A 57671-nucleotide genomic window follows, 5' to 3' on the forward strand; every position below is an offset into this window, starting at 1 on the left:
GGTCAGGCCCCGCCGGGTGAAACGCTCGGCTACGGCGGCGCGCAGTTCCGGCAGGCCGTAGGGGTGGTAGCCGGGAGTGTGCGCGTGCTCGGCCAGTTGCGGGGTGATGCGGGCGAGGGCGTCGACGAGCGTCTGTTCCGGTAGCCCGGGGGCAGCCCTGGCCAGGTCGATCGCGGTGTCCTGGGGCCCGAGGAGCCGGGTGATGCCGCTGGGGGCGCGGCCCTCGGGCAGGGCCGTCCACGTGCCGGAACCCTGGCGACTGTGCGCGTAACCGCTCTCCCGCAGCAGGTCGTACACGGCGGTGACGGTGGTCCTGCTGGTGTCGAGGGCGGCGGCCAGTTCCCGTTCGGCGGGGAGCCTGATGTGCAGCGCGATGCGTCCGTCCAGGATCAGCGCGCTGATCGCCTGGGCCAGATGCCGGTAGGCGGGCCTCGCTCCCGCCGGGTCGGGCAGCATCGCCGCGAGCTGCCGGCTCCCGAGGGTCCGGTCCGTGTGACCCACCCTGTCCACGCGCGGGAACGGATTCGTCTCAGCCATACCATTCTCCGGGGATTGGCCATGCCATCTGGGCCGATCACTCTACAGAGTTGCCCCAATGGCCTTGAAGGCGCCCAAGCACACGGTGGAGGCAACCAGGTATGCGACAAGACATCACGGACCGCTCGGAGCGCGAACTCCGGTACGGCCAGGAGGATCACACCGCGATACCGCCCGGGTCCCGGACGAGCCCGCCCCCGCCGCCCCTCACCTACGTGTCCCTCGGCGAGCGTCCGCTACGGCGCCTGGCCCAACTGTTCATCGGCCTCGCCCTGTACGGATTCAGCCTCGCGCTCATGGTCCGGGCCGCGCTGGGCGTCAACCCCTGGAGCGTCCTGTACGAGGGTCTGGAGAACCACACCACCTTGAGCTTCGGCACGATCAGTGCAGTCCTGGGTGTTCTCGTGCTGCTGTTGTGGATCCCCCTCAAGCAGCGGCCGACGTTCGGCACCGTCGCCAACATCGTCGTCCTGGCGTGCTCGTCCGACCTCGGTCTCCTGCTCGTCCCCCACCACCTCGGGCTTCCCGCCCGGATCGCTCTGCTCCTCGGCGGTGTCCTCGTCAACGGACTGTCCGTCGCCGTCTACGTCGGCGCGCGCTTCGGCCCCGGCCCCCGGGACGGGCTGATGACCGGCGCGGCCGCCGCGACCGGGCGTTCCATCCGGCTGGTCCGCACCCTGATGGAGATCACCGTGCTCGCCGTGGGCTGGCTGCTCGGTGGGAGCGTGGGTGCCGGCACCGCGCTGTACGCACTCGCGGTCGGCCCCACGACTCAGTTCTTCATGCCCTGGTTCGCCTACAGGGAGCCAGGACCGCGACGGCTCCGTCCAGGGCCTGTCCCGAAGTGAAGTCAGGAGCCGGTCGTTGATGACGGTGATGCGGAGGACGGCTTCGTGGCGACGGCGCGGTCGGCGGGAGCTCCCGCCAGGAGCCGTAGCAGTCCTGGAGTCCCGCCAGGGCGCACCGACCCGCACCCGCCCTCTGATCCCAACAGCGTTTCCAGCCGCGCCCACTGCTCATCGGTCAGGTCAAGCCGCCTCGTCAACGCCAGGTACCTGGTGCCGAGGCGCGACCGATGCGCATCAGAGTGGGTTGAGGCGGGCCTTGAGCAGGCAGAACTCATTGCCTTCGGGGTCGGTCAGGACATGCCACTGCTCCTGCCCTGTCTGGCCGATGTCGGCCGGGCGCACACCGAGCTTCAGAAGGCGTTCGAGCTCGGCGTCCTGATCGCGGTCGGTGGCGTTGACGTCGATGTGCAGCCGGGACTTCCCCTTCTCCGGCTCGTCCCTGCGACTGAGGATGATCGTCGGCTGCGGACCGCCGAACCCTTCGCGCGGCCCGATCTCCAGCGTGCCGTCGTCCTCGCGATCGAGCACGACGAAGTCCAGGACCTCGCACCAGAACCGCGCCAGCAGTTCAGGGTCGCGGCAACCGAGCACGAGCTCACTGATGCGACATGCCATGACGAAACCTGCTCTCAGCCTGGGAGCCGCCGGGGAGGCCACACGCGAACCTCATGGGCTTCCAGCAGTGAAGACAATCCCGCGACCGTACCGGACCCCCTTCTCCGCGTTGAACGACTTCACAATGCCCTGAGGCATGGTCGTGCCTCTCTGCGGACGGTGTTCGAGTGTCCCCATGGGACAGCGAGAGACCTACCCGCTGAGAGGGCACCGGAGGCGGGGTTCACCCAAGCGGTGGAGTGTCGTGGGGATGCCGGCCCTCTCCTGGCGGCGTCACCGGCAACCGCCGAACGTTGCCGCTCACAGCACTTAGGCCGCCGTCAGGAAACGGCCTAGTTCTGCACCTCATGCACCCAGGCGGAAAGACCCGCCAGGAAACCCGCCCGTTCGCTCGGTGACAACCCGTCCAAGGCGCGCAGCAAGGGCTCGCCGCGGCGGGCGACGAAGCTTTCGAGCGGCGCGCGGAACTCCTCGGCGAGCGACACCAGGATCCGGCGGCGGTTCGCCGGATCCTCGGTGCGTTCCACGATGCCCGCCCGGCTCAGGCCGCCGACCAGTTCGCTGGCGGTGGGCAGTGACACATGCAGCCGACGGGCGATCTCGCTGACGGACAGCGGTTGTCCGGCCAGCAGTTGCGGCAGTACGGCGCCGTGGCGCGGCGTCAGCCCGTGCGTCTCCATCGCCTCGCGCAGCGGAGCCGGCATGAGGCCCCGCACCACCGGCCCGCGGAAGAACGGTTCCAGCAGCGGTACGAGGCCGACGACGGCGATCTCGTCGGGAGTCGGCCTCCGGGGGGCCTTCCCGGCCTCGTCAGTGTGCGGCATACTGCGAGTGTAGATGGTTTGTATTTCCAAACTATTGGGATGTTCGAAGGGTGGGGTTCTGTGTCCTCGGTCAGCTACATCGACGCGGTCAACGATGCTTTGGAGCGGATGGACGATCTCGGGTACGAGCGCGGGCAGGGGGCCGACCTCGCCAACCACGGCCCGATGGGCGCCGAGGCGCTGGCTCTGCTCGGGCAGGAGGACGAGGTCGCCCGATGGGTCGGGCGCTACCGGGGCGCGATGGAGCATCACGAGCCGCCCACCGCGCGCTTCGCCCTGGACCCCATGGACGAGTCCTCCTGGCGTTCCGCGCTGGGGGCCTTCGGCCGGGCCGGGGACTGGGAGCTGCTCTTCGTCCGGGAGCTGGCCGAGGCGCACTGGCGGGAGGTCCTCGTCCGCTGGTGGCCCCGCTTGATCCCGGGCCTGTTCGCCGGTCTGACCCACGGCCTCATCCGCACCGCCCACGCGGTACGCGGCCTGTACGCGGCCGGCGACAAGCCGACGCGGCTCCAACTGCGGGAACTGGCGCGAGGCCTGGCGTACTGGGCCGCCCGTTATACGGAGCTCCCCGGCCACCCGCGACTGGTCGGCCCCCACACCCTGCCCGCCGCGGTCGCCGCACTGCCCCGCGTGGCGTCGGACGGCCCGATGGGCCCTGCCACGGCCCGCGGACGCCTGGACACCCTCGCCGAGCTGCCCGGCTACACCGAGTCGCTGGAGTGGCTGGCTCCCGAGCAGGCCCCCCGGCTGCTGAGCGAGATGACGCTCCAGTTCGCCGACGTCTATCTGGGCCACCCCGAGGTGTTTCCGGTCCCGCTGATCCACGGTGTCACCGCGCCCGCCGCCGTACGCATCGTCCTTCCGCATCTGCCGCACGAGTTGTACGAGCCGACGCTGGCCCAGCTGTGGCAGGTGCACGCTGCGTTCCTGCTGGTCTTCACCACCGACCGGCGCGACGAGGGCACGGCGGCCTGGCGGTCGGAAGTCCCGGACCTGCCCCCGGTGGCCGATCTGGGCGCACGTGCCGCCGAACACGGCGACGAGCACGTCATCAAGTTCACCGAGGCGTGCCTGCGTGAATACGCCTTGCTTCCCGACCCGCGCTACGTTGCCGCCGCGTCCGCCGCGCAGCGGCGCATCTCCCGGCTGGACGCCGGCGGCGGTGTCGGGGGTGCGGGGGCCGGCACGCCGTGACCGGTCCGGGATGGCCGCACCGGCACCGTGACGCACTCAGGGGCCGATGCGGCAGGCCGGGGACGGGCAAGGGCCGGAGGTGCGCGGGTTCCCAGCGCGGCCGCATGCCTGCCCCCGGTCGGGAGAGCGCGTACCCCTCGGGATGACCGCGATTCCTCGCGCCCGTCGTCGGCCTCACACCACCCGGCACGGCGGAGCCGGCGGAGAAGGGTGTGGGCCGGTTCGGATCCCCACGGATCCGAACCGGCCCACGACGTGCTATGGCGGGGTCAGGTCACCATCGGTACCACCGGCCGCGCCCGCCGCCCGCGTTGGTGGAGCGCATGAGGAAACCGAGGAGCCAGATCACGAGCACGACGACCGCGACCCACCACAGGATCTTCAGTGCGAAGCCGGCACCGAAGAGGATCAGAGCGAGTAGTAGGACCAGAAGCAAGGGAACCATGTCATCCACCTCCAGACGAACGTGTGCCCCGCGGAACGCCGTTCACGCCTGGTGGTTCTCCCGGCCCGTCTCCCGGGGCGGAGGGCAGTGGTGCCGTGGCGATCGCCGGTTCCACCAGGCTTCCCAGGTACAGCGTCCCGTTGTGTTCCAAGGCGCTGGTGGCCAGGCGGTAGTTGTGCGCGCGGCGCCGCAGATCGTGCACCAGACGGCCCTGCGCATCCCGGCCTTGTACGTGTGTCGTACGCCGGGGGTCGGGCAGCAGGGCGCCGGGCAATGCCCACAGAGCCCTTCGAAGCGCGGGGTGGTGGCGGTGCAGAGAGTCGAGGAGCGCGTTGCGGGGGCCGGCCAGAGCCACCCAGACGAGGCCGTCACGGCTGGTCGTCAGGTTGTCGGGAAACCCCGGCAGACGGTCGGCGAAGAGGTCGGTGGCACCCGCCCGGTCGCCGGTGAGCCACAGACGCCGCAGCCGGTACGCCCCCGACTCGGCCATGACCAGGAACGACTCATCGGGAGCCAGGCAGAGGCCGTTGGCGAACTGCAGCCCGTCCACGACGACCTCCGCGGCGCTGCCCGGCACCCAGCGGATGACGCGGCCGGTGCCGGAGTGTTCGAGGATGTCGCCCTTCCAGTGGTGAAGGGGGAACCGCCGACTGGAGTCGCTCACGAAGACGGTGCCGTCCCGGGTGACGGTGACGTTGCTGCACAGGTTCAGCGGTTCTCCGGCCGCCGCGGTCAGAACGGTCTCCACCGTGCCGGTCGCCGGGTCGACGCGTAACAGCCCGTCGTAGGCGTCGCAGACCAGAAGCCGGCCGTCCGGAAGCAGGTGCATCCCCAGAGGCCGACCTCGTGTACGGGCCACCTCCTCCACCCGCCCCGTGGTGGCGTCCACCCGCAGGATGCGGCCGTCGGCCACGCCGGTCAGTAGATTCCCGGACGCGTCGAGCGCGAGGTGCTCGGGACCGGCCCCGTCGAGCGGGAGCAGCCGCAAGGGCGGCAGCGCGGGACTTCCCGCCCCGGTCGGCGGGCGGCGGGGCCGCGGCGGCCGCCAGACGACCGGCCTCATGCGCGGCTTATGCGGCATGGCCGATCCGCCCCCGCCGGGCCCGTACGCAGCGCAGCATCTCCTCCGCGTACGGCAAGGCGACGAAGAGGCCCACCGCCGCACCGACCGACGCGAGGTACGCGGCGGGAAGAGGCTGATCCTTGGGTACGAGCTTCCAGTCGTCCGCGGCGGCCTCCTTGCCGTTCCGCAGGCCGGCCCGCACCTTGTCCCAGTGCAGGCAGGCGGTGAAGGCTGCCGCCGACAACGGCAGCACCTCCAGGAAGCTGTGGATGTGCTGCTCCACCGGGTGTACTTCCCGGTCGTGTGTGGCGATCGTGACGTCCCACAGCGCGGTCGCGCCGTGCGCGACGGCCGCGCCGCCCATCAAGGACAGCACCAACGGGTTGACCTTCGCGACCAGGCCCGCCACGACCGGGATGCCGGCCTCGGTCATCATCAACGCGTGCACCGCCGACTCCCGTACGCCGCTGGTCTCCTCGATCCGTGTGCGCCGGTGCATCACCCAGTCCGCCACGGCGGGTACGAACCACAACGGCAGCACTCCGTACATGAGGAACCTGCGGCTGGCGTTCTCCACGTCGTCCGCACCCGGGGGAATCCGCAAGGCGGGACCGTCACGCCACCGCAGCCACCGGCGTGCGGGACCTGTCCGGGATATACGCATGGAAGTCCTCCCTCTTGTCGTGACGGGAACCGAGCCGGTCCGGGCGCCCATCGCGGTCCGGTCGTTCCGCCGTGTTCCGGGCGCGAGCGGCTCGAATGTCTGCTCGAAGTGACGGCGCCGGGAGGGCAGGGGGGCGGCTCGCCGGGGGCACGCCGGGCCCGGCGGGCTTTCCCGCCGGGCGCGGCTCTGTGCCGTGTGTTCCGCTTCCTGCCATAGCGCTCCTTCACTGTTGCCGTCGCGTGGCCGGGTACCCGGCCACGCGGCCGGTATTCCCGTGTCGCGCCCGGCGGACGGACGGCCAGGGCCGGCCGGCCCAGCGCGCCCGGCACGGGGACGAACCCGGATGGGCGGCCGTGTCGAGGATCGGCGGTGTGACGGCGCTTCGGCGGGGCGATCGCCCCTGACAACCGAAGGGGCCCGGACGTCATGCCGACGCCATGGCCGGGAACTGCAACGTCCCTGCGTAATAAGGGTGTCGGCCGATTCGCAAACCGCTGCCGCCGACCCTTATGCGGAGCGCCCCGGGTCGCTACGATGACGGCAATGGTCACGGTCCGGCGCGCCTTCGGTCTGCCGCGGACTCGCCCTGTGGGCGCAGGTCCGCGGCGCCTGTTGCTGCTGGCGACGCTCCTGCTGGGCCTGTTGTACACCCATGGCTTGAGCAGTGAGGGGGCCGGCGGTCACGCGGTCACCGCCATGGTGTCCGGCGTGGTGGCCACCGGTCACGCGGCGGAAGCGGAACGGCTTCCCGCTGCCGGCGGTGCGGCCGCGGGCAGCGGTGCCCATCGGCAGCGGCCCGCTCCCCACGGCGCCGCCGGGCATGGGGTGGAGGACTGCCTGTCCGCTCAACCCCAGCAGATCTCACCCCTGCCGACTCCCTGTGCCACACGGTCGGTCGTGGTGCCCGTACCTCCCCTCCTCCAGGCCGTCGCGTCAGCGGCCGAGGCCGCGTCAGCGCCCCCGCCGTCGATCGATTCCGCGATTCTGATCATTTAGGCGCGCACCACCACGGATCGGCCTCCCCTTCCGGCGTGCTCGGCCGCGCTGGTCGAGGAGGCCGTCGACAGGGCCGTTCGCGATGCCCGCGGGACCGCGTCGCACGCCGCCTTCCCGCAGGCGAACGGCGCTCCCCATGACCTTCCCCGCCGTTCGTCCGCCGAGGCCCGTCCGCCGCACGCCCTGTGCGCTGCGCGCGCGGTCCCGGCTGCCGTCCCGGCTGCCTACGGAGCACTGGTGACGTACAACCCCCCACCCCTTTACGCCCTCCGGAAACCCGTCCCCCCACCCCGCCCACCGCTGTGGCTTCCCGTTCTCGGCCTCGCGGCAGTCCTGCTGGTCACCCTCTTCGGCTGCGGACCCTCCGCCTACGGCGGCGGCTTGCCCCAGACCCCGTGGAAGGCGGAAGCGGGCAGCGGTGCGCAAGGCACCCCGCCCGCGCAGCCCGCGTCGTCCCACCACCACGGATCGATCTGCCACGGGCCGGCCACCACGGACCGATCCGGGCGGATTCCGCGCTGGGCACCGGAGCCGGCGCCCCTGGCCCCAGGCGTCATCGGTTCCGCGGTCGTCCCCCTGTTCCCGGTCGCCTCCGGGCGTCCGCCCCACGGAGAGCAGGAGGAGAGGCGGACGGGACGGGCGACACTCACCCGCCTCTGCCGGTGGAGGACGTAGGCCCGCACGGTCACGGCCGAGTGCCACCACCTCGGCTCTTCGCGCACACCGTGCCCGCATCCCACACGAGAGCGAAACAATGACGCGTCCTCAGATCTCCAAGGCACCTTCCGCCGCCCCCGGACACGCGGGGCAAGCCACTGCGACAGCCGTCCACCCGCCCGCCCAGGGCGTGTCCGGATTAGTGGGCAACACCCCGCTCCTGCGGGTGTCCGAACCGCTCGCCCCCGCCGGACGCGGATTCTGGGCGAAGCTCGAGGGCTTCAACCCCGGCGGGATCAAGGACCGCCCCGCCCTGCACATGGTCGAGCGCGCCCGTGCCCGTGGTGACCTGCGCCCCGGCGGCGTGATCATCGAATCCACGAGCGGCACCTTGGGGCTGGGACTGGCCCTGGCCGGCATGGTCTACGGCCACCCCGTCGTCCTCGTCACCGACCCGGGCCTGGAACGGTCCATGACCCGGCTGCTCACCGCCTACGGAGCCCAGGTCAACGTGGTCTCCGAACCCCACCCCACCGGCGGCTGGCAGCAGGCCCGCAGAGATCGCGTGACCCAGCTGATGGACCGGCACCCCGGCTCCTGGTGCCCGGACCAGTACAACAACCCCGACAACGTGGCCGCGTACACACCGCTCGCCCTGGAACTGGCCGCCGGAATCGGCCACATCGACGTCCTGGTGTGCAGTGTGGGAACCGGCGGGCACTCCGCCGGGGTGTCACGGGTCCTGCGGCAGCTCTACCCCGAACTGAAGCTCGTCGGTGTCGACACCATCGGGTCGACCATCTTCGGCCAGCCCGCCCGCACCCGGCTGATGCGCGGGCTCGGGTCGAGCATCTACCCCCGCAACGTCGCCTACGGCAACTTCAGCGAGGTGCACTGGGTCGCTCCCGCGGAGGCCGTATGGACCTGTCGGGAACTGGCCGCCTCGCACTACGCGACCGGCGGCTGGAGCGTGGGCGCCGTCGCGCTCGTCGCCGGGTGGCTGGCCCGGACCCTGCCCGCCGACACCCGGATCGCCGCCGTCTTCCCGGACGGACCGCAGCGCTATCTCGGGACGGTCTACGACGACGACTACTGCGCGGCCCATGGGCTGCTGGACGCCCGGCCGTCGGTCGAGCCGGACGTCGTGGGAAGCCCCGACGAGAAGGAAGTCAGGCGCTGGACGCGGTGTGTGAAGGTGGTCGACCCGCTCACCCTGCCCGCCCTCTGCACGGACCCCAGGGAACCCGCTGCGGCCCGGCCGGACGCGGCGGCGGACCCGTCGGACGCCACTGGCCGAAACGCCCCGCAGGCGGCCCCTGACGTCCGGGAGCGCAACCGGTGAAAGGCATGATCACCCAGGTGCGTTCCTTCGAACGCAGCGTCCAGCTCCTGATGGTGAACCAATTCACCATCAATCTCGGCTTCTACATGCTGATGCCCTATCTGGCCCAGCACCTCGCGGGGAACCTCGGTCTGGCCGCGTGGCTGGTCGGATTGATCCTGGGGGTGCGGAACTTCAGTCAGCAGGGGATGTTCCTCTTCGGCGGCACCCTCGCGGACCGGCTCGGCTACAAGCCGGTGATCATCGCCGGGCTGATGCTGCGCATCGTCGGTTTCGCCGTGCTCGGGCTCGTCGACTCCCTGCCCGCGCTGCTGGCTGCGTCCGCGGCCACCGGTCTGGCCGGCGCACTGTTCAACCCGGCGGTCCGGGCGTACCTGGCCCAGGACGCGGGCGAGCGCCGGGTGGAGGCGTTCGCCCTCTTCAACGTCTTCTACCAGGCCGGGATACTCCTCGGGCCACTGGTCGGCATCGCGCTGACCGGCGTGAGCTTCCGGCTGACGTGTGTGGTGGCCGCGGGTGTCTTCGCGGTGCTGTCGGTTGTGCAGATCCGTGCCCTGCCTGCCCGTACCGCACCGCCCGACCCGGACAAGTCGGCGGTGTCGGTCCTCTCCCAGTGGCGGACGGTCGTGACCAACCGGCCGTTCCTGCTCTTCTCCCTCGCCATGATCGGTTCCTACGCGCTGTCCTTCCAGGTCTACCTCGCGTTGCCGCTGGAGGTGGAACGCGTCGCCGGAGACGGACAAGTCAACACCGTGGGCGTCGGGTTGCTCTTCGCCGCCTCCGGCCTGGCCACGATCTTCTGTCAGACCCGGCTCACCACGTGGTGCAAAAGAAGACTGGGCCCGGGGCTCTCCATGGTCGCGGGGCTCGGCTGCCTCGGCGTCGCCTTCCTGCCGCTCCTGGCCGCCACGGCGCTGACGGCGCCGGGCCAGGGACCGGCGCGCTGGGCCCTGGCCGTCGGACCGCCGCTGATCTCGGCGCTGTTCATCGCCCTCGGCACCATGCTGGCCTACCCGTTCGAGATGGACACGATCGTCGCGCTGGCGGGGAACCGGTACGTGGCCACGCACTACGGCCTCTACAACACCATCAGCGGCATCGGTATCACCGTCGGCAACCTCCTCACCGGCGTGACGCTGGACGCGGCCCGCACCGCCGGGGCCCCGGCTCTGCCCTGGGCCGTCCTCGCCGCCACCGGTGGGGCCTGCGCACTGGCTGTTCTGGGCCTCCACCGCACGGGCCGCCTCACACTGGCCGCGGCACCGCGGCCGCACCCCGCGACGGCCTGATCCGTCCGGCCTCCGATGCCGGGGGCGGGGCACTCACCACGTGTCCCGCCCCGGCGTCGGCAAGGTCTCTGTCTGCACCGGGCCGCCCCGTCGCCATCGGCCTCCTGTTCGCCCGTCGTCCGCCGGCCGGGCGGCCCGTCACGGGCAGCGCTGGATGGCGACCAGGGCGACGTCGTCGCCGAGGGCGCCACCGGTGTGGGCGAGCAGGTCCGTGTGGATGCGGTCGATGAGCTGCTGCGGTCCGGTCACCTCGCACCCGGCCAGGCGTTCCGCGAGGGGGTAGAAGACGCCTTTGCCGTCGCGTGCCTCGATGACTCCGTCCGTGTAGATCAGGATCAGATCGCCGTTGTCGTAGCCGAACGGCTCGGAGACGTAGTCGTCCTCGGTGAAGTCGCTCCCCAAGCCGAGAGGGAGACAGGGGTCCTGCACCGCGAGCGGGGTGACCTGGCCGTCGCGTACGAGCAGCGGGGAGGGGTGGCCGCAGTTGATGAGCTGGATCTGCTCGCCCTCGTCCGGGATCTCCAGGACGGCGGCGGTCACGAAGCACTCTCCGGCTTCGGGGCCGGCGGTCGGTTCGGCCATGTCCCAGTAGACGGTGTTGTGGAGGTGGGCGACCAGTCGCGGCAGCGGGGGATGGCGGTGGGCGGCGGCGCGGAAGGCGCCGAGGAGCAGGGCCGCGTCGCCGACGGCGGCAAGGCCCTTGCCGCGTACGTCGCCGATCATGATGCGGGTTCCCTGCCGGGTACGGACCGCCGCGTACAGGTCGCCGCCGATGCGGGCCTCGGCTTCCGCCGCGATGTAGAGAGACGCGATCCGCAGCGGGCCGATCCTGGACGGCAGCGGCCTGAGCAGGACCTTCTGGGCGACATCGGCGACCAGCCGCGTCTGGCCGAGTTTCCGCTCGTGCCGCTCGTAGACGATGCGGAAGGCGACGACGAAGAGGGAGACCGCGAGGATGGCCCCGATCTGTGTCTGCTGCTCGGCTGTCGTCAGCCGGCCGAAGATCGCGCTGAGTGCGACCTCGGCGCCCACGGCGAGCGCACCGATGAAGGCTGTCAGCCGGGGGCCGCCGATCGCCGCCGTGATGGCCGGCGCCACGACGAGGAGCGGCCCCAGATGGATGTCGGCACCGGTCGCCAAGTCGACCGCCATGATCGCCCCGATGAGCCCGAGCGGTACCGCGATCAGTCCGGGGCGGTGCCGCCACGGCTGGCCCTGGCCCAGCGGACGGTGCGGAAGACGCATGGTTCCTGCTTACCTTGCCGACGGCACCGGGCGCTCGTCCGACACGTCTTGTGCGCAGGGCACGTAGGGCCGGGCGGAGACGGCAAGGCCCGCGCGACGAACCTGCCGGCGACACGTGCTCACCCCGCCGGCCCGGTCACTCCCGAGGTTCGGATCCGGCGGGCAGCCCGCGGGCCCGCTCGGCCGGGTCGTAGCCCGGTCCCACACCATCGATCAGCAGCACGTCCCCCTCGATGTGATCGGTACGCAACCGAAGGATGTCCTGGTAGGCCGCGGAGTCGTACCAGGCACGGGCCTCGGCCAGGCCGGGGAACCCGATCAGCACCATGCTGCCGGGCCAGTTCCCCTCCAGCACCTCCGTCGGCGGCCCGTGGATGACGAAGCGGCCCGCGAAGGGGTCGAGAGTGGCCTGGATACGCTCCAGGTATTCGATGATGTCGGAGTGATGGCGGCGGCTGCGGAGATGAGCGAAGCCGAATGCGGACATGGCCGGGCTCCCTTGGTTCCGGGGAAACGGTCGGTGTCGAGGCGTGGTGAAGCGCACTGCGCCTTCGCGGGGCCCCGGACCGGATACGGATCACCCTGACCGCCGGTGAGGGGGAAAGCGATTACCTGTCAGGTAATGAGGCGCACCGGTCTCGCCGACAGTCGGATGCGCGCGGGCCGGCGGAGCCGTAGCCTCACTCGATGACCAGCTTCGAGACGCATCGTCGGCGGGTCCACGATGCGAGCCTTCCGGTGCGCGCCCGGCACGCCGCCTTGCGTACATGCGTGGTGTGCTTCGCTCCGTACGGCTTCCGTGCGACCTACCACCATCTGTGCCGCAGCGCCCGGATCCCGGCCGACCTGCGAAGTGACCCGGCGTCGCTGATCCGGGCGGTGGAGGAACTCCACGCGGCCCGCGGGCTCTGGGTGGCGGACGAGGCGGCGTTCATGGCACGCCGCCGACAGGAGAAGGCAGTTGGCCGGCGGCACATCACCTCGGACGGTGGCTGGCGGGACCGGGGACGCGGTCCGGCAGGCAGCCTCGCCTACTGCCCCGACCCCGAGCGTCACCCCACCGAACCGCTCCCGACCGTGCTGGGACGCATCCTGCGTTCCCGCGTCCCGGCCGCGGCGGCATCCTCGATGTGCCGGGCGTGCGGCAGCGACGCGGGGACGACCGGCTGGAGCTGCGGCCACTACCTGCACCGGCTGTGCGCGCGGTGCGGAGTGAGCCTCAGCTCGCAGGAGACCGATGCCGACCGGGCCGTTCTGGCGGCCCGGGAGGAGCGGTGGAAGGAAGTCTGGAGACGCGCGGTCTGACCACGAAGACCCTGCCGCCCCGAGGGACCGCCGGTCAGGTGACCCTGCCGTGAAAGAGGTGCTATCCCCTCCGATCGCTGGAAGAAAGCCAGGGGATGACCACCACGCCCGGCACACGGCCGCGCGGACACCAGGGACGGACCATGCAGACCGACACCGTAAAACGGTTCCTCAACGCCCTCAGCCCGGCAAGTCGGGACGACGTGCAGCACATGCCCGCCGAGAAGCAGGAACAGATGGCCGCGGCGTGGGAGAAGTACCTCAGCGACGACACCTCGCTGCTGACGCTGAGCGAGCTCGACCCACCCAGCGCCGAACACCGAGCCGCCGAGCACGTCATCCAGGATCTCCACTGACACACCCCACGCCTCGGGGTGTCCCGCCGGGAGGCCGGTGGCGGGGTGTGCGGCCCGAGGGTTCAGGCACCGCCGGTGAACGGCACCGTCCGCCACGGGCTGTCCGGGTCGCTGGTCAGCGCCCGGTGCGCGTCCAGGACCGTCGTGTACCAGGGGCCGAACTCCTCCGCGTCGAAGTGCAGACACCGCCCCAGTACGTACCCGGCGGAAAACTCCTCCCACGAGTCGTACGAGGCCTGCGCGGCCCCGGCCGCGTGCTCGATCGCCGCGTACATCTCGGACTCCGTGGCATGCCGGGCGCCCCGGCCCCAGCGGGCCATCTTGGAGCCGCGGCCGATGTCCCACGCCGCGATCGTGCGCACGAAACCGTCGGGCGGCAGAAGACCATCGGCGCGGAAACGGGCCTCGTACCGCAGCACCTTGCCCACCAGAGCACGCAGATGCGCCACGAAGTCACCGAACTCGGGGTCGTCGTCGACCGTGCCGTCCTCCTGGGCACGGGCGCGCAGCGTCGACTCCACGCAGTCGCGCCACTGTTCGGGATCGACGCGGCGGGCCCCCGCACGGAGCAACGCCGTCCGTGCCCCCAGTACGAAGTCCCAGTACCAGGGGCTCACCTCCTGGTCGAGGAGCCGCTGCTGGATCCCGAGCCAGTCCTCACGGTCCTGCACACCCCAGTCGTCGGCGATCCGTTCGGTCTCGCCCCGATAGCCCATGCCGTGCCAGTGCGGCGTGTTCCACGCGTCGCCGTTACGGAAGCACAGGTGTGCCCCGCAGGCCAGGCCGTGCAGCAGCGGGCCGGGGGCGGGGGCGCCGGTGCGCCGGGTCACCACACGGTCCATCAGCGCGTCCGGGGAGAACAGCTCGTGATGCAGGTCCAGCCACGTCTCCCGTTCCTCGTCGTCGGTCAGGAAGTACTGCTCGCAGGGTGTGGCCGCGTTGACCGCGAGGACGTCCACCTCTCGGGGGACGATCTGCGCGAGCGCGCCGAGGGTCGCGTACTCGTAGACGAGGTACGGATGCGGTCGCGGGAGCAGGCCGGAGGTGTAGACCTGCGCGACGGTGCGTCCGTCGGGCGTCTCGGTGGTCAGCATGGGGTACGTGCCCTGGCCGGCCGCCCGCGCCTGGTCGAGGCGCACCGGGTAGTACACGCCCTCGATCGCGAGGGTGCGCAGATAGGCGTACGCACTGTCCGCCCGGCTCAGCTTGTACAGGTACTGCTCCACGTCGGTGGGCGCCTGCCAGCGGCTCCCGTCCTGGGGCGCCGGGACCAGCGGGAAGAACTCGTCGTGGACCTCGTCCTCGGCTGCCGCGTGCATCAGGGTTCCCTCTGTTCCGGTCCCGCCCGGGGGCGGTCTCACGATCGTGTGCGTACGGTGACGGCCGCTCTTCCGTGTCCGGAGACGGGGCGGCCGGGCCCGACGGGCGGACGGCCGCCGGGCGGGGCGCGTTCTCAGCCCGTCCGACGGTCCGGCACCTGAGGTGCGGATTCCAAGGCGTGGGCGTCCGTGTCCTGTTCGGCACGGAGCTGAGCGGCCACCGCGTCCGTGCGGTCCCTCAGTGCGCGCACCCGCTCGGCGGTACGGGTTCCCTGCGGGGGAGCCTCTGCGGGAAGGACCGGTACGCCGTGGGCCTGCGCGGTGAGGACCAGACTGTGCATGACCTCCGCCTGCTGGGCCAGCAGGGCCGTGGTGAACATGTTGGCCCGCAGGGTCTTCTGCAAGCCGAACGCGCCCCGGTAGGTGATCTCACAGGCGACGGCGACGGTCTCCAGCCGTTGCTCGGCCGCCTGCTCCAGCGCGGCGAGCATGACGGACGCGAGACCCTCGACGACCTTGGTGACCACCCACTTCCGGCCCGGAAGGGGCGGCAGCAGATCCCGGATCCGGTCGATCTCGGCGTCGAGCGCCTCTGTGGTCATGGCGCTGAACGCGTCGTGCATCTGAAGGTTGACCACCTTCGACCACGGGATGTCCTCGCCGTCGAAGCCGACCGACTCGGGGCCGAAGCGCAGTGCGCCGATGCCGTCCAAGGGGCGCAGCGCCTTCGCGGTGATGGCGGGGACCCGGGGATGGCGGCAGATGAGGGCGCCGAGCGAGAATTCCCACTGCTCGTGCGTGGGCGCGGCAGGTGCGGGCAAGGAGCGGAGGACGGAGAGAACCCAGTCACCGGAGGCGTTGGTACCGGCACGTCCGGCGTCGGCTCCGCGCTGTACGGCCTGTGCGATGTTACTGCCGAAGGCGGTGGCCGCGGTGCCCACCGAATCGCCCAGACTGCGTGCCCGGTCGAATATACCCATGCCCTGACCCTGCCTCACCTGCGATGTTCTTGTGGCGGCGACACTCTACCCAGAGTTCGGGAGCCGGTGATCAGCCACAGCGCGCCGGCACGCGACGCCGTGGGGGCAGGGGGGCGGACCGCCGCCCCGGCAAAGCGCTTGGTCGTATTCCTTCGAGAACGTCGTTGTATTGCCCATGGGGCGATTTCTGCCTCCCCCGTGACGGCGCGTCGGCCCTCCGGACGCGGAATTCCGGTACGAACTCACGGTGGGTGTGTAGAAAGGAGAAGCAAGGGCACGCGATGGATCGAGGGACGGTCGCTCCCTTTCGGAGCACCGATTTCCTCACGGCTGCATATCGTCGATGAAGGAGCCTTTCATGACCGAGAACATCTGGGGTTACCAGCCGACGGCCGGCCACACCGCGGGCACCAGCCTGGTCGGGTACAAGGTCGAGGCGACCGACGGGAGCATCGGCAAGGTCGACAAACACAGCGACGACGTGGGTTCCGCGTACCTGGTCGTGGACACCGGGGTGTGGATCTTCGGAAAGCACGTCCTGCTGCCCGCCGGCACCATCATCCGGATCGACGCGGACGAGCAGAAGATCTACGTCGGCCGGACCAAGGCCGAGATCAAGGACGCACCCGAGTTCGACAAGGAAAAGCACCTCGGAGACCCGGGCTACCACGATCAGGTGGGCGGCTACTACAGCGGTCACCGCGCCTGACACCGCACGCGACCTGACACACCGCACACGAGTGGGGGCCCGCCGGAAACCGGCGGGCCCCCACCCCGTGTGCACGCACGGGGATCAGGTGCTGAGGACGGAGTCGTCCGAGGGCCGGGCCCCGGGGAGCCGGTGGCGGGCCGCGATCAGGGCGGCGTCCACATCACGGGTCCCGGTGGACACGCACAGCGTGTAGGAGACGTCCTCCATCCGCCTGCGCACCTCTTCCCCGCCCTTCCGTGCGCCGAGGGCATGGAGGGTCTCGTACTCCGCGATCAGGTCGGCCAGCACTGCGGGGTGGGCCATCAGCATGTTCGGGCTCCTCTCGACTGCCGTCCCCCGGTCGGGCGACCGCCTACCCGCGATGCCGGTCTTCATCCATGAGCCGGCCGTGGAGGTTCACCGAATCCGGCCGAACGGGCTGTCGTCGAGCCCGCGGCGGATTCGACGTCGTCGGCACTGGTGGCATCGAGGATGCCGTCGACATCGAACACGGCCGCGCGGGGACGCGTGCCGCCGGGATGGTCGTGGGCGGTCACGGCATCGGCCTCCGGGCACATGGCTCAGCCCTCTTCCGCGTCGTGGGCGATGTCGTCCTCGACGGCGTACTCGTCCAACGGGATGGTGGCCGGCCCTTGGAGGAGGGTTCCGTCGGTGTCGAAACGGGAGCCGTGGCAGGGACACTCCCACGTCCGTTCGGCGGCGTTGAACGCGACCAGGCAGCCCAGGTGGGTGCAGCGGGCGGAGAGGACGCGCAGGGCGCCGTCGTCCTGCCGGTAGGCCGCGCACCGGCGGCCCTTCACCCGCACGAGGGCTCCGGTGCCGGGGGCGATGTCCGCGACGGAGTTCACGTGGGAGGGTCTGAGCCGGTCGCCCAGGAAGTGCCGGCCGACCTCCGCCTGGTGTGCGAGGAAGGCGGGCGCCTCGCGCAGGGCGCTCCACAGCCGCCGGGGGTCGTACAGGCCGGCCCAGGACGGGGAGGGGGTGCGGTCGGTGATGAGATCCGTCAGCAGCCGGCCCGCCATGACACCACCGCTCATGCCCCAGCCGCCGAAGCCGGTGGCGACGTAGGTGTGCCGGGCGCCCGGGTGGAAGGGGCCCACGAGCGGGACGGTGTCGGTGGAGTCGTTGTCCTGGGCGGCCCAGCGGCGGACGATCCCGGTTCCCGGGAAGTGTGCGCGGGTCCAGTCGGCCAGCCTCTCGAACCGCTCGGCGACGCCTCCCGCGCCGGGGGTGAAGCTTTCGCCGGTGACGATCAGCAGGCGTTGCCCTTCGGCGTAGGGCGTGGTCCGCACCGACCGTTTGTTCTCCTCCTCCGTGATGTACATGCCGCCGGGGTCGAGGTCGTGGGGGAGCGAGGCCGCGACGACGAGTTCGCGGCGGGGCGAGAGACGGGTGAACAGCAGAGCGCGGTCGAAGACCGGATAGTGCGTGGCCACGACGACGTCGCCCGCGGTGACGACGGCTCCCCCTTCGGAGGTGACGCGGCACGGTGTGCCTTCGGTCAGTCCGGTGACGCGCGTACGTTCGTGGATCCGCCCGCCCCGGGCGCTGATGTCTTCGGCGAGGGCGAGCAGGTACTTGCGCGGGTGGAACTGGGCCTGGTTCTCCACCCGGACCGCGCCGGCGACGGGGAAGGGCAGCCCGGTCTCCTCGACGTAGGACGCGGCGAGACCCGCCTCCCGGGCCGCCTCGGCCTCGGCCCGTACGGTCTCACGCGACCGCGGGTCGGTGACGTAGGTGCAGGCGGGGAGGCGCTCCAGTTCGCAGTCCGTCCCGAGGGCGGCCGTGATCTCCGCGACCCGTTCGACGGCTTCCTGTTGGGAGCGCGCGTACAGCAGGGCGGCCTCGCTCCCTCGCGTGCGGCACAGTTTCCCGTAGACGAGGGTGTGCAGGGCCGTCACCTTGGCGGTGGTGTGGCCGCTGACGCCCGCGGCGATGCGGTCGGCCTCCAGGACGGCCACCGAGCGGCCGGCCTCCACCAGTTCCCAAGCGGTGCTCAGCCCCGCGATGCCGCCGCCGACGACCGCGACGTCGACCTCGAGGTCGGAGGTCAGGGGAGGGTGGGCGGTGGCGGGGGCCGTGGCCATCCAATGGGATTCGGCGATGCCGGGGAGCGCGCGTGCGGGATCGGTGGCGGGTGACATGGCAGACCGGGTTCCCCCGTCGCCCCGGCCGAACCGCCGTCCGCCGGTATTCGCCCGGACGGCCGGTCCGCACCGCTCTCAGCCGGGTCCGGCGACCGAGGGGCGGTCGTGGCCGCGCTGGTTGAACCGGTCGGCGGCCCTGTCGTTGAGGGCGCTCAGGGTGCGGCGCAGCCGGGAGGCCGGCCCGTCGGGCGGGGTGTCCAGGGTGTGGCCCTCGACGGCCTCGCTCCGCCCGCCGTCGGGCCCCGGCAGGGCGCGGGCGACGACCGACAGGAGACGGGTGGTGGCCGCCGGGGCGAGGCCGTGGGCAGCCGCGGCGAGACGGGCGGCGGGTGTCAGGACGATGCGCGGCCGACGGCGCTCGATGCCCGAGACGATGCGTTCGGCGGCCCGCTCGGCGTCCATGGAGACGAGGGGCGCGCCCGCGAGCGCGGAGAACCAGGCGAATTCCCGGTCGGCCGCCCCGGCGAAGCGGGCGTGCAGATGGGAGCCGGTACGCATCAGACCGGGGTGGACGGCGGTCACCGTGACCCCGCGCGCCGTCTCCTCGGCGCGCAGCCCCTCCGCCAGCGTCGCCACGGCCGACTTGGCGCACGAGTACGGCAGGAGATGCGGGACGGCGACCAGACCGCCGACGGAACCGATGAGCGCCAGCCGCCCGCCGGCCCGGCTGCGCCGCAGGTGCGGCAGGGCCTCGGCCGCGGTGTGGAGCGCCCCCTCGAAGATCGTGGACATGGCGTCCCGGAAGCCTTGGGTGCCTACGGATTCCCAGGGCGCCACCTGGATGACGCCCGCGTTGGCGATGACGAGGTCGACGCTCCCGTGCCGGGCGGCGACCTCGGCGAAGAGGTCCCGTACGGCGGCCTGGTCGCGTACGTCGCAGACCGCGCCCCGGACGTGGTCCGCCGGGCCGGTCCCGCTCAGGATCGACTCGGCGTCGGCCAGTTCCGCCGCGTCCCTGGCGGCGATGGTCACGGTGGCCCCGCGGGCCATCAGCTGACGTGCCATGAGCAGGCCCAGACCGCGGGAGCCGCCGGTGACCACGGCGGACAGCCCGTCGAAGGGGCGGTGGTGCGGGGCGGGGCGTTGCATGGCGGGCTCCTTCACCCGTGCGGCGGGCTCTCCCGCGCGACGGGGGACTCATGGGGCGGGGCGGTCACGGGTGCAGAAGGACCTTCAGCACCCCGTCGGCCTTCTTCTGGAACAGCTCATAGGCATCCGGCGCCTCGGAGAGGCGGAGACGGTGGGTGGCGAAGGTGTCGACGCCGAGGACGTCCTCGTCGGTGAGCAGCGGGAGGATCTCGTCCGACCAGCGGCGGACGTTGGCCTGGCCCATCCGGATCTGGATCTGCTTGTCGAAGAGCGTGAGCATGGGCATGGGGTCGGTCATCCCGCCGTACACACCGCTGATGGAGACGGTGCCGCCGCGGCGCACCAGGGCGATGGCCAGGTGCAGGGCGCTCATGCGGTCCACGCCGGCCTTGTGCATGAGCTTCTCCGCCCAGCGCGGCGGCATCAGACCGGCGGCCTGCTGGGCGAGCCGGCCGGCGGGGCTGCCGTGGGCCTCGGTGCCCACCGCGTCGATGACGGCATCGGGGCCCCGGCCGCCGGTGACGTCGCGAACGGCGGTCAAGAGGTCGCTCTCGTGGTCGAAGCCCTCCAGGTCGAAGACGTCGAAGCCGTCGCGCCGCGCCCGCTCCAGCCGGTCGGGCACGTGGTCGATGCCGATCACCTGAGCGGCGCCCAGATGGCGGGCGACCCTGCAGGCCATCGTCCCGATGGGACCGAGCCCGAGGACCACCACACTGCTGCCCGCCTCGACACCGGCATAGCGCACGGCCTGCCAGGCCGTGGGCAGGACGTCGGAGAGATAGACGAAGCGGTCGTCGCTCGGCCCGTGCGGCACCTTGATCGGGCCGAACTGTGCCTGCGGCACCCGGAGGTATTCGGCCTGGGCCCCGGGTACGGAACCGTAGAGCTTGGTGTAGCCGAACAGTTGTGCGCCCATGCCGTGTTCGCGGACCTGGGTGGTCTCGCACTGGGTGGGCAGGCCGTCCCCGCACATCACGCAGCTGCCGCAGGCGATCTGGAAGGGGACCACGACGCGGTCGCCCGGCGAGAGCCCGGGCACCTCGGATCCGGTCTCTTCCACGATGCCCATCGGCTCGTGGCCCAGGATGTCGCCGGGCGTCATGAACGGGGTGAGCACCTCGTACAGGTGGAGGTCCGAGCCGCACAGCCCGGTCGAGGTGATGCGGATGACGGCGTCGGTGGGTTCCTGGATCACCGGGTCCGGGACCTGGTCGACCCGGACGTCGCGCTTGCCGTGCCAGACGGTGGCCCGCATAGCGGATCGCCCTCCTTCGGGGACAGGGGACAGAGGACAGCGGGTGGAAGGCGGGGTCGGCGGCTCGGGGCTCCCTCGGCAGCTGAGTGGCGTCTCTTGTCCGTAACCGAGTGACCAGGCGCGCGAAAATGAAACGTGGGCCGTTCGAGGAGCCGGCCGTTGCGCCGGACGGGGCAGGGACGGGAACAGCCGGCACCGTGGCACGACACGCCGGGAGCGGAGCCGGGAATGATTGCGCCGGCTCCGGCTGTTGAGCGAAGGTGCTTGGCGGTCGTGCGTGACATGCCTGCCGCGGCGACCGTGCTCGATACGACATGAGACTTCGTGGACGGGACAGACAGCATGCCTCTTGAAGGTGAGTACGAGCCGAGCCCGGAGCAGTGGGTGCGTGATCAGGTCGAGCTGTACGAGAGCTCGGGCGGCACGCAGGGGACGACGCTGCGGGGCATGCCCGTCATCGTCCTGACCACCCGGGGCGCGAAGAGCGGCAAGATCCGCAAGAGCCCGCTGATGCGGGTGGAACACGAGGGCACCTACGCCGCGGTCGCCTCCCTCGGCGGTGCGCCCAAGCATCCGGTCTGGTACCACAACGTGGTGGCGGACCCCCGCGTGGAACTCCAGGACGGCCCCGTGCGCCAGGACATGACGGCCCGCGAGGTCACCGGGGAAGAGAAGGCCCTGTGGTGGGGACGTGCGGTCGCCGCATACCCCGACTACGACGACTACCAGAAGAAGACGGACCGTGAGATCCCCGTCTTCGTCCTGGAGGCGACCTCCACCGGACACTGACCGGAGGCCACCGCACCCCAGCGGAGAGGGAGGCTCCCGGCGCGCAGGGCTCACGGGTTCAGACGCACTGCCGTGCCGCGCCGAACCTCGCCCGTTCGGCCGTGATGTGCGAGGCGGTCAGCCAGACGTCGTGAGCCTCCACCTCGGTGAGGGTGACGTGGGGAACGGGGAGGGGCGGAATCGTCCGTGTCGAGGCCCTGAGCGGCAGCAGGCCCAGCAGGCGTGCGCGCAAGTCCTCCGCACGGAAGCGCACCGCACCGGTCAGGGTGAACCTCCGTCCCTTCAGACACGCCTCGGGGTCGGAGCCGGTACCGCCGAACCGGAGCCTGGGGCGCAGCGCTTCCATGGACTGCGCGTGGCAGACCGGTTCGGCGCCGGCCCGGTGGGAAGAGGCGGGCAGTACAGGCCTGACAGGGCGAGGGAGTCCGCGCGCAGCGTGCTGCCGACGACGCCGACGGGTGCGCGCGGCTCGGCCGGACGGGCGGCCGCCGCCCAGGGGGCCGGAGCGGCGCAGACCGATGCCGTCTGGATCGCCAGCGCGAGGAAGGTCCAGCGGGTCGCCGAGCCGCGAGCCGCCGGAGGCGCTCGTCACGGGGTGTGGGGAGCCGGGGCCACACGCCAGGGCGCCGCCCGGCAGCGCGAGCAGCATGCCGACGAAGAACCCTCCGAGGTTGGCGAACGGATAGGACAGGATGCCCGCCGCGATCGCCGCCCACCCGCTGCGGACGGCCCGCGCCGGGTGGAGCCACATGTGCACCGCGCACGTCACGAGCGCCACGGCGATACACAGCGCCGCGGCGCCGCCGAGACCTTGGAGTGCGAGATAGGAGGGCTGTCCGAGCGGAAAGCAGCCGATCTCCGCGCCTGCGGCGAGGAGGACGAAGCCGGCCGCGGCGGGCCGGTCGCGCATGATCAGAAACATGACCGGTCTCCCGGCTTCACGGACATCCGCGCCTCGCGGAGCGCGAACGAACCGGCGGTGATCGACCAGGAGCTGAGCCGCATGCGGTGGATGTCCCGCGTCCGGGCCTGCTGGCCGTATTGGCCCCGCGCGGCCCCCGGACACCGCCGACGGCGTCGAGGGTCGAGGCGTCACGGCCCAGCTCGGCGTCGCTGAAGGTCCAGGTCGCCCGGCGATGACCGGAGTGGCCGCACGGCTCCGTCCCACTCGCGTGAAGCACGCCTGGGCCGCGGCGCGGGCGGCGGCGCCCGCACTCCCATGTGGGGAGACCGAGGGGGATAGGTGCGGCGGCGTGGGCGGCAGCGGAGGCGCCCACGTTCCGGGGGAGACGTTGTGACAGGCTGCGTGGAGACGCCCGGCCGGTCAGGTCGTCGGGCTGGAAGAATCAGGAAACCGAGACACAGTGAATACGCCGGATCATTCGGGCTGGGGATCCGCCCCCGCCATCCACCGCGAGGCGATCGCGACGGAGACCGCCAGGTTCGTGGACGTGGTCAAGGGCGCAAGCCTGGCGACCCCCGTTCCCAGCTGCCCGGGGTGGACGCTCGTCGACCTCGTCAGGCACACCGGCAGTGTCCAACGCTGGTTCTCGGTCCTCCTGCGTCAACGCGTTCAGGAACCGCCGCGGAGCCGCGATGTGGAGCTGCGGCTGCCGGCGTCCGAGGACGGCTACGCCGACTGGCTGACGGCGAGCGCGGCCGAGGCCGCGAGCGCCTTCGCGGGCCTCGACCCGGACGCCCCGATGTGGGCATGGGGCGCCGATCAGCATGCCCGCTTCTGGGTACGGCGGATGCTGTTCGAGACGCTGATGCACCGCGTCGACGCGGAACTCGCCGTCGGCCTCCAGCCCGTGATCGACCGCGACTTGGCAGCCGACGGTGTCGACGAGTTCTTGGTCAACCTGCCCTTCGCCGCGTTCTTCGCCCCCAAGGTGAACAACTTGCGGGGCAACGGCGAAACCGTGCACTTCCGCTGCACCGACACGAGCGGCGACTGGCTGGTCCACCTCCGCCCCGATGGATTCAGCGTCGAGGCGAAGGCCGCGAGTACGGAGACGACCACGTCGGCCGACGCCGCGATCCACGCGGCTGCCGCGGATCTGCTGCTGCTCATGTACGGCCGCCTCGACCGCGGCGCGGACGCCTTCGAGGTGCGCGGTAACGAGGACCTGCTGACGCGTTGGTCCGCCAACTCGGAGTTCTGAGGCTCCAAGAGGGTGGGGTCGGGGTATGCCTCGCCGGTGACGAGACATACCCTCGACGTCCTGCCTGCCGACCTCCAACGGCGAGGCACGCATGACCTGTTAGCACCCGGATCGGATCCGACAGCCCCCGTACACTGTGCGGCGATGGATTGCCGGACAGGTGGGGGCTGCGCGATGGTCAGATATGAAGGCATCGGGGGATGGATCGAGGTCGAGGAGGCCTCGTTGACCATGTGCCGGACCGACGGTGGGTCCGCGAACATCGGCCCTCGCACACTGCCTCTCCGCGCTCTGTCCGGTGTCGCCGTCAAAGAGGCGACGAGGCTGCGCCGTGGGCACATCCAATTATGGTTCGGAGCCTGCGCCCTGGTGCCGGTCGGGTCCGATGAAGACCCGAACATGATCGGATTCGGTCACGGGCAGCGCGAGACGTTCCGGAGCCTCCACGAGTACCTGGCCGCCGTCGTGCGGACGAACGAGGCCCAGGATGTCGACGTGGCAGCGGCTTACGCCGCCGCGCGGGATCCCTTGGCCGCCTGGGTGGCCGGGCGCGAGCAGGCTTTCGAGCAGGCCGAGTCGGCCCGGAGCGAGCAGCAACGAGAGGCGGAGCGGCAACGGATCGAGACGCTGGCCCGGAAGATCGGCCCCGAAGCCGCCTCACGCCCGGACATCATGGCCGCCGGGCTTGCCTCGGCCACGGGTGACCGGTCCTGGTACGTCCTCCAAAGCCTGCCCGCTCTCCTGCTCGGCGGAGAGCAGGTCTTCGTCGTCGCGGAGTGCTTTTCCGGCAATGACCTGGGCACCTTGGTGCTGACGAACCAGCGTCTCGTGCTGGTGAGAAGTAAGCTGTCCGGCCACCAGGTGGAGGTACTGCGCCTCGGTGAGATCAGAGCGGTGTCGGCCGACTCGAAAATCACCAAGGGCGTCCTGCGGGTGGACACCGTGCGTGGTGTCATCGAGTTCCACGGCATTCGGATCGAGGACCTGAAACGGCTCGACGAGTCACTGCGTCTCGCCATCGGCCATGCCGGTCGGCCCTCCGTGCCCGAGGCGGCACCACCGCGCCCGGGCGTCCTGGACCAGATCGCCCAGTTGGCCGAGTTGCACGCGGCGGGTGTACTGACGACCGCCGAGTTCGAGGCGAAGAAACGTCAATTGCTCGACAGGCTGTAGCGCCTGAGTATGGAACGGCTTCGGCCTTCGTCCAGCGGACGGCCGACGGACTGCTCGACGGCGTGGAGCGGCACGGCAGCCCGGCGGACCTGGTGGAGCAGCTCCACGGCCCGCTGCCACGGACGGTGATCAGCACCGTGACGGGAGTTCCCCCCTCCGACCGGCCCGTCACTCTGCCGCCCGCCACCATGTCGGCAGGGTTCCTGCCACTGGCCCTATGGAGTGCCGGGACTGCGGCGACACGGCGGAGCGCGTCGTCCGGCTGGCCGCACAAGGGCTGCCCAAGGGGCAGGGGACGCGCTCACCGACGGACGTTCTTCACAAGCTGTCGACCTTGTGAACGTCGTGGGTCATCACCCCTCGTTCGCAGAACACGTCGGAGTCGGTGATGAAGTATTCGATGCGGAGGTCATACCCGGTCAGTGTCCGGCACTTGACGTAGTGCTCGTAGTGACCAGGAGTGATGCACCTGGCCTCTGCCGTGCGTCCTCCGTCGATATTCCTGAGACTGCAGCCGGGTGGGGCCATCGGAGCCTGTCCGTCTGCCCGAACCGCAGCGTGTTCGACGGAAGCCGGCGTTGCGGCCAGCGCTGTCGGCCCCCCGCCCGCCGCAAGTACGACGGCGGAGGCCAACAGCGCCAGCTTTGCCGGTGTTCGTTGCATCATCCGCACTCCCTCTACAAAGCGTTGGGTATGGCTCTTGCCGCCTGCTGATCGCGTAGACGCCCGGCCTCCACCAGGGTCGACGACTGCATGCAGCCCAGCAAGGGCCTTGGGTGAGTGGCCGCACGCATGAGTGAAAATCCGTGAAAACCAGGACATCGGCTGAGACGACCGGCATGCTGTCCTGCGCACGCATGTGTCTGTGCAGGGGGAGCCTCATGAAACCTCGCGGCTGCGTTGCGGGTGTGGCGCTTGGTGTCGTACTCCTCCTTGGCTCAACCGACGTGCCAGCAGACGCAAGTCAGACGTTGCCGAGGCCGCGAGGCAGGAAGGGCCAACGAGGAGGACTGCGCCCCATGGCTTCAAAGTGACCCGGGACCGCGGCTACCTGTCCGGTCGTTTCGCAGCCGGCGACGACGAGCGCAAGAAGAAGTGCCAGGAGACATGCCGGTCCTGGGACGTGCTGCACGGGCTGCTGGTCACCAAGATCGATACGGGATTCGACCGTGCCTGTTGGCTGCGGAGTCGGCCATGCCCTTCGTGTCCGGGCTCCGGGGCCTGGATGTAGGCGGGTCGCCGATGGTCTTGCGCACGGACGTCGGGGCGTTGCCGGGGTCCATCATCTGCGGCTACCGGTGGGGGCGGCGAGGTGAGGGGGGAGGCCGTCGCGCCATGCCCGGAGAAGAACGACCAGACTCCCTGGCCTCGCGCCCCACGGTCAACGACCACGTCGTCGATGCGGGCTCGCAATCCAGACGGCAAGGACAACAGCGCCAGAGCCAGAGTCGCTCACCCGCCGCCGTCGCTCTACTCGGTCGGTTCCCCGAGCGGCGGAAGGACGCCGAGCTGTTGCAGGAAACCGAGTGTGTCCCTGTCGGACCACTTTTCCGCCAGCTTGCCGTTCTCGATGCGGTGGACGACCGTCGCCGTGATCTCCAACTGGTTGCCCGTGGCGGGAATGCCCGGCAGATCGCGCTCGTGCACACCCCGGCACAGCAGCCGCGTGGCGACCTTGTCGCCCTCCGCCACCTGGTCCTGGATCTCGTGCGTGCCCGGCGTCGCCTCCCAGAACACGCGAAAGACCTGCTTCAGCCCCTCGAGACCGGTACCGAAGCCCGGGAAGGGCGGGGGAGAGTGGTCCAGGTAGTCCTCGGCGACGAGGTCGTCCAAGGCGTCGACGTTGCCCTGGTCGATCTCCTTGTAGAAGCGGCGGACGAGCCTCTTGTTCTCTGCTGCGGACACCCCCGCAGTGTGGCCGGGTGCGCCGTATCCCTCGGATATGACGCGCCCGGCTTCCGTCGAGGTTCACCCCTGTGGAGCCCGGCCCGGTCGACGACGGCAGTCGACCGGCTGATCGCCCGCCGCGACGTCCACCGGAGGGAAAAGACTCTCTGGCGGATGCTCTACGAGACGGTCGCGAGGGTGGAAGCTCGGTGGTGCGACTCTCTGTCGGCAATCCCTACTCGACGGGCTCGGCGATCAGGGCGGTGGCGACTTGGCGGAAGCCGAGCCGGGCGTAGATCCGGGCGACGTCCTCGTCTCCTGCGGACAAGAACACGGTCTCCACGCCCCGTGAGCGGGCATCGGCTACCAGCACCGCGGTGACCGCGAGCGCAAGCCCGCGACGGCGCGCGGTGGGCAAGGTGCCCACCCCCACGATTTCACTGACCGCTCCCACCGGCTGGTGCTGGCCGGCGCACAGTGCCCTTCCGTCCTCCACTGCGGCGGCAACGCACGTCAGGCCCGACAGGATGCGTGCCGCCATACGGTCCACCGACCCGTCGCCGGCGCGGCCACGCACCGCCTCGTCCAGTTCCGGCACACCGTCCGGACCGGTGCGGGTTCCGGGCTCGGCGAAGGCCGGGTAGGGGACAGCCAGCGCGCTCGGCAGCACGGGATCGCCCGGCCCGATGGTCCGCAGCGCCACGCCATCGGCTACGTCGGCCACGGCGCGGGTCGGCGCCTCCGGGCCAAGCACCATCAAGGGGTGCTCGTGCACGACAAGCCCCGTGCGCTCGACAGCATCCCGCAGTGAGGGCGTGGTCTCGGCAACCCACTCGAAGGTCTCCGGGATGCCCAGCTCCCGCTGCCGGACACGCACCCGGGTTACATCGTCGGCGCTCACCGCTCCGGACCACCCGTGGGCAGGGCGTGCGTAAAAGGGCCAGCCCTGTCCCTCCCGAACGAACAGGGTCAGCGGGCCGAAGTCCTCGATCCGGGCACCGGCCCGGGGAACCACGTCGTAGTACTGCTCAAGCCGGTCCAGCAGTTCACGACGGCCGTCAAACCCCACAGATGTCACACCAGGCATGCGGATCAGCCGCCCTGACCGGCGCTTCCGATCGGGCCGACCTTCACCGGGGAGCCGGAGCCGTCCGTGATGGGCAACGTGGCGGCACCCGGCCAAGGGAGGGAGACCGTCTTCGTCTCGCTTGGCGGGGTCACCAGAAGCCCCGTGACGCGGATGCCGGAGCCACCCGACTTGTTGAACGGATAGTTGATGCCGAAGAACGTCGACTGCCCGGCCTTGAGGACTGTCGAGGGGGCCTGCTCACCAGTGCGCTTCGCGGACAGCGACCCCGCGTTGGTCTTCAGATCGACGCCCGCGTACCCGGAGATCGCACAGCTGCGGCCGCCGCGGTTCTTCAGCTCCACCACGACGGTGCCATCGGAGTCACCGTCGATGGTGCCGTCCTTGGCCGTGATCTGCAGCTCGTCTGTACGGCACTTGGCGGCCTTGCCGCTCTCCTTGGAGCCGGTCCCGGCGGCCGCACCCTGCCCGCCGGAGCCCTGCCCGCCGGAGCCCTTCCCGGCGGAGTCCTTTCCGCCGCCCTGATCCGAACCGCCCGCGCCCGAGCTGTCGGAGCCGGGGCCACCGCCCGAGGACGACACGGAAGGCGGGGACGACGGAGCGCTTTGTCCCTTGCCGTCATCGTCGCTCTGGCAGGCCGTGAGCGTGAGGCCCGCGGCGATGGCCAGGGCGGCGAAGGTTAACTTTTGAACGCGCATCGTTTCTGCCTCAATATCGGTTGGGGGCGCCAGCGCTCGGTACGAGTCCGTACGAGCGAGCGCTTCTGACCACCAGGATGCACCCGGCCTGGCGAACCGTTCCGCCCAACCACTCCCTAATACATTCCTGTTACACGCACAGCCGGGCGTGACACGCACCGCCACCGGTCGGACTCCGCCCGCACCCGTCCCTCGCACAGCCTTTCCCGGCCGTCGTCCAGGGCGGGAAGCAGGACCCGAACACGGTGTGCCGTGCCGCGCCGGGACACACCGTCGGCCGCCGACTGGGACAGATCCGTAACTCGGCGGAACTTGACCACAAGGGGGCATGCCCACCTCACCCGTCCCACCCGTGTCCGGGGCAGGCGCCGGGTCCACCGGGTAGTCCGCGGGCGCCGGGATCGACCGCGACCCACCCAGCCGGGCACGCGTCGATGCCGAGGACCGTCGTCATGTCAGCCCACGTCCTCGAACGGTGCCGTCGAGGGATAGCCGTATTCCCCGTACGGCCGGACGAAGCGAGCCGGTACGACGGTCCTGCGGTGCACGAGTGCGTGGCGCGTGCGCTCGTAGAGCTCGACCGGCTCCTGGCCGCCGGGCCCGATCGGCTGAATGCCCTGCGCGGGATCGCGCGCAGCGCCCGCAACAGGCGCTCGTCCGTCCCGCCCGAGGCGCGGGCGGCCCTGACCAGGTGCTCGGGGCCGGGCTGGGACGGGTCATCGTGCCCGCCTCTGTACCCAGGCGCCATCCCCCGGAATGCGCGTGACGCCGGAATTCGTGTGACGCGCTGCCGGCGGCGGGCAAGGCGGCGGGGATACCCGCGGGGCGTGGTGTAAGCAGGAGCCATGGAACTTCGGCGGTGGCGACGGGATCGTAGCCGGGCGCTGGTGGCGGTGCCCTTCCTTCTGATCCTGGTCGTCACCGTCGTCGACATCCTGGCCCCGCCTGAGGTGCATCTCGGACCCTTCCTGGTGGCCGCTCCCGCTGTCACCGCGTCGTTCGGCGGCCCATGGCTGACGGGGCTCGTCGGATTCGTCGCCATCGTGGCCCAGGCGGTCGTCGCTGTGACCCGCACCAGCCTCACCGACCTCAACCACACCCTGCAGATCTCCGCCCTGATCCTGATCTCGGCGATCGTGACCTTGTTCGCACTCCACCGTGAGCGGCACGAACAGCAGATGACACGGCTCAGATCGGTGGCCCAGGCGACCCAGGGAGTGCTGCTCCGGCCGCTTCCCCGGCAGGTCGGCCCGCTGCGCATCGCCTCGGTCTATCTCGCGGCCGAGGCCGAGGCGGAGATCGGCGGCGACCTCTACGCGGTCGCGCGGACGGCTGACGCAACCAGGCTCGTCATCGGCGACGTCCGCGGCAAGGGTCTGGAGGCCATCAGCGATGCGGCGCTCGTCCTCGGAGCCTTCCGGGCCGCCGCTCACCGGCAGGCGGCGCTGCCCGCGCTCGTCGCCCACCTGGAAGGGGCCGTCTCCTCCGATCTGAACGATCCCGGCGTGCAGGAGGAGGAGTCCTTCGTTACCGCGGCCGTGCTGGACGTCCCCGACACCGAGCACGTCCTGCACCTCGTCAGTTGCGGGCACCCGCCGCCCCTGCTGCTGCGCGACGGGCGGGCCGCCCCGATGGAGGTGACCCGCCCCGCGCTCCCGCTGGGCCTCACCGACATCGCCCGCCCTGAATTCACCGTGGAGTCCTTCCCTTTCGAGGCCGACGATGTCGTGCTCCTCTACACCGATGGAGTCACCGAGGCGCGCGACGGCTCGGGGACGTTCTACCCCCTGGCCGAACGGATGGCCGCCTGGTCGGGCGACGGCCCGGAGGCCCTGCTGCGGTACCTGTCCGGCGACCTGCTGGCGTACGCGGGTGGCTTCCTCGGCGACGATGCGGCGATGGTCGCCGTCCAGCGCCTGCCCATGGCACAGGCCGGTCCTGTGGCAACTCCGGCCCCGGCAAAGCGATCCCGAGCGTGACGTTGCCGACCCGTCCGACTCTCCGACGTCGGCTGGGTCCTGGGCGCGGGCAACCGCTGAGCGGGCCTGGCCGTCGAGCAGGAGAGCCAGGCCCTCTCCGTGGATCACCACCAACCTTGACGACCCGAGGTTCGACCGCGCGCTGGTGCGCGCCGGCGCCGGGTGGAGTGGGGCGTAAGCGGTGCGCGGACGCATCCCGCGAGTGCTCGTCGCGGGGCCGGGGTGGTCGGTGCGGCCGGGGGAGTACGCGCCGGGTGTGGAGCGGTTGACCGGGCTGCGAACGGCGGCGGACCGGATCGAGTCGCTCTTTGCGGGCTGAGGCGTCGGGTGGCCTGTGGGCGCACTCCGAACAGCCACATCTGTCCGTATTGCCATTGATTGAGGCCCTGTGGGTGTTGTGTTCACCCCTCGCTTTGGTGTCAGAGAACTTGGTGAATGGCTCTGTCGGTGGATTCCGGGATGGGTGCCCACCATCGTGGAAGGGCGGAAGGGAAACGGCCGGACGGCATCGGCCGGGACTTTTTCAGCATTCCTCACCCTGAATTCCGGGAGAAGTAATGAAGTCTGTCCCCGCGTTCGTGGTCGCTGTTCTCTGCGTGATGATGGTCGGCGCCGTTGCCGGAACCGCTACCGCCGACAGCGGCCGCGCCGACACCCGGCCGACGTCCTCCATCCTGCCCGACGGCGACAGCGGCTGGGGATGACCTGCGTGTACGTGCGGGGAAGCCGACTCTTGATGAGTTCCGGAGTCTGCTGCCCGCAGGGCCCGGAACGCGCGAATCGTACAGAGAAAGGGCGCCCGAATCCGTGAGCAGTAAACTACGGGAAGCAGTCCGCGAAATTCGTGACCGGGAAAGAGAAGTGCTCGGACACGTCGCGTGCGGGGACGCCTATGGGGAGACGGACCGGCGCATGAACGTCAGTCCGCAAACTGTCGAAAAAAAGTCGGCACCCAGACCTTCGCTGCGCGACCGCGCAGCCCGTGGCCGACGAGAGCAGCCGGTGCCGGTACCGTCGGAGGGGGATGCCGGAGCAGTCCCCTTCGCCGAGCTTCTGAAGAGCCATCGGGGCCGGTCCGGACTGACCCAGCAACAACTGGCGGACTTCGCCACGTTGAGCGTCCGAGCGATCCGGGACCTGGAGAGCGGCAGGGTACGACGGCCCCGGCGGGAGAGTGTGGGGCTGCTCGCCGACGCGTTGCGGTTGGGTGACCAGGAGCGCCTGCAACTGCACGCCGCCGGGGGGAGCCCGGCGGACCATCGGGTTTCGCTGTTCGAACTGCCCACGCCGCCGGCTCCGCCCGGCGCGCTGGTGGGCCGGGAAGCGGAGCTGCAGGTTCTGCTCGATCAGGTGACCGTGCACGGCCACCGCCTGGTGAGCGTGGTCGGAATCAGCGGCATCGGCAAGACGCATCTGGTGCTTGAGGCGGCCAAAGTGCTGCGTGCCAGGGGCTGGCAGGTCGGGTGGCACTCCTTGGCCGGGGATCCACTGTGCTGCGGTGTGATCCCGGCGGCCGACTCCGGTTCCGACGAGCCGCCGACGCGCGCCACCGACCTGACCGACGACCTCGCCGGGGCGATCGGCGAGAGACACCAGCTGCTGGTGATCGATGGCGACGACGCTCCCGGGCCCGGCAGGGTGGACGTCGGCGAACTGCTTCGGCGTTGCCCGGGTCTGCGCGTTGTGGTGACCGGTCTGGCGCCGCGCTACCTGCCAGGCGAGCGCGTACTGCCGCTCACCGCGATGGCCGTGCCGGAGGAGGCGCGGGACCATGACTACGCCCGTTTGAGCGAGGTCGCGTCCGTGGCGCTGTTCCTGTCCCACATGCGCCGGTCACGGCCGGGGTTCCGGCTGCGGGAGGACAACGCGCACGCGGTGGTGCGGTTGTGCCGCTGGCTCGACGGCGTACCCAGGGCGCTTGAATACGCGGCAGGCTGGTGCCTGGTGTACTCGCCGGAGCTCCTGCTGGCCCGAGTCGGTCGTGACTCGCATCTCTTCTCCTCGCCGACGGGCTGCGCCTGCCAGAACCTGCTGCGTTCCCTGGCGCGCAGCGTCGACGTCGTGGCCGAGCGCTACCGCCACGTGCTGGCCGAGGTGGCGGACCGTCCGCACTGGACGGTCGCGGACATCGATCACCTTGTCCCGGATCCGGCCGCCGCCTTGCACGCGCTGTTGATCCACGGCCTTGTGCGGCCGGCAGGCGCCCACCTGCCGGAGCAGTTCACAGCGCTGCAACTGGTGCGGCTCCTGTACGTGTAGGACCGCACCCCGACCAGGACCGCACCCCGACGGGGGCGAGCCAGGCTGCTGAGACTGCCGCTGGTTCTGCCTATCGGGACCCGGAACGGCCATTACGTTTTACCCGTATCGCGTGGCGGTCAATGAAAGGAACTGGAAATGGTCACCTGCCCGGAATGCGAGAGCTCGGTGGTTCCCGCCGTAGCACCGGTGATTGGCGAAATCGTGGAATGCGGTGAGTGCGCCAGCGAACTCGAGATCCTCACGCTGGATCCGATACGGGCTGCGCTCGCGCCGGAGATCGAAGAGGACTGGGGGGAGTGAGCCGCGCCGTGCCCTTCGCAGTACTCGCTTCTCGCGTGCGGGCCAGTGAGAAAAGCATCCTCGAAGCCTTCGGCCGCAGAGGGATCGCCCATCGGCACATCGACAGCCGTGAGTGGTGGCACCAACTCGGTGACCGAGGCCCTCGCCCGATCGTGCTGAACAGGGAGATCGGGCTCGCCAGGGCGACGTACGCGGCCCACGCGCTGGAATCGGCGGGGGCGACGGTGGTCAACTCGGCGCGGGCGACCGAGCTGTGCGGGGACAAGTGGCGCACGTCCGCGGCGCTGGTCGAAGCCGGACTTCCGACGCCGCGAACGGCCCTCGGGCTCACCCCGGAAGCGGCGCTGACGGCTTTGGAGACCATCGGCTATCCGGCTGTGGTGAAGCCTTTGCAGGGTTCGTGGGGACGGCTGGTCGCCGCGTTGCCGGATCGGCAGACCGCGGAAACCGTATTGGAGTACGTCGCCGCGTTGCCCTCACCGCAGGCTCGGATCGTCTACCTGCAGGAGTGGATGGCCAAACCGGGACGGGACATCCGGGTCGTCGTGGTGGGCGGCGAAGCGCTCGCTGCGACCTACCGGCGCAGTGAGGATTGGCGGACCAACGTGGCACGGGGTGCCGTGAGCGAACTGTGTACCTTGACACCGGACATCGCGAAACTCGCGGTCATGGCCGCGCAGGCCGTGGAGGCCGAGATCGCCGGTGTCGACCTGATCGAGGACGAGACGGGAGAGGTCCTTGTCCTGGAGGTCAACCACGGTGTCGAGTTCTCCGGTCTGCAGCAGGCTCTCGGTGACACGGTTTCCGTCGCCGACCGGATCGTCGACCACCTCCTGACGAAGTCACGCTCATGCTCCGAGTAGCGATCGTCGGGGCATCCGGTTACATCGGCGGCGAGCTGCTTCGCCTGCTGCACGGTCATCCACGGGTCACGGTCGTGGCCGCCACGTCCGACCGCTTCGCCGGGCGCCGGGTCGACGGTCCCCATCCCAATCTGCGCGGCCACACGGACATGTGCTTCGTCGGCCACGACACATTGGAGAGCGCCGATTTCGAGGTGCTCTTCCTGGCCGCTCCTCATCGGGAAACGATGGGGAAGATGGACGGTTTCCTGAAGCTGGCCGAGACCGTCATCGACCTGTCCGGAGATTTCCGTCTGCGAGACCCCGAGATCTACGCGTCCTACTACGGAGTCACGCACACCGCACCGCATCTGATCCCCGATTTCACCACCGGGCTGCCTGAATGGCATCGCGCTCAACTGGCCTCAAGCGACCGGATCTCGATTCCCGGTTGCATGGCCACCGCCGGCATTCTCGCGGTCCGGCCGATGGCCCGGGCAGGCTTGATCGAGGGCCCGGTCCAGGTGGACGCCAGAACCGGTTCCAGCGGATCGGGGGTTTCCAGCGGACCCGCCGGCGCCCACGCCGAACGCAGCGGTGCCCTCAGGGTGTTCGCTCCCTTCCGGCATCGGCACGAGGCCGAGATCGCCCAGGCCACGGATCGCACCGTGCGGATGACCGCCACCGGCGTCGAGGCGGTCCGCGGCGTGCAGGTGTTGTGCCACGCGAAGCTGGCGTCCGGCGTGTCGGAAAGAGATGTCCGGTCCGCGTTCCGCGCGGCGTACAAGAACGAGCCGTTCGTCCGGGTCATCGCCCAGCGTCATGGCCTGTATCGGCTGCCGGAGCCGAAGATCCTGACGGGATCCAACTTCTGCGACGTCGGGTTCGCGGTGTCCGCGGATGACGGCACCGTGGTCCTGATCGGAGCCTTGGACAACCTGGTCAAGGGCGGCGCGGGCGGCGCGGTGCAATGCCTGAACGTCCGCTTCGGCTGGCCGGAGCGGACGGGGCTGGAATTCCCCGGACTGCACCCGAACTGACGTGAGGCTGATAAAGCGAATGCGGGACATACTCGTGGTCAAATGCGGTGGGAACGCCGCTGTGCGGTCGGAGGCGATCTGCGCGGACGTCGCTGCCGTGCACCGCGGCGGCAGGCCGGTGATCCTCGCCCACGGCGGTTCGGCCGACATCGACAGCCTTGCCGAACGCCTCGGAGTGCCTTCCCGCCGGCTCGTCGCCCCGGACGGGGTGTCGACCCGGTACACCGACGATCGAACTCTCGAAGTGGTGCAGCTGGCGCTGGCCGGCTCCGCCAAGCCCCGTCTGCTGGCCGCCCTGCGCGCATGCGGAGTGAACGCGGTCGGGTTGACCGGTCTGGACGCCGGACTTCTCGTGGCCGCCCGCAAGCCGGCGCACCGCGCACTCATCGGCGGACGTCGGGTCGTGGTCAGGGACGACCACAGTGGACGGATCGTCGAAGTGAACGGCGACTTGCTGTCCACGGTGCTCGCGGCGGGGCTGCTGCCCGTGGTGTCGCCACCGGCAGTGGCCCAGGACGGCCGTGTGGTCAACACGGACGCGGACCGCGCCGCCGCGGCCATCGCGGGCGCCGTCCGGGCGAGCACCCTTGTGCTGCTCACCGGGGCGAGGGGGGTGCTGGCCGACCGGCACGACGAACGGTCGGTGCTCCCCGTCTGCCGGGTTCCCCGTCAGGGAACGCCTCCGGTGACCACTGGAGGAATGGGGATCAAGCTGATCGCGGCTCGTGAGGCACTGCTGGCCGGTGCGAACCGCGTCCTGATCGCGGACGGCCGTCGACCGCATCCGGTCCAGGAGGCCCTGGCGGGCTCGTGCACCGAAGTGCTCCTGGAGGAAGAGTGACAAGGTTTTCCGACCCGGCCGCGATCGAACTGCTCCACGGAATGCTGAGGATTCCCTCACCGTCCTTTGCGGAGTCGGAGCTGGCCGGTTACGTGGTGGATGCCATGCGCGGAGCCGGTCTCACCGCGCGGATCGACGGGGCGGGCAACGCGGTCGGGGAGATCCGGCGTGGCCCGGGGCCGACGGTGATGTTGCTCGGGCACATGGACACCGTGCCGGGGGACGTCCCGGTGCGGGTGGTCGGCGATCGCTTGTACGGCAGGGGTTCGGTCGACGCCAAGGGGCCGCTCGCCGCGATGATCTGCGCGGCCGCCGGCAGTACCGGATTCCGCGGCCGGATCGTGGTCGTGGGTGCGGTGGAGGAGGAGACCACGATGTCCCGGGGTGCGGTGGAGATCCGCCGTACGCACGAGCCACCGGACGCGCTGATCATCGGCGAGCCCAGCGGCTGCGACACGGTTGTCCTGGGGTACAAGGGAAAAATCGACCTCCGCTACCACGTGCGGTGCGAGGCGACCCACCCCAGCAACGTCGTGCCCAAAGCGTCCGAGCTGGCGACCCGGGCGTGGACAGAACTCCTGGAGCTGCTCGGCCCGGAGGCGAGCCATGCCCGATTCGACTTTCCTGGCCCGACCCTGACGTCGATCAAGGGCGGACTGACCTCCGCCACCGCGGAGTTCAGTATCCGCATTCCCCCGGGCTTCGACGGCGAGAGCCTGGTGACCGCGCTGTCCGAGCGGTCGGCCCCGGGCACGCTCCAGGTCGTCAACACGGTGCGTGCCTGCCGTGTCGGCCGCAACGATCCCGTGGTGCGGGCCCTTTCGGTCGCGATCCGCACGCAGGGCGGCAGCCCGAGGGCGAAGGTGAAGACCGGCACCTCCGACATGAACACATTGGCGGAGAAGTGGACGACGCCGATGGCCACCTACGGACCAGGGGACAGCAGCCTGGACCATTCCGACCGGGAACACATCAAACTGCCCGAGTATCTGTTCGGTATCCGGGTGCTGACCCGGGCGCTGGCCGAACTGGACGGGTATCTCACCAGAGAGGGCCGATGAACGACGACCACGCGCGCAAGGCACGGGAACTCATCGTGCGCATGTGCGCCAACCCGGAAGGCGGCCACCTCGGCGGATCGATGTCCCTGGTCGAGATCCTGGTCACGCTCTACCATCACGTGCTGCGGATCGACCCGCGGCTGCCGCAGGCGCCGGACCGGGACATCCTCCTGCTGAGCAAGGGCCACGGCGCGATCGGACTGTACGCCGTCCTGGCTGAACGAGGCTTCTTCCCCGAGGAGCGGCTGGCGAGCTACGGCGCTCCGGACAGTGTGTTCACCGCACACCCGAACCCAGCCGTCCCCGGGGTCGAGATGCCGACCGGGTCGCTCGGGCACGGACTGCCGCTCGGCGTCGGCTTCGCGCTCGCCGCACGGCTGGACGAGAGCGACCGGCGTTGCTTCGTCGTGCTCGGCGACGGCGAACTGCAGGAGGGTTCGGTCTGGGAGGCAGCGATGGCTGCCGGTGCCCAGCGACTGGACCGGCTGGTGGCGATCGTGGACCGCAACGGGCTGCAGATCAGCGGTGACACGGAGGAGACCGTGGGCCTCGAGCCGCTGGGGGACCGTTGGCGCGGCTTCGGGTGGACGGTGCGTGAGGTCGACGGGCACGACACGGACCAGTTGCGGACGGCCCTGTCGAACATCCCGCACACCCCGGGCAAACCGACCGTTGTGCTGGCCCGCACGGTCAAAGGCAAAGGATTGCCCTACATCGAAGGCCAGGCCCGCAGCCACTACGTCCGGCTCACCGAACGCGGGCACCGGCGTGCTCGTGCGGCGGTGATGCGCGGCGAACGACCCTGAACGGAGACGACATGTCCGTCGTGACAGCCGAACCCACCGCGTCGGACCAGGCCCGCGCGGCCCGGGAGATATACCGGGACGTACTGGTCGAGTTGGTCGGCGAGGACGAACGCTATGTGTGCCTGGACAGCGACACCGGTCTGTTCTCCGCCACCTCATGGGGCGAGGCCGCGCGGCGGTACCTCAACCTCGGTATCGCGGAACAGAACCTGATGGGTGTGGCGGCGGGACTGGCCAGGTCCGGCCGGATTCCCTTCGTCAACACCATGGCGACCTTCGCCGCCACCCGTGCGCTGGAGGCGGTGAAACTCGACATCGCCTGGAACGACCTGCCGGTGCGGATCGTCGCCACCCACGGCGGGCTCTCCGCCGGCCATCTCGGTTCCACCCACCATTCGCTGGAAGACCTCGCCATCATGCGGATGCTGCCGAACATGACGGTGCTGGTACCCGCGGACGGCCCTGCCACCGAGAGTCTGGTCCGAGCCGGCGCGGAGCTGCCGGGACCCGTGTACCTGCGCCTTGGGCGCGGTGCGACGCCGGCCCTGGCATCGCGGGAGCCGGTGCGGATCGGGGTTGCGCAGTCCTTGCGCCGGGGAACCGATGTGACGCTGATCGCCACCGGACCGTATCCCGTGCTCACCGCGGTCGAGACCGCCGACGAGCTGGCCGGTGCCGGAATCGACGTGGCCGTGCTCAACATGCACACGGTCAAACCGCTCGATCAGGAGGCGATCGTCACGGCCGCCACCCGCACGCGCGGAATCGTCACCATCGAAGAACACTGGGCGGCCGGGGGCCTCGGTTCCACCGTGGCCGAGGTTGTGGCCGACCTGGGTGTCGCCTGTCCGGTACGGCGGGTGGCGGTGGCCGATCGGTTCGCCGCCGGTACCGGCGGACACCGTCATCTATTGGCGCGCAACGGGATTTCCGGCGCGACGGTGACGGAGCAGGTGCGACGGCTGCTGGCTTGAACCGCTGCCGTCGAGGTCATCGATCATGGAACGCCGTGGACCATTCGGCGTCGGCGATCTCCGAGGCGCGTTCCCAGTGTGGCTTGTAGGCCGCCGTCGTGGCGACGGCGGCCAGTGAGTCGCGGTGCTGCCAGACCTTCTCGAACGCGTCGGCGTACCTGGCGAGCAACGGTCCTGACTCCGGGTGCAGGTGCGCTTTCTGAAGGGTGAAGGAATCGTCGAGGACCCGCAGGGTGGCCGGGAAGTCTTCGGCGCGGTAGGGGCGGGCCACGACGCCGGGCAACGCCCACGGGTAGGCGCCGAACCCACGCTGTTCGGTGAACACCCGTTGCGCGGGAAGCGGCTGGAGCTGGTAGGGCGCGGCGGGCACCCCTTCGGCACGCAGGGCTCGCTGTACGACAGCGCGCAGCGGGCCCGCGAACTCGTCGGCCAGCCCGAAGGCGGCGGGGTTCACCCGGAAGCGCAGGATGTGCCAGGCATGGGTGCGATCCCGTGGGACCTCGGGCACCAGGAAGCCGGGGTACGCGGCCAGCCGTCCCAGCAGTCGGCGGACATTCTCCTCGCGGACGGCCGCTTCGGCGGGGAACCGCGTGAGACGGCTACGGGTGAAGGCTGCCTGTATCGCGTTCGGTTTGCAGTTCCAGCCCAGCAGATGCGCGACGTAGCTGCGTTCGCCGTTGGCCGGAATGAGTTCACCGAATTGCCGCAGCATGGTCGCCCTCGTCGCCACGTCCGCGTCATCGGTCGTGATCAGACCGCCCTCACCACACGTGGCGAGATTCTTGCTGACGTTGAGACTGAACGTGTTCACAGCACCGATCGAGCCCACGGCCCGGCCCTGGTACCGGGCGCCGTGCGCCTGCGCGGCGTCCTCGACCACGGCGACCCCGTGCCGGGCGGCGAGCGCGGTGATCCGGTCCAGGTCGGCGGGCAGACCGTGCAGGTGGACCACGACGATCGCCTTGGTGCGGCGGGTGATCGCGGCTTCGAGCGCCGCGGGGTCCAGATTGAACGTGACGGGGTCGATGTCCACGAAAACCGGCACGGCCATGAGGTGAAGCGGAGCGGTGGCGCTGCCGATGAAGCTCAGGGCGGGCACGATCACCTCGTCACCGGCTCCCACGCCCACGGCGCTCAGCGCGACCGACAGCGCCGCGGTTCCGTTGCTCACCGCCACACAGTGCTCCGTGCCGACGTACTGTGCCCACTCCCGCTCCAGCCCCGCGATCTCCTGCTCTCCTGACGAGGCGGAGGTGAACCGGCCGGACCGCAGTACCCGGTGGGCCGCCTGCTCGTCCTGCTCGGTCACCATCGGCCAGGGCCTGATCCGGAGTTCCCTGGGTACGGCTCGTTCGCCGCCGAACATGGCAAGGTCGACCGCCGACTGGGCCGGTTGCTGGATTGTCACCGTTGAGCCTCTTCTCGATGTGATTCCGTGCGAACGTCGCACCTGTCAGTGTCGGCGTGCGCCGTCGCGTCCGGCGGCAATCGCACCGGCAATTCACATGCCCTCCTTTGTGGTCCTCCCTCGGATTGCCGCTGTGACTGCCGCTGATGGCGACCGCCGCTCGATAGCTTCGTTCTCGATTCCAGACCGGACTCGGAATGAGGGAATACGTGACCAGCCCTTTCGATGAACCGAATTCGAGTGTGGCCGGGCGAAATCCGGTCACCCGGCGCCAGCGCGTCCTCTGTGAACTGGTCGCCGACGTGCTCCGGGTGAGTGACGTGCGGCTCGATGACGGCTTCGTGGCGCTCGGCGGAGACAGCATCATCGCCATGCAACTCGTCAGCCAGGCGCGGAAAGCCGGTCTGCGGATCACCGTCGGTGATGTGCTGAGGCACCGGGACATGGAAGCACTGGCGGAGGCGGCCACCACGGTCGACCAGGAGCCGACGCCCGTCGCGGACAGCGGGGTGGGGCCCGTCGTCACCACTCCCATCATGCACTGGTTCCGGGAACGCGGTGGTGGGGTGGACACCTACAACCAGTTCGCGGTCCTGCGTACACCTTCAGGACTGACGGAAACGCACCTGATCTCGATGGCGCAGGCTTTGCTCGACCACCACGACGTCCTGCGCCTGCGGCTGTCCGTGCTCGGCGGCGAGGAAGAATGGGTGCTCGAAACCCTGCCGGTGGGCGCGGTCGACGCGGCCTCGGCCGTCCGGCGGATCGACGTGGCGGGGCGTCCCGAGGATGACTGGGCGGCGCTGGTCCGACAGGAGTCGGATGTGGCGCGCGACAGGCTTCGCCCGCGGGAGGGCAACGTCCTCCAGGCCGTGTGGTTCGATGCCGGACCGGATCGCCGGGGCAAGCTCGCGTTGGTCGTCCATCACCTGGCCATCGACTCCATTTCCTGGCGCATCCTGGCTGCCGACCTCGCGACGGCCTGGCGAGGGGTCGAAGAGAACGCCGCGATCGCTCTCGATCCGGTGCCGAGCTCGTTCCGCCGCTGGTCCGAAGTGCTCAGCGAGCAGGCGCACGCGCAGGCCGGCGTCGCGGAACTCCCCGGCTGGCTCGAACGGTTGCGTCCCGGCGCCGCCCGGTTCGGTGACCGGGCGAGGGTGCCCGGTCATGACCAGGAAAGCCGGGGCCGGTGCTTCACCGAGTCCTTGCCGGCCGAGTTCACGGAGGAGTTGCTGACCGCGGTGCCGACGTTGTTCAACGCCGACATCAACGACGTCCTCCTTACCGGTCTCGCGCTGGCGATGGGCGACTGGCACCGCGGACGCGGCACGGCAGGCGACGGCACCGCGCTGCTGCACCTGGAAGGCCACGGCAGGGAGGGCGCGCTGGCGGACGTGGATCTCTCCCGGACCGTGGGCTGGTTCACCAGCATGTTCCCGATCAGGCTCGAACTGGGGAAGCTGGACTGGGCGGATGTGGAGGCCGCCGGGCCTGCGGTGGGGACCGCGGTGAAGCGGATCAAGGAGCAAGTGCGCGGCATTCCCGACAAGGGGGTCCGGTACAGCCTCCTTCGCTATCTGAACCCGGAAACCGGTGCGCTGCTGGAGCAGGCGGCCCAGCCGGAGTTCGTCTTCAACTACCTGGGCCGCTTCGAGGTCTCGGACGACGCCGACTGGTCGGTCGTACCGGAGTACGGGACGGGCTTGGACGACACGGGGCCAGGCATGCCCATGGCCCACAGCATCGAGGTCAACGTGGCCACGGTGGACCAGGCGGACGGTCCGGTGCTGCGTGCCACCTGGACCTGGGCCGACAGCGTCGTGTCCGAAGCGGACACACGCGAGCTGGCGGAAACGTGGTTCCGGATGCTCCGGACCCTGGTCGCGCACGCCCGCGAACCCGGAGCGGGCGGACTCACCCCGTCCGACCTGACCCTGAGCTCGCTCAGCCAACACGAACTCGAAGAGATCGAATCCGATCTGCGGGCTATCTGAGGAAGTTGACACTGAAGATGAGCCAATCAGTAGTCGAGGACGTCCTTCCGCTGTCGCCCCTTCAGGAAGGTCTTCTCTTTCACGCGCTGTTCGATCGGGAAACGCGCAGCCCCTACCTCGCGCAATTCGCGGTGGACCTCAACGGACCGGTGGATACCGTGCTCCTGAGGGCGGCTGCGGAGACCGTGATACGGCGCCACGCCACGTTGCGGTCCGGATTCCGGTACCGGAAGTCAGGTGAACCGATACGGGTGGTCCGTCGCGATGTCCCGCTGGATTGGCAGGAGATCGAACTGGGGCAGGAAGGGGACGCGCAAGAGCGGTTCGCCGAACTGACCGAGCAGGACTGGGTACGAGGCATCGACGTCGGCGGATCGTCGTTGATCCGGTTCACACTCATCGGGCACACCGCCCGCCGCCACCGGCTTCTCGTCACCGCCCACCATCTCCTGCTGGACGGATGGTCCTTCGCCCTGCTGTTCCAGGAGCTGTTCGCGGTGTACTCCCGAGGAGGCGGCACCGCCGGCCTGGCGCCGGTGCGTCCGTACCGGGACTACCTGGCGTGGCTGGCGGAACAGGACCGGGTCGGCGCGGAGCGGCACTGGGCGGCGGCCCTGGAAGGGGTCGTCGAGCCCACCTTCGTCGCGTCCGCCGATTCCCGGACCGGTCCGCCGCCGGAGGAGGTGGCGGTGCTGCTGCCGACGGAGACGACGGCGCTGCTGACCGCGCACGCCCGGCAGAACCACGTCCTGCTCAACACGGTGTGCCAAGGGGTATGGGCCATCCTGGTCGGCTCGCTCACCGGGCGCGACGATGTCGTGTTCGGCTCGACGGTCAGCGGCCGTCCGGCGGAACTTACCGGCGCGGACTCGATGATCGGGATGCTCATCAACACGGTCCCGGTGCGGGTGCGGCTGGACCGGGCGGCTTCGGTGAGCGCGCTGTTCGAGCAGATCCAGTCGGGACGCGCCGCATCGCTCGACCACGATCACCTCGGCCTGACGGAGATCCAGCGCCTCACCGGTTGTCCCACCGGGCTCTTCGACACCAACGTGGTCTTCGACAACTTCCCGATGCATGACTACAAGGTCGACTCGCCCGACGGCGAACTCGAGGTGGGCGTCACGTTCCGCGACAGCGCGCACTACCCGCTGACCCTCGCCGTCGAACCGGGCGAGCGGCTCGCCCTGCGTCTGCACTACCGTCCGGACCTGTTCACCGCCGCCGAGGCCGCCGAACTCGCCGAACGGCTGAGGCTGCTGCTGGAACAAGTGGCCGCGGATCCGGATCGGCCGCTCTCCGCGCTGACCGTGCTGTCGCCCGATCAGCGCGACCGGGTCGTACGGGAGTGGAACGACACCGCGGTCGAGCTGCCTGAGGTGACGCTTGCCGAGCTGTGGTCGGAGCAGGTCCGGCGCACGCCACAAGCGACGGCCCTGGTGGCGCCCGACGAGCGACTGAGCTACGCCGAGTTGGACGAACGAGTGGATCGGCTGGCGTCGCAGCTCGCTCACAGAGGTGCGGGCCCGGACCGGGTCGTGGCCGTGGCACTGCCCCGTTCGGTGGATCTCGTGGTCGCGATCCTCGCCGTGATCAAAGCGGGCGCGGCCTACCTTCCGGTGGACCTGGACCACCCCGCCGGGCGGATCGCCGCGATGATCGCGGACGCCGGGCCGGTCCTCGTGCTGACCGACTCGAAGAGCGCCGACGCCCTTCCCGGCTCCACACCGAGGCTGTTGCTCGACGAGCCGGTCGAGTCCGTTGCCGCCCGGCCGGTACGGCAGCATCCGGCGCACTCCGCCTATGTCATCTTCACCTCCGGATCCACCGGACGGCCCAAGGGCGTCATGGTCCCGCACGCGGCCATCGTCAACCGTCTGCTGTGGATGCAGGGGCAGTATCGACTCACTGGTGCCGACAGGGTGCTGCAGAAGACCCCGGCCGGTTTCGACGTGTCGGTTTGGGAGTTCTTCTGGCCGCTGATCTCCGGCGCGACCCTGGTGATGGCGAAGCCCGGCGGACACCGCGACCCCGGCTATCTCGCCGAGCTGATCCGGCGTGAGTCGGTGACTGTCGCGCACTTTGTGCCCTCCATGCTGCAAGCGTTCCTCCGGGAGCCTGGTGCGGCCGACTGCACGGGCCTGCGCCAGATCATCTGCAGCGGCGAGGCCCTGCCCGCGGAAACGCAACGCGAACTGTTCGCCACGCTCGGCTCCACCGAGCTGCACAACCTCTACGGGCCGACCGAAGTGGCTGTCGACGCGACCTACTGGCAGTGTCGCCGTGACGATGAGGGAAGGTCGGTGCCGATCGGCCGGCCGCTGGCCAATGTGTCGGCGTTCGTGCTGGACGGTGCGCTGCGGCCGGTGCCGCCGGGGGTGGTGGGCGAGCTCTACCTGAGCGGGATCCAGCTCGCCAGGGGTTACACCGGGCGTCCCGCGCTGACCGCCGAGAGGTTCGTGGCCTGCCCGTTCTCGGCGGGGGAGCGGATGTACCGGTCCGGTGACCTGGTCCGGTGGACCGCCGACGGGGAGCTGGAGTTCGTCGGCCGCGCGGACGCGCAGGTGAAGATCCGGGGCTTCCGTGTGGAGCTCGGCGAGGTCGAAGCCGTGCTGGCCGGCCACCCCGAGGTGACCCAGGCCGCGGTCGTCCTCCGGGAGGACCGGCCAGGTGACCAACGCTTGGTCGCGTATGTCGTGGCCCGGTCCCTCGGCCTCACGGACCAGGAGCTTCGCCGGTTCGTGTCGGACAGCCTGCCCGACTACATGGTCCCCGCCGCCGTGGTCCTGGTCGAGACCATGCCGACGACAGTGAACGGGAAACTCGACCGTGCCGCGCTGCCGGAGCCGGACCGGACCGCGCACGCCGTGCGGGAGCCGCGGAGTCCGCGTGAAGAGATCCTGTGCGAACTCTTCGCGGAAGTGCTCGGGGTGCCCCGCGTGGGGATCGACGATCACTTCTTCGACCTGGGAGGGCACTCCCTCCTTGCGCTCCGGTTGCTCTCCCGGATCCGGTCGGTCCTGGGAGAGGGATTCGAGATCCGGGACCTGTTCGCCGAACCCACAGTGGCCGGACTGGCCCGGCTGACCGGGGCCGCGCGTCCGGCGTTGACCGCCCGAGCAGGGGCGGAGCCCGTGCCGCTGTCGTTCGCCCAGCGACGGCTGTGGTTCCTGAACCGGATGGAACGCGGCGAAGGGACGTACAACGTGCCCGTCGCGGTCCGTCTCACCGGGACGGTGGACGGGGACGCTCTGACACGGGCGCTCGCCGACGTGGCAGAACGGCACGAGAGCCTGCGCACGGTCTTTCCCGAGGACGGCGGTGAGCCGCACCCGGTGGTTCTGGATTCGGTCCCCGGGATCGAGGTCGTCGAGGTGGCGCCGCCCGACCTCGCCGACGCCATGGCGGAGCGGGTTCGTCACCGGTTCGACCTCACCGAGGACGCACCCCTCCGGGCCACGTTGTTCCTGCTCGGTCCTGAGCAGCAGGTACTGCTGTTGGTCATCCAGCACATCGCGGCCGACGGATGGTCCCTGCGTCCGCTGCTGAGGGACCTCGGCCTGGCTTACACCGCCCGATGCGAGGGGGCCGCACCGGACTGGCCGCCGCAGCCGGTGCGCTACGCCGACTACACGCTGTGGCAGCGAGAGCTGCTCGGCGGCGCCGAGGACCCGGCGAGCCTGATGAGCCGCCAGCTGGATTACTGGCGCACGCAACTGGCCGGTCTGCCCTCGGAGCTGACGTTGCCGGTGGACCGGCCGCGCTCCCCGGTGGCGGCACAGTCCGGTGGGATCGTGGCTGTCCACTGGGAGCCGGAGCTGCACGGCAGGCTGCTCGAACTCGCCAGGTCCGCCGGCTGCACGCTGTTCATGGTGGTGCAGGCGGGCTTCGCGGCGCTCCTGACCCGTATGGGCGCGGGCACCGACATCCCCTTCGGCACCCCGGTGGCGGGCCGGTCGGACAGCGCGCTCGACGATCTGGTCGGGTTCTTCGTCAACACCCTGGTGCTGCGTACCGACACCGCGGGCGATCCCGGGTTCGCCGAACTGCTGCGGCGGGTCCGGGAGACCGACCTGGAGGCGTTCGCCCACCAGGACGTCCCGTTCGAGCGTCTCGTCGAGGACCTGCAGCCTGAGCGGTCGCTGTCCCGGAATCCGCTGTTCCAGGTCATGGTCCAGGTGCAGCACGCCGAGACCACCACCCCGGACTTCGCCGGACTGGAGGCCGAACGGGCCCCGGTGAACTGGGACGTCGCGAAGTTCGACCTCAGTCTTGAACTGGTGGACGAACGCGATGCCCAGGGCGCACCGGCCGGGCTGACCGGCTACCTCGAGTACGCCGAGGAGCTGTTCGACCGGACCACCGCCGAACAGCTCGTGATGCGCCTGCGATGGCTGCTGGAACAGGTGCTCGCCGCCCCGGAACGACCGATCAGCGCTGTCGACGTGCTCTCGGACGGGGAACGGCGACGCCTCCTCCCCGAGCGTCCCGCGCCCGCGCCGCAGACCGTGTTCCTGCCCGACGCGTTCCGGGAGCAGGTCGCCCGCACGCCGGACGTGACGGCGCTGGTCTTCGAGGACACCGCGATGACCTACGCCGAACTCGACGCACGTGCCACCCGGCTCGCCCGCCGCCTCGTGAGCCAGGGTGCGGGCCCGGACCAAGTGGTGGCGGTGGCCCTGCCCCGGTCCACTGACCTGGTGGTCGCGCTTCTGGCCGTACTGAAGTCGGGCGCCGCATTCCTGTTCGTCGACACGGCGTACCCGGCCCGGCGGATCGCCTACCTGCTCGAGGACTCCGCCGCCGCCCTGGTCGTCACCGACAGCGAATCCGCCACGTCGCTGCCCGCGTGCGAACCCGTGCTCATCGACGCCCCCGCGCTCGACGACGAGTCCTCGGAAGAACTCGAGATCGCTGTCGCCGCGGACCATCCGGCATATGTCGTGTACACCTCGGGGTCGACCGGTCAGCCCAAGGGCGTGATGGTGACCCACGGCGGGCTGGCCAACCTGCTGGCCTTCTACCGCGCGGAGGTCATCGCCACCGCCGAGCGGATCCGTGGCTCGCGACGCTGCCGGATGGCGCTGACGGCGTCCCTTTCCTTCGACACCTCGGTCGTCGGTCTGTTGTGGCAGGCCGTTGGCCACGAACTCCACCTGATCGGCGACGACACCCGCCGCGACCCCGCCGCCATGGCCCGGTACATGGACCGGTGCGGCATCGACGCCCTCGATGTGATGCCCAGCTACGCCGAAGAGCTGATCCGGCAGGGGATGCTCGATCCGGCCGGGACGCCGCCGGCGGTGGTGATGACCGGCGCGGAAACGGTGGGCGAGAAGCTGTGGGCACGGATCCGGGAGACCGAGGGGATCACCGTCTACAACATCTACGGACAGACCGAGACCACGGTGGACACTCTCTTCTGGTCATCGGACGCGAGTGACCGCCCCCTGATCGGCCGTCCGATCGCCGGGGTGGACGTGTTTGTGCTCGACCCGGGACTGCGGCCTGTTCCGCCGCGGGTGGTCGGCGAACTGTACGTCGCGGGCGCCCAGTTGGCGCGAGGTTATGTGAACCGTCCCGGCCTGACCGCGGAACGGTTCGTGGCGAACCCGTTCAGTCCGGGCCGGCGCATGTACCGCACGGGTGACCTGGTTCGGTGGACCGGCGACGGCGCGCTGGAATTCCTCGGCCGGGCCGACGACCAGGTGAAGATCCGCGGCTTCCGGGTCGAACTCGGCGAAGTCGAGGCGGCACTGGCCCGCCACGAGGGCGTCGCGCACGCGGTGGCGGTCCTGCGCGAGGACCACCCCGGGGACAAACGTCTCGTCGGATACGTGCTCGCGCGGAACACGGAACTCGACGTGCGACGACTGCGCGAGTTCGCACGGCAGAACCTGCCGGACTACATGGTGCCCGCCGCGATCGTGGTGATCGACGAACTGCCGTTGACACCGAACGGGAAAGTGGACAGTGCCGCGCTGCCGAAACCGACGTACCCCACCGGCACCCGGCGCGCGCCGCGCAATCTCCGCGAGGAACTCCTGTGCGGGCTGTTCGCGGAAGTGCTTGGCCGCGACGCGGTAGGGATCGATGACGGCTTCTTCGACCTCGGCGGCCACTCCCTGCTGGCTGTGCGGCTGAGCAGCAAGGCGCGCTCCGTTCTCGGCGTGGAACTGCCGGCCCGGCTGTTGTTCAGCACCCCGACCGTGGCCGGGCTGGCGGAGAGCCTTGACGACATGCTCCCCGCCAGGCCGACGCTCCGGGCGGGGGAACGCCCGGACGTGCTGCCGCTGTCCTACGCCCAGCAGCGGCTGTGGTTCCTGAGCCAGTGGGAGGAGACGGGCACCGCCTACAACCTCCCCGTCGCTCTTCACCTGTCGGGGCCGCTGGACCGGGAAGCTCTCGAAAAGGCGTTGTCCGATGTCACGGATCGACACGAGAGTCTGCGGACGGTCTTCGTCGAACGGGGCGACCGGCCGGTGCAGTCGGTGCTCGCACCGGGAGAGGTCCGGTCGGCACTGGTGCACCGAGAGGTGTCCGAGGCCGAGGTCGAGGCGGCGATGTGCGCGGCCGCGGACCACCGGTTCGAGCCGGCCGCACAGCCTCCCATGATCGCCCACCTGCTCACGACGGGCCAGGAGGACCACCTCCTGCTGCTGGTGTTCCACCACATCATCTGCGACGGCTGGTCGCTCGGACCGCTCCTGCGCGATCTCTCCGCCGCCTACGCTGCCCGCACGCGGCGCGAGGCTCCCCAGTGGGACGAACTACCGGTGCAGTACGCCGACTACGCGCTGTGGCAACGGGATCTGCTCGGCAGTGAGAGCGATCAGGACAGTGTGCTGTCCCGCCAGCTGAGCTACTGGCGCGCCCAACTGGCCGATCTGCCAGTGGAATTGGCCCTGCCGACGGATCGGCCTCGCCCCGAGACCAGCGACTGCGCAGGGGGATCGGCGAACGTCGAGTGGGGCCCCGAACTCCATCGAAGCCTGCTCGCGGTTGCCAAGGAGCACAACTGCACGTTGTTCATGGTGCTCCAAGCCGGATGTGCCGCCCTGCTCAGCAGGCTGGGCGCGGGAGCGGACATTCCGATCGGCACCCCGGTGGCGGGCCGGTCGGACAGCGCGCTCGACGATCTGGTCGGGTTCTTCGTCAACACGGTGGTCCTGCGGACCGACGTCTCGGGGACCCCGAGCTTCACGGAGCTGCTCCGTCGCGTCCGGGCCACCGACCTTGCGGCCTACGAGCACCAGGACGTCCCGTTCGAGCGGCTGGTCGAAGCGGTGAATCCACCACGCTCGCCCAGTCGCCACCCGCTCTTCCAAGTCATGGTCCAGCTCCAGCACGCGACCGCCGACCCCGAATTCCCCGGTCTGCGGGCGACCGAGTGGCCGGTCCCGTCGACCACCGCGAAATTCGACCTGGTCATCGACGTGGAGGAGCGGCTCGACCAGGACGGCGCACCGGCCGGGCTGGTCGGCGTCCTGATGTACTCGACCGCGTTGTTCGACGCCTCGACGGGTGAGGCGCTCGCGGACGGCCTGCGCCGGTTGCTCACGCAGGTCGTCGAGAACCCGGAACGGCTGGTCGCCGACCTCGACGTACCACCCGTCCAGGACCGGCGGTCCCGTGACGTCACCGCATGCCCGGCTCCGTCGCGGGAGGCGGCGCCGGCCACCACCGGCCCGCGTACGGCGCACGAGGAGGTGCTCAGCGAGCTGTTCGCCACGGTGCTCGGCCTGGACTCGGTCGGCATCGACGACAACTTCTTCGCCCTGGGCGGGCATTCGCTGCTGGCAACCCGGCTGATCTCCCGGGTGCGTTCGACCCTGGGGCTGGAACTGCCGGTCCGCGAACTCTTCCGGTCCCCGACCGTCGCCGGGGTCGCCACCTACCTCGTGAAGGCCCGGCCCGCCCGCCCGGCGCTGCGGCCAGCCACTTCCCGCTGACAGTGGAGCGTTCACCGACACACCTGGGAGACGGACCTCATGCTCACCATGTTCGGACTGGAACTGATGGAAGAAGCGGTGTACCGGGAGATGCGCGCATCACCCGCGCCGGGCGCCGAGGCGATCGCCGACCGGCTGGCCGTCGCGCCGGACCTGGTACGTGCTTGCCTCGACCGACTGCTCGAACTCGGCCTGGTACGGCACTCCTTCGAGGTACCGGGCGGATTCGCCGCAGTGGATCCGATCTTGAGCTTGCAGCAGTCGTTGGCCGGCCAGCACGAGGAGTTGATGCGTCGGCAGCGGCGGCTCGCCGAAACCCACGCCGAGGTCGTCTGCCTGCTCACATCCGGCGCCTTCGGCCTGTCGGGCAAGGTCGAACAGGTCGAGCGGCTCCTGGGGATGGACGAGGTGCAGTGCCGGGTGGACCGCCTGGCGGGGGCAGCCACCCGCGAGGTGCTGACGTTCCGGCCCGGCGGCGCGCAGTCGACGCCGGAACTCATGGCCTCGCGCCGGAACGACGCGGCGTTGCTGAGCCGCTCAGTGTCGATCCGGACCGTCGGCACGGACACCGACTCCTACGACGCCGCGACGATGGCGCACGTGCACTGGCTGACCGGCAACGGGGGCCAGTTCCGCGGCTCCGAGGCCCCGCTGCCGAGAATGATGCTGGTCGACGGCTCGGTCGCACTGGTACCCGTCGACCCGGACAACACAGCGGCGGGCGCGCTCTATGTGACCGATCCCGGCCTCGTCGCCCCCATGGTCGTCCTGTTCGAACAGACCTGGTCGTCGGCCACACCGCTGGATGCTGAGCGGCCCTCGGCGGGCGACGCCCCGAGCGGCAAGGAACTGGCACTGCTCAGGCTGGTCGCCAAGGGGTGCACCGATGCTGCCGCCGCAGGTCGGCTGCATGTTTCGCACCGGACCGCTCGACGCATGATGGCAGCGCTGATGGAGCGCCTCGGCGCTCGCAGCCGTTTCGAAGCCGGGGTCAAAGCCGCCCGGCTCGGCTGGCTCTGACCGTCGAACAGGCCGGCCGCGCCCAATCCAGACGCTATGTCACATCCTCGGCCCGATCTCCATGATCCGGCCTGATCACCTTGAAAGGACAGTTCCGTGAACAACCCGTTCGATGACGAGAATGGCTCCCATCTCGTGCTGGCCAATGCGGAGCGACAGCATTCCTTGTGGCCCGCGAACATCGACGTGCCCGCCGGATGGTCCACCGTGTTCGGAGCGGGAACGCGGACCGCGTGTCTGGACTACGTCGAGGAGAACTGGACGGACATGCGTCCCGCCAGCCTGGCGGCCACGATGAACGGGGCCTGACCGATGGCAGTGAGCGGCGTACGGGACACCACGGTGGTGCCCCTGCACCGGGCGCCGGACGCCGGACGGACTCCGGTCGGCCTGAGCTTCTCCGGTGCCGACGATCCGCTGATCAGCGCCGACGTCGGTTCCCGGCGGAGCGGCTTGACTTCCGGCCCGTACCGGCACGACGTGCTCGGCGGCGGCCACTTCTCCACCCCGGAGATCTGGCGGGCCCTGCCGAGTCGGATCGTTCCCACCCATTTTGCCGCATCCGGCTCTGCCTCCTGAGGAGTGGCCCGTGCCCCCCGTGTCCTACGCCCAGCGGAGGCTGTGGTTCCTGAATCGCGTGGACGGCCGGTCGGCGGTCTACAACTGCCCGCTCGTGATCCGGGCGAAAGGTGAGCTGGACCGCACCGCCCTGGCATCGGCGCTCACCGACCTGGCAGACCGGCACCAAGTGCTGCGCACGGTATACCCAGGGGTCGACGGCGAACCCGTACAGCGGGTGCTCGCCCGACGGCCTGAGCTCGACGTGGTCGTGTGCGAGGAGGAGAGCCAGCTCGCCGAGGCGCTCGGCTCCACTATCGACCGCGGCTTCGACCTGACGACGGATCTCCCGATCCGGGCGACGGTCTTCGCGCTGGCGCCACAGGAACACGTGCTGGCGTTGGTGATCCACCACATCGCCTGCGACGGGTGGTCCTGGCAGCCGCTGCTCAACGACCTGGCCACGGCCTATCACGCCAGGGCCGCGGGGCAGTCTCCGCAGTGGACGCCACTGCCGGTGAGCTACCCGGACTACGCGGTATGGCAGCGGGAACTGCTGGGCGACCAGGACGATCCGGCGAGCCTGCTCGCGACGCAGCTGTCCTTCTGGCGGGAACAGCTGGCCGGGCTGCCCGCCGAGCTGGACCTGCCGTTCGACCGCCCGCGCCCCGCGGTGGCCGACTACCGCGGTGACTGGGTACCGCTGAAGCTCGACGGCGATCTGCACCGCCGCCTGATCACGGTCGCCGCCGACCACGGGTGCACCACGTTCATGGTCCTGCAAGCCGGGCTGGCGGTCCTGCTGTCCCGGCTGGGGGCCGGTACGGACATCCCGATCGGCACTGCGGTGGCGGGGCGTTTGGACGAGGCGCTGGAAGACGTGGTGGGCTTCTTCGTGAACACCTTGGTGCTGCGCAGCGATGTGTCCGGTGATCCGACCTTCAGTGAGCTGCTGCACCGCCTGCGGGACGCGAATCTCGCCGCCTACGACCACCAGGACGTCCCTTTCGAGCGGCTGGTCGAAGACCTGAACCCGGAACGGTCACTGGCACGGCATCCGCTCTTCCAGGTCATGCTGACCCTGTCCCGAGCGGAGGAGGCAACGCTTTCGTTGCCGGGCCTGACATGCACCGAGGAGCATCTGGACTGGAAGGTCGCGAAATTCGACCTGTCCGCGGACTTCCGGGAGAACTACACGCCGGACGGGAACGCCGCGGGCATCGACGGCGCCCTTGAGTACGCCACCAGCCTGTTCGACCGGGCCACCGCCGACCACATCGCCGACGCCCTGCCCCGGCTGCTGCGGCAACTCGTGTCGGCACCACAACGCCCCATCGGCGAAGCCGACCCGCTGTCCGCCGAACACCGCCACCAGGTCCTCGTCGCGTGGAACGACACCGCCCGGCCCGTGTCGCCGGCCACCGTGCCGGAGTTGTTCGAGGCGCAGGCCGCGCGAACGCCCCGAGCGACCGCGGTGGTGTGCGGGAACACGAGACTCACCTTCGCCGAACTCAACGATCGTGCCAACCTCCTCGCACGCCGTCTGCGCGCCGAGGGAGCCGGGACGGAGCGGCTGGTCGGGCTGGCCCTGCCCCGGTCGGCCGAGTCCATAGTGGCGATGCTGGCGGTACTCAAGACCGGCGCGGCCTATCTGCAGGTCGATCTCGAATACCCACCGGACCGGATCGGGCACATGCTGCGGGACGCCGCACCGGTCGCTGTCGTCACGGACACCGCGACCGCGGCAGCGCACGGATTCGGTGAGTTGCCCGCGGTGTTCATCGACCGGATCGAGATGCCGACCGGTCCCGTGGCCAACCTGAATTGTCGCGTACTGCCGCCAAGCGCGGCGTACGTCATCTACACGTCCGGATCCACCGGCCGTCCCAAGGGAGTGCTGACGCCGCATTCCGCGTTGAGCAACCTGTACGCCTTCCACCGCGAGGGCCTGATCGCGCGCACCGAGGCCACCGCGCGCCGGCGGCTGAGGTCCGCCGTCACCGCTTCGCTGTCGTTCGACACGTCGTGGGAGGCACTGTTCTGGATGCTGGCCGGACACGAACTCCACGTGATCCGTGACGACATCCGGCGCGATGCCGTCGCGTTGACCGCCTACGTCACGGCCGCCGGGATCGACGTCCTGGACGTGACCCCCACCTACGCGGAGCACCTGCTCGACGAGGGCCTGCTGTCCGGACCACATGCGCCGCTGGTGCTGCTGCTCGGCGGGGAAGCCGCCGGGCGGACGCTGTGGACCCGGGTCCGGGAGGCGTCCGGGACGCTCTGTTACAACCTCTACGGTCCCACGGAGTGCACCCTGGATGCGCTGTGGTGGGACGTCGCGGACAGCCTGTCCCCGCTGATCGGCACGCCGATCGGGAACACCAGGGTCTTCGTGCTCGACGAGCGGCTGCGCCCCGTCGCGCCCGGTGTCCCGGGCGAGTTGTACGTGACCGGGCCCGGCGTGGCCCGCGGCTACGTGAACCGCCCGGCCGCGACCGCCGAACGGTTCGTCGCCTGCCCCTTCGTTCCGCACGGGGAGACGGGGAGCCGCATGTACCGCACCGGTGACCTGGTCCGGTGGGATCGCCAGGGCAGGCTGGACTACCTGGGCCGCATCGACGACCAGGTCAAGGTGCGGGGCTTCCGGATCGAACTCGGCGAAGTGGAGGCCGCGCTGGCCCGGTGCCCGGAGGTGGCACAGGCTGCCGTGGCCGTGCACGAGGCCGCCGGGGGCGACAAGCGGCTGGTGGGTTACGTGCAACCCACAGCGGACCAGCCGCTCGAGACGCGCGACCTGCGCCGGCGGCTGTCCACGATCCTGCCCGACCACATGATCCCGTCGTTCTTCCAGGTGGTGGGGCGGCTGCCGATGACGCCCAACGGAAAACTCGACCGGGACGCGCTGCCGCCCCCGGACCTCGCGCACCGTCCGCCGTCGCGTGGTCCGCGCGGACCCTACGAGGAAGTCCTCTGCGGACTGTTCGCGGAGGTGCTGGGGCTGAGCCGGGTCGGCGCCGAGGAGAGCTTCTTCGAACTGGGCGGTCACTCCCTGCTCGCCACCAGGTTGCTCGCCCGGGTGCGAGCGGTGCTGGGCGGAGAACTCACCATCCTGGACCTGTTCCAGGCGCCCACCGTGGCCGACCTGGTGGACCGGCTGGCCGCCGACGCGCGACACGACCCGCTGTCGGCCCTGCTCCCGTTGCGGACGGGAGCCGATCGGCCCGCTGTGTTCTGCGTGCATCCGGCCGCCGGGATCAGCTGGGTCTACGCGGGCCTGCTCGGCCACATCGACGCCGACTACCCCGTGTACGGCCTACAGGCGAAGGGCCTCACCGATGCGGCGGCGACAGGCCAGTCCTGGCGGGAGATGGTCAAGGACTACGTGGAGCAGATCAGGTCCGTCCAGCCCGAAGGGCCCTATCGGCTGATCGGATGGTCCTTCGGTGCCGTGCTCGCTCACCTGATGGCCACCGAGCTGCAGGCCGGGGGAGCCCAGGTCGACCTGCTCGCCCTGCTCGACGGCTACCCGCCCGACCCGGTAGCCGGCTACCGGCCCCTCGTCGACGGCAGTTCGGAGGCGTTCACCGAGCTCCTGGACTCCTTGGGGTACGACCTTTCCGAATGCGGCGAGGGACCACTGCGCTACGACGACTACGAGCGGACGGTCCGCCGGCCGGGCAGCACCCTCGAACGGCTGACGCGGTCGGAGGCCGCCGCCCTGGCCCGGGTGTTCGTGGACAACGACCGGATCTACGGGGAACTGAGGCCCCGAACGTACCGGGGGGACATGGTGTTCTTCTCCGCCACGGAGGAGAAACCGGAGGATTCGCCCGCGCCGGAATCCTGGCGTGACCACGTGACCGGACGCCTCGAGGTGCACGAGATCGCCTGTAGCCACGGCGAGATCACCCAGGCGAAGCCGATCGCGCGGATCGGCGCCGTCCTCGCCGGGAAACTCGCCCAGCTGGACGGTTCGCGGACCGCGGCGGGAGAACGATGACCGGCAAGCCACGCCAGGGCTCCGTGGCCGGCCGAGAGTTCCGGTTGTTCTGGCTCGGGGAAACCACAAGCCTGCTCGGCAACGGGATCGCGGTGGTGGCGCTGCCCCTGGTCGCCGTCATCACCCTGCACGCGGGCACCCTCGTTGTCGGACTGCTGACATCGGTCGCCTATCTGCCCTGGCTGATACTCGGTCTGCCCGCGGGCGCGTGGGTGGACCGCCTGCCGCGCCGCCCGGTGATGCTGGTCTGCGACGCCGTTTCCTTCGTCGCCTTCGCCAGTGTCCCGGTCGCGGCCTGGGTCGGCGTACTCACCATTCCCCACCTGCTCCTGGCCGCCTTCATCGGCGGTTGCGCCAACGTCTTCTTCACCACCGCGCAGCGTGCGTATATGCCGACGCTGCTCTCCGACGCGGAGTTGCTGGCCGGTAATGCGCGGCTGCAGGGCAGTGAGTCGACAGCCGAGGTCACCGGCCCCGGCCTGGCCGGACTGCTGGTGCAGGCATTCGGCGCCGTCACCGGATTGCTGGCCAACGCGCTGAGTTTCGTGGTGTCGTGGCTCTGCCTGCGGGCGATCCGGACGACCGAGCCGCCGCCCCCGGCGGTCCGGCGGCGTCGACTGCGCACCGAGGTCGGCGATGGTCTGAGATTCCTGTTCCGGGACCCCATTCTGCGCACACTCGCGGTTTTCAGCGCGATGTCCAACATCGCGTTGACCGGAATGAGTTCGATCGAAGTGGCATTCCTGGTTCGGACAGTCGGCGCCGACGAGGCCGTGGTCGGCGCGGTGTTGACGTTGTGCGGTCTCGGCGGGGTCCTCGGAGTGCTGTTGTCCAACCGGGTATCCCACCGATTCGGCACCGCCCGGGCCGCGCTGATCTGTCAGGTGGGTGCCGCGCCCTTCACGTTGCTCTTTCCGCTGACCGGCCCGGGTGCCGGTCTCGCGTTCTTCGTCGTCGGCGGTGTCGGTGCCGGCGCCGGTGTGGTCGCGGCGAGCATCATCACCGACACCTTCCGCCAGCGGTACTGCCCACCGGGCCTGATCGGGCGGATCAGTGCGAGCGCCGCCGTGATCAGCTTCGGCGCCATCGCTGTCGGCGGGTTGCTCGGCGGCGCGCTCGGCGAGTTGTCCGGTGTCCGGGAAACGCTGTGGATGATGAGCGGGCTGCAAGTACTGTCGACGGTCATTCTGCTGTTCAGCCCGATCCGAAAATTGCGTGATTTCCCGGAATCCGAGCGCGCCATTTTCGCGGCTGAGGCCGGAAAGGTCATGTCCTAAAGGGTCCTGGCCGCTTCAGCGCGTCGCGAGAAACTTTTCCCGGTGTCATACAGAAGTAAGATACTGATAGCAAGGCCAAAGCGAACAAGGCTCATTGAAGCGAGGCTTTCATGCAAGAGAGCGGATCCTTGAGGAATCTTCCGGCCGCAGTGATGTTGCGGGACGACCTGGATACCGATCGGCTGAACGCGGATCTCGCAGAACTCAGCGGTTCCGAGTTCTGGGCATTGCAGCAGTCCTTCGAGGACGGCGTCGTCGGGGAAGAATCCGATGTGGACTGGAAGGTCCTTTCGCTGCGTGCGCCGAGGGGGGATGTCCGGCGAACCGACCCCGGTGGTCCGGGACGTGACTGGTTCGACGACACCCCCTTGATGGCGAAGGCGCCCTACCTCGGTCAGATCCTGTCCGAGCTGGGTACCGAACTGCGCAGTGTCCGCTTGATGGCCCTGGCTCCCGGGGTGTCCGTCGCGGAACACTCGGACACCCCGATCGGGCTCCCCTACGGCTACGTACGGCTGCACATCCCGCTGGTCACCAATCCCGGTGCGGTGCTGGTGATGGACGGGGCCGAACAGCGGTGGCAGCCGGGAACGCTCTGGTACGCCGACTTCGACCGACCGCACTCCGTGCGCAACACCGGTGACCGGGCCAGGATCCATCTGGTCGCGGACTG

General features: G+C 70.2%; 49 protein-coding genes (2 of these 49 only partly in view). 28 read left to right on the forward strand and 21 right to left on the reverse strand.

Going from position 1 to position 57671, the window contains the following annotated elements; genetic code table 11:
• Positions 1-537, reverse strand: partial view of a MocR-like transcription factor YczR gene (gene yczR / locus FHS38_RS28385; protein WP_184738326.1) — the 5' portion only. It extends 951 nt beyond the left edge of the window; 537 of the gene's 1488 nt are visible here — the first part of the coding sequence; it begins with the start codon at positions 535-537; the stop codon falls past the left edge of the window.
• Positions 538-638: 101 nt separating this feature from the next.
• On the opposite strand from yczR, the gene yczE reads away from it, so the two are divergent.
• Complete coding sequence (gene yczE, locus FHS38_RS28390; RefSeq protein ID WP_260420989.1) at positions 639-1385, forward strand: membrane protein YczE; 747 nt, start codon at positions 639-641, stop codon at positions 1383-1385.
• A gap of 234 nt (positions 1386-1619) precedes the next feature.
• Here yczE and FHS38_RS28395 read toward each other — a convergent pair whose 3' ends face one another.
• Complete coding sequence (locus FHS38_RS28395) at positions 1620-2000, reverse strand: VOC family protein (RefSeq protein WP_184738328.1); 381 nt, start codon at positions 1998-2000, stop codon at positions 1620-1622.
• Between the two features lie 332 nt (positions 2001-2332).
• Positions 2333-2824, reverse strand: coding sequence for a MarR family winged helix-turn-helix transcriptional regulator (locus tag FHS38_RS28400; protein WP_184738330.1), 492 nt, complete (start codon positions 2822-2824; stop codon positions 2333-2335).
• Between the two features lie 60 nt (positions 2825-2884).
• On the opposite strand from FHS38_RS28400, the gene FHS38_RS28405 reads away from it, so the two are divergent.
• Positions 2885-4018 carry a questin oxidase family protein gene (locus tag FHS38_RS28405; RefSeq protein ID WP_184738332.1) on the forward strand — a complete coding sequence of 378 codons (1134 nt, stop codon included), beginning with the start codon at positions 2885-2887 and terminating at the stop codon, positions 4016-4018.
• 274 nt (positions 4019-4292) lie between these two features.
• Here FHS38_RS28405 and FHS38_RS28410 read toward each other — a convergent pair whose 3' ends face one another.
• Genes FHS38_RS28410 through FHS38_RS28420 form a run of 3 tightly spaced genes read right to left on the reverse strand, consistent with a single transcriptional unit; the run spans position 4293 to position 6190 of the window.
• Positions 4293-4463 carry a hydrophobic protein gene (locus tag FHS38_RS28410; RefSeq protein ID WP_184738334.1) on the reverse strand — a complete coding sequence of 57 codons (171 nt, stop codon included), beginning with the start codon at positions 4461-4463 and terminating at the stop codon, positions 4293-4295.
• A gap of 1 nt (position 4464) precedes the next feature.
• Positions 4465-5526, reverse strand: coding sequence for an SMP-30/gluconolactonase/LRE family protein (locus tag FHS38_RS28415; RefSeq protein WP_260420990.1), 1062 nt, complete (start codon positions 5524-5526; stop codon positions 4465-4467).
• A gap of 7 nt (positions 5527-5533) precedes the next feature.
• On the reverse strand, positions 5534-6190 hold the full coding sequence (locus tag FHS38_RS28420; protein WP_184738338.1) for a diguanylate cyclase: 657 nt from the start codon (positions 6188-6190) through the stop codon (positions 5534-5536).
• A gap of 1750 nt (positions 6191-7940) precedes the next feature.
• Here FHS38_RS28420 and FHS38_RS28425 point away from each other — a divergent pair.
• Both FHS38_RS28425 and FHS38_RS28430 read left to right on the forward strand, forming a co-directional pair.
• Entirely contained in the window at positions 7941-9185 is a 1245-nt protein-coding gene (locus tag FHS38_RS28425; protein ID WP_221495449.1) for a PLP-dependent cysteine synthase family protein, read from the forward strand.
• Positions 9182-10474: an MFS transporter gene (locus tag FHS38_RS28430; protein ID WP_184738341.1), complete on the forward strand. Its 1293-nt coding sequence runs from the start codon at positions 9182-9184 to the stop codon at positions 10472-10474. The genes FHS38_RS28425 and FHS38_RS28430 overlap by 4 nt, the downstream gene beginning before the upstream one ends.
• Before the next feature lie 138 nt (positions 10475-10612).
• On the opposite strand, the gene FHS38_RS28435 is transcribed toward FHS38_RS28430, so the two are convergent.
• A complete protein-coding gene (locus FHS38_RS28435) occupies positions 10613-11719 on the reverse strand; it encodes a PP2C family protein-serine/threonine phosphatase (RefSeq protein WP_184738343.1) in 1107 nt (368 codons plus the stop codon).
• Between the two features lie 136 nt (positions 11720-11855).
• Positions 11856-12206: a DUF1330 domain-containing protein gene (locus tag FHS38_RS28440; protein WP_184738345.1), complete on the reverse strand. Its 351-nt coding sequence runs from the start codon at positions 12204-12206 to the stop codon at positions 11856-11858.
• Between the two features lie 200 nt (positions 12207-12406).
• On the opposite strand from FHS38_RS28440, the gene FHS38_RS28445 reads away from it, so the two are divergent.
• Both FHS38_RS28445 and FHS38_RS28450 read left to right on the forward strand, forming a co-directional pair.
• Entirely contained in the window at positions 12407-13024 is a 618-nt protein-coding gene (locus FHS38_RS28445) for a hypothetical protein (RefSeq protein WP_184738347.1), read from the forward strand.
• Positions 13025-13167: 143 nt separating this feature from the next.
• Positions 13168-13380 carry a hypothetical protein gene (locus tag FHS38_RS28450; RefSeq protein ID WP_184738349.1) on the forward strand — a complete coding sequence of 71 codons (213 nt, stop codon included), beginning with the start codon at positions 13168-13170 and terminating at the stop codon, positions 13378-13380.
• A 62-nt stretch (positions 13381-13442) separates the two neighbouring features.
• Here FHS38_RS28450 and FHS38_RS28455 read toward each other — a convergent pair whose 3' ends face one another.
• Together FHS38_RS28455 and FHS38_RS28460 are read right to left on the reverse strand one after the other, a co-directional pair.
• Complete coding sequence (locus FHS38_RS28455) at positions 13443-14699, reverse strand: DUF1266 domain-containing protein (RefSeq protein ID WP_184738351.1); 1257 nt, start codon at positions 14697-14699, stop codon at positions 13443-13445.
• A 134-nt stretch (positions 14700-14833) separates the two neighbouring features.
• The gene (locus FHS38_RS28460) at positions 14834-15679 is read right to left on the reverse strand and encodes a hypothetical protein (RefSeq protein ID WP_184738353.1); all 846 of its coding nucleotides are present in this window, start codon (positions 15677-15679) and stop codon (positions 14834-14836) included.
• Between the two features lie 358 nt (positions 15680-16037).
• Between FHS38_RS28460 and FHS38_RS28465 the strand changes: the two genes are divergently transcribed.
• The gene (locus tag FHS38_RS28465; RefSeq protein WP_184738354.1) at positions 16038-16388 is read left to right on the forward strand and encodes a PRC-barrel domain-containing protein; all 351 of its coding nucleotides are present in this window, start codon (positions 16038-16040) and stop codon (positions 16386-16388) included.
• A gap of 84 nt (positions 16389-16472) precedes the next feature.
• On the opposite strand, the gene FHS38_RS28470 is transcribed toward FHS38_RS28465, so the two are convergent.
• From FHS38_RS28470 to FHS38_RS28485, 4 genes are all read right to left on the reverse strand, one after another.
• Positions 16473-16700, reverse strand: coding sequence for a DUF5133 domain-containing protein (locus FHS38_RS28470; RefSeq protein ID WP_184738356.1), 228 nt, complete (start codon positions 16698-16700; stop codon positions 16473-16475).
• A gap of 251 nt (positions 16701-16951) precedes the next feature.
• A complete protein-coding gene (locus FHS38_RS28475; protein WP_184738358.1) occupies positions 16952-18535 on the reverse strand; it encodes an FAD-dependent oxidoreductase in 1584 nt (527 codons plus the stop codon).
• Positions 18536-18613: 78 nt separating this feature from the next.
• On the reverse strand, positions 18614-19627 hold the full coding sequence (locus FHS38_RS28480; protein WP_184738360.1) for an SDR family NAD(P)-dependent oxidoreductase: 1014 nt from the start codon (positions 19625-19627) through the stop codon (positions 18614-18616).
• A 64-nt stretch (positions 19628-19691) separates the two neighbouring features.
• The gene (locus tag FHS38_RS28485) at positions 19692-20882 is read right to left on the reverse strand and encodes a zinc-dependent alcohol dehydrogenase (protein ID WP_184738362.1); all 1191 of its coding nucleotides are present in this window, start codon (positions 20880-20882) and stop codon (positions 19692-19694) included.
• Between the two features lie 342 nt (positions 20883-21224).
• Here FHS38_RS28485 and FHS38_RS28490 point away from each other — a divergent pair, with 342 nt between their 5' ends.
• Positions 21225-21671 carry a nitroreductase family deazaflavin-dependent oxidoreductase gene (locus tag FHS38_RS28490; protein WP_184738364.1) on the forward strand — a complete coding sequence of 149 codons (447 nt, stop codon included), beginning with the start codon at positions 21225-21227 and terminating at the stop codon, positions 21669-21671.
• A gap of 58 nt (positions 21672-21729) precedes the next feature.
• On the opposite strand, the gene FHS38_RS28495 is transcribed toward FHS38_RS28490, so the two are convergent.
• Both FHS38_RS28495 and FHS38_RS35740 read right to left on the reverse strand, forming a co-directional pair.
• Positions 21730-22593 (reverse strand): DUF6114 domain-containing protein, encoded by an 864-nt coding sequence (locus FHS38_RS28495; protein ID WP_184738366.1) that lies wholly within the window; start codon positions 22591-22593, stop codon positions 21730-21732.
• The gene (locus FHS38_RS35740) at positions 22584-22676 is read right to left on the reverse strand and encodes a hypothetical protein (protein WP_260420992.1); all 93 of its coding nucleotides are present in this window, start codon (positions 22674-22676) and stop codon (positions 22584-22586) included. The genes FHS38_RS28495 and FHS38_RS35740 overlap by 10 nt, the downstream gene beginning before the upstream one ends.
• A 359-nt stretch (positions 22677-23035) precedes the next feature.
• Between FHS38_RS35740 and FHS38_RS28500 the strand changes: the two genes are divergently transcribed.
• Positions 23036-23836 carry a maleylpyruvate isomerase family mycothiol-dependent enzyme gene (locus FHS38_RS28500; protein ID WP_184738368.1) on the forward strand — a complete coding sequence of 267 codons (801 nt, stop codon included), beginning with the start codon at positions 23036-23038 and terminating at the stop codon, positions 23834-23836.
• Between the two features lie 174 nt (positions 23837-24010).
• A complete protein-coding gene (locus FHS38_RS28505; RefSeq protein WP_184738370.1) occupies positions 24011-25009 on the forward strand; it encodes an SHOCT domain-containing protein in 999 nt (332 codons plus the stop codon).
• A gap of 318 nt (positions 25010-25327) precedes the next feature.
• On the opposite strand, the gene FHS38_RS28510 is transcribed toward FHS38_RS28505, so the two are convergent.
• From FHS38_RS28510 to FHS38_RS28525, 4 genes are all read right to left on the reverse strand, one after another.
• Positions 25328-25675 (reverse strand): hypothetical protein, encoded by a 348-nt coding sequence (locus tag FHS38_RS28510; RefSeq protein ID WP_184738371.1) that lies wholly within the window; start codon positions 25673-25675, stop codon positions 25328-25330.
• Between the two features lie 804 nt (positions 25676-26479).
• The gene (locus FHS38_RS28515; protein WP_184738373.1) at positions 26480-26914 is read right to left on the reverse strand and encodes an ester cyclase; all 435 of its coding nucleotides are present in this window, start codon (positions 26912-26914) and stop codon (positions 26480-26482) included.
• A gap of 217 nt (positions 26915-27131) precedes the next feature.
• The gene (locus FHS38_RS28520; protein ID WP_311775294.1) at positions 27132-27965 is read right to left on the reverse strand and encodes a GNAT family N-acetyltransferase; all 834 of its coding nucleotides are present in this window, start codon (positions 27963-27965) and stop codon (positions 27132-27134) included.
• A 23-nt stretch (positions 27966-27988) separates the two neighbouring features.
• A complete protein-coding gene (locus FHS38_RS28525) occupies positions 27989-28681 on the reverse strand; it encodes a DUF4232 domain-containing protein (protein WP_184738377.1) in 693 nt (230 codons plus the stop codon).
• A gap of 887 nt (positions 28682-29568) precedes the next feature.
• Here FHS38_RS28525 and FHS38_RS28530 point away from each other — a divergent pair.
• From FHS38_RS28530 to FHS38_RS28575, 10 genes are all read left to right on the forward strand, one after another.
• Positions 29569-30660: a PP2C family protein-serine/threonine phosphatase gene (locus tag FHS38_RS28530; RefSeq protein ID WP_311775295.1), complete on the forward strand. Its 1092-nt coding sequence runs from the start codon at positions 29569-29571 to the stop codon at positions 30658-30660.
• 557 nt (positions 30661-31217) lie between these two features.
• A complete protein-coding gene (locus tag FHS38_RS28535) occupies positions 31218-31364 on the forward strand; it encodes a hypothetical protein (RefSeq protein WP_184738381.1) in 147 nt (48 codons plus the stop codon).
• A gap of 208 nt (positions 31365-31572) precedes the next feature.
• On the forward strand, positions 31573-32919 hold the full coding sequence (locus FHS38_RS28540) for a helix-turn-helix domain-containing protein (protein WP_260420993.1): 1347 nt from the start codon (positions 31573-31575) through the stop codon (positions 32917-32919).
• A 138-nt stretch (positions 32920-33057) separates the two neighbouring features.
• Positions 33058-33222 carry a lysine biosynthesis protein LysW gene (locus FHS38_RS28545; RefSeq protein WP_184738385.1) on the forward strand — a complete coding sequence of 55 codons (165 nt, stop codon included), beginning with the start codon at positions 33058-33060 and terminating at the stop codon, positions 33220-33222.
• The gene (locus tag FHS38_RS28550) at positions 33219-34085 is read left to right on the forward strand and encodes a RimK family alpha-L-glutamate ligase (RefSeq protein WP_184738387.1); all 867 of its coding nucleotides are present in this window, start codon (positions 33219-33221) and stop codon (positions 34083-34085) included. Before FHS38_RS28545 ends, FHS38_RS28550 begins: the two co-directional genes overlap by 4 nt.
• The gene (gene argC, locus FHS38_RS28555; protein WP_184738389.1) at positions 34073-35104 is read left to right on the forward strand and encodes an N-acetyl-gamma-glutamyl-phosphate reductase; all 1032 of its coding nucleotides are present in this window, start codon (positions 34073-34075) and stop codon (positions 35102-35104) included. Before FHS38_RS28550 ends, argC begins: the two co-directional genes overlap by 13 nt.
• Positions 35105-35123: 19 nt before the next feature.
• The gene (locus FHS38_RS28560) at positions 35124-35945 is read left to right on the forward strand and encodes a [LysW]-aminoadipate kinase (RefSeq protein WP_184738391.1); all 822 of its coding nucleotides are present in this window, start codon (positions 35124-35126) and stop codon (positions 35943-35945) included.
• The gene (locus FHS38_RS28565) at positions 35942-37006 is read left to right on the forward strand and encodes a M20/M25/M40 family metallo-hydrolase (protein ID WP_184738393.1); all 1065 of its coding nucleotides are present in this window, start codon (positions 35942-35944) and stop codon (positions 37004-37006) included. The genes FHS38_RS28560 and FHS38_RS28565 overlap by 4 nt, the downstream gene beginning before the upstream one ends.
• Complete coding sequence (locus tag FHS38_RS28570; RefSeq protein WP_184738394.1) at positions 37003-37812, forward strand: transketolase; 810 nt, start codon at positions 37003-37005, stop codon at positions 37810-37812. Before FHS38_RS28565 ends, FHS38_RS28570 begins: the two co-directional genes overlap by 4 nt.
• Positions 37813-37823: 11 nt before the next feature.
• A complete protein-coding gene (locus FHS38_RS28575) occupies positions 37824-38786 on the forward strand; it encodes a transketolase family protein (RefSeq protein WP_184738396.1) in 963 nt (320 codons plus the stop codon).
• A gap of 16 nt (positions 38787-38802) precedes the next feature.
• On the opposite strand, the gene FHS38_RS28580 is transcribed toward FHS38_RS28575, so the two are convergent.
• Positions 38803-40194 carry a DegT/DnrJ/EryC1/StrS family aminotransferase gene (locus tag FHS38_RS28580; protein ID WP_184738398.1) on the reverse strand — a complete coding sequence of 464 codons (1392 nt, stop codon included), beginning with the start codon at positions 40192-40194 and terminating at the stop codon, positions 38803-38805.
• Positions 40195-40436: 242 nt separating this feature from the next.
• On the opposite strand from FHS38_RS28580, the gene FHS38_RS28585 reads away from it, so the two are divergent.
• The 8 genes from FHS38_RS28585 to FHS38_RS28620 all read left to right on the forward strand — a co-directional run.
• Positions 40437-42188, forward strand: coding sequence for a condensation domain-containing protein (locus tag FHS38_RS28585; RefSeq protein ID WP_311775296.1), 1752 nt, complete (start codon positions 40437-40439; stop codon positions 42186-42188).
• Between the two features lie 17 nt (positions 42189-42205).
• The gene (locus FHS38_RS28590; RefSeq protein ID WP_184738444.1) at positions 42206-50140 is read left to right on the forward strand and encodes a non-ribosomal peptide synthetase; all 7935 of its coding nucleotides are present in this window, start codon (positions 42206-42208) and stop codon (positions 50138-50140) included.
• 39 nt (positions 50141-50179) lie between these two features.
• Complete coding sequence (locus tag FHS38_RS28595; protein WP_184738402.1) at positions 50180-51160, forward strand: helix-turn-helix transcriptional regulator; 981 nt, start codon at positions 50180-50182, stop codon at positions 51158-51160.
• Positions 51161-51256: 96 nt separating this feature from the next.
• Positions 51257-51469, forward strand: a complete 213-nt coding sequence (locus FHS38_RS28600) for an MbtH family protein (RefSeq protein WP_184738404.1) — start codon at positions 51257-51259, stop codon at positions 51467-51469.
• 3 nt (positions 51470-51472) lie between these two features.
• Complete coding sequence (locus FHS38_RS34920) at positions 51473-51739, forward strand: hypothetical protein (protein ID WP_221495451.1); 267 nt, start codon at positions 51473-51475, stop codon at positions 51737-51739.
• Positions 51740-51749: 10 nt separating this feature from the next.
• The gene (locus FHS38_RS28610) at positions 51750-55721 is read left to right on the forward strand and encodes a non-ribosomal peptide synthetase (RefSeq protein WP_184738406.1); all 3972 of its coding nucleotides are present in this window, start codon (positions 51750-51752) and stop codon (positions 55719-55721) included.
• Positions 55718-56998: an MFS transporter gene (locus FHS38_RS28615; RefSeq protein WP_184738407.1), complete on the forward strand. Its 1281-nt coding sequence runs from the start codon at positions 55718-55720 to the stop codon at positions 56996-56998. The genes FHS38_RS28610 and FHS38_RS28615 overlap by 4 nt, the downstream gene beginning before the upstream one ends.
• 128 nt (positions 56999-57126) lie before the next feature.
• On the forward strand, positions 57127-57671 hold the 5' portion of the coding sequence (locus FHS38_RS28620) for an aspartyl/asparaginyl beta-hydroxylase domain-containing protein (protein ID WP_260420996.1). The gene runs 427 nt beyond the window's last position; the window shows 545 of its 972 coding nt (coding positions 1-545); it begins with the start codon at positions 57127-57129; its stop codon lies beyond the right edge, outside the window.

Source organism: Streptomyces netropsis, assembly GCF_014203545.1.
Taxonomy (GTDB): Bacteria; Actinomycetota; Actinomycetes; order Streptomycetales; family Streptomycetaceae; genus Streptomyces; species Streptomyces netropsis.

What these genes read in the sequence shown, in the direction of transcription:
- FHS38_RS28510 (WP_184738371.1), bottom strand. Translation starts at nt 25,675, where the DNA reads ATGATGCAACGAACACCGGCAAAGCTGGCGCTGTTGGCCTCCGCCGTC.
- FHS38_RS28545 (WP_184738385.1), top strand. Translation starts at nt 33,058, where the DNA reads ATGGTCACCTGCCCGGAATGCGAGAGCTCGGTGGTTCCCGCCGTAGCA.
- FHS38_RS28395 (WP_184738328.1), bottom strand. Translation starts at nt 2,000, where the DNA reads ATGGCATGTCGCATCAGTGAGCTCGTGCTCGGTTGCCGCGACCCTGAA.
- FHS38_RS28475 (WP_184738358.1), bottom strand. Translation starts at nt 18,535, where the DNA reads ATGTCACCCGCCACCGATCCCGCACGCGCGCTCCCCGGCATCGCCGAA.
- FHS38_RS28460 (WP_184738353.1), bottom strand. Translation starts at nt 15,679, where the DNA reads ATGGGTATATTCGACCGGGCACGCAGTCTGGGCGATTCGGTGGGCACC.
- FHS38_RS28570 (WP_184738394.1), top strand. Translation starts at nt 37,003, where the DNA reads ATGAACGACGACCACGCGCGCAAGGCACGGGAACTCATCGTGCGCATG.
- argC (WP_184738389.1), top strand. Translation starts at nt 34,073, where the DNA reads ATGCTCCGAGTAGCGATCGTCGGGGCATCCGGTTACATCGGCGGCGAG.
- FHS38_RS28575 (WP_184738396.1), top strand. Translation starts at nt 37,824, where the DNA reads ATGTCCGTCGTGACAGCCGAACCCACCGCGTCGGACCAGGCCCGCGCG.
- FHS38_RS28560 (WP_184738391.1), top strand. Translation starts at nt 35,124, where the DNA reads ATGCGGGACATACTCGTGGTCAAATGCGGTGGGAACGCCGCTGTGCGG.
- FHS38_RS34920 (WP_221495451.1), top strand. Translation starts at nt 51,473, where the DNA reads ATGGCAGTGAGCGGCGTACGGGACACCACGGTGGTGCCCCTGCACCGG.
- FHS38_RS28470 (WP_184738356.1), bottom strand. Translation starts at nt 16,700, where the DNA reads ATGCTGATGGCCCACCCCGCAGTGCTGGCCGACCTGATCGCGGAGTAC.
- FHS38_RS28435 (WP_184738343.1), bottom strand. Translation starts at nt 11,719, where the DNA reads ATGCGTCTTCCGCACCGTCCGCTGGGCCAGGGCCAGCCGTGGCGGCAC.
- FHS38_RS28590 (WP_184738444.1), top strand. Translation starts at nt 42,206, where the DNA reads ATGAGCCAATCAGTAGTCGAGGACGTCCTTCCGCTGTCGCCCCTTCAG.
- FHS38_RS35740 (WP_260420992.1), bottom strand. Translation starts at nt 22,676, where the DNA reads ATGCGGCTCAGCTCCTGGTCGATCACCGCCGGTTCGTTCGCGCTCCGC.
- FHS38_RS28505 (WP_184738370.1), top strand. Translation starts at nt 24,011, where the DNA reads ATGGTCAGATATGAAGGCATCGGGGGATGGATCGAGGTCGAGGAGGCC.
- FHS38_RS28540 (WP_260420993.1), top strand. Translation starts at nt 31,573, where the DNA reads ATGAACGTCAGTCCGCAAACTGTCGAAAAAAAGTCGGCACCCAGACCT.
- FHS38_RS28445 (WP_184738347.1), top strand. Translation starts at nt 12,407, where the DNA reads ATGACCAGCTTCGAGACGCATCGTCGGCGGGTCCACGATGCGAGCCTT.
- FHS38_RS28525 (WP_184738377.1), bottom strand. Translation starts at nt 28,681, where the DNA reads ATGCGCGTTCAAAAGTTAACCTTCGCCGCCCTGGCCATCGCCGCGGGC.
- FHS38_RS28425 (WP_221495449.1), top strand. Translation starts at nt 7,941, where the DNA reads ATGACGCGTCCTCAGATCTCCAAGGCACCTTCCGCCGCCCCCGGACAC.
- FHS38_RS28420 (WP_184738338.1), bottom strand. Translation starts at nt 6,190, where the DNA reads ATGCGTATATCCCGGACAGGTCCCGCACGCCGGTGGCTGCGGTGGCGT.
- FHS38_RS28595 (WP_184738402.1), top strand. Translation starts at nt 50,180, where the DNA reads ATGCTCACCATGTTCGGACTGGAACTGATGGAAGAAGCGGTGTACCGG.
- FHS38_RS28455 (WP_184738351.1), bottom strand. Translation starts at nt 14,699, where the DNA reads ATGCACGCGGCAGCCGAGGACGAGGTCCACGACGAGTTCTTCCCGCTG.
- FHS38_RS28490 (WP_184738364.1), top strand. Translation starts at nt 21,225, where the DNA reads ATGCCTCTTGAAGGTGAGTACGAGCCGAGCCCGGAGCAGTGGGTGCGT.
- FHS38_RS28495 (WP_184738366.1), bottom strand. Translation starts at nt 22,593, where the DNA reads ATGTTTCTGATCATGCGCGACCGGCCCGCCGCGGCCGGCTTCGTCCTC.
- FHS38_RS28480 (WP_184738360.1), bottom strand. Translation starts at nt 19,627, where the DNA reads ATGCAACGCCCCGCCCCGCACCACCGCCCCTTCGACGGGCTGTCCGCC.
- FHS38_RS28415 (WP_260420990.1), bottom strand. Translation starts at nt 5,526, where the DNA reads ATGAGGCCGGTCGTCTGGCGGCCGCCGCGGCCCCGCCGCCCGCCGACC.
- yczE (WP_260420989.1), top strand. Translation starts at nt 639, where the DNA reads ATGCGACAAGACATCACGGACCGCTCGGAGCGCGAACTCCGGTACGGC.
- FHS38_RS28440 (WP_184738345.1), bottom strand. Translation starts at nt 12,206, where the DNA reads ATGTCCGCATTCGGCTTCGCTCATCTCCGCAGCCGCCGCCATCACTCC.
- FHS38_RS28485 (WP_184738362.1), bottom strand. Translation starts at nt 20,882, where the DNA reads ATGCGGGCCACCGTCTGGCACGGCAAGCGCGACGTCCGGGTCGACCAG.
- FHS38_RS28450 (WP_184738349.1), top strand. Translation starts at nt 13,168, where the DNA reads ATGCAGACCGACACCGTAAAACGGTTCCTCAACGCCCTCAGCCCGGCA.
- FHS38_RS28615 (WP_184738407.1), top strand. Translation starts at nt 55,718, where the DNA reads ATGACCGGCAAGCCACGCCAGGGCTCCGTGGCCGGCCGAGAGTTCCGG.
- FHS38_RS28535 (WP_184738381.1), top strand. Translation starts at nt 31,218, where the DNA reads ATGAAGTCTGTCCCCGCGTTCGTGGTCGCTGTTCTCTGCGTGATGATG.
- FHS38_RS28410 (WP_184738334.1), bottom strand. Translation starts at nt 4,463, where the DNA reads ATGGTTCCCTTGCTTCTGGTCCTACTACTCGCTCTGATCCTCTTCGGT.
- FHS38_RS28465 (WP_184738354.1), top strand. Translation starts at nt 16,038, where the DNA reads ATGACCGAGAACATCTGGGGTTACCAGCCGACGGCCGGCCACACCGCG.
- FHS38_RS28400 (WP_184738330.1), bottom strand. Translation starts at nt 2,824, where the DNA reads ATGCCGCACACTGACGAGGCCGGGAAGGCCCCCCGGAGGCCGACTCCC.